At 61.6% G+C, this 56,184-nt stretch carries 53 protein-coding genes (2 of these 53 running past the window's edge); 34 read left to right on the top strand and 19 right to left on the bottom strand.

The window, feature by feature from the left end; translation table 11 throughout:
• The 3 genes from hisS to hisG form a co-directional block, all read left to right on the top strand.
• Positions 1–696, top strand: partial view of a histidine--tRNA ligase gene (gene hisS / locus ACS4RR_RS22425; RefSeq protein WP_260110189.1) — the 3' portion only. It extends 876 nt beyond the left edge of the window; only the last 696 of its 1,572 coding nucleotides appear in the window; its start codon lies beyond the left edge, outside the window; the stop codon is at positions 694–696.
• 180 nt (positions 697–876) lie between these two features.
• Positions 877–1,998, top strand: a complete 1,122-nt coding sequence (locus ACS4RR_RS22420; RefSeq protein ID WP_260110190.1) for an ATP phosphoribosyltransferase regulatory subunit — start codon at positions 877–879, stop codon at positions 1,996–1,998.
• Positions 1,995–2,690: an ATP phosphoribosyltransferase gene (gene hisG, locus ACS4RR_RS22415; protein WP_260110191.1), complete on the top strand. Its 696-nt coding sequence runs from the start codon at positions 1,995–1,997 to the stop codon at positions 2,688–2,690. The genes ACS4RR_RS22420 and hisG overlap by 4 nt, the downstream gene beginning before the upstream one ends.
• Before the next feature lie 79 nt (positions 2,691–2,769).
• Here the strand turns inward: hisG and ACS4RR_RS22410 are convergent, their stop codons facing one another.
• Complete coding sequence (locus tag ACS4RR_RS22410; RefSeq protein WP_033181702.1) at positions 2,770–3,186, bottom strand: DoxX family protein; 417 nt, start codon at positions 3,184–3,186, stop codon at positions 2,770–2,772.
• 315 nt (positions 3,187–3,501) lie between these two features.
• Between ACS4RR_RS22410 and ACS4RR_RS22405 the strand changes: the two genes are divergently transcribed.
• Positions 3,502–4,212 carry a glutathione binding-like protein gene (locus ACS4RR_RS22405; protein WP_170256209.1) on the top strand — a complete coding sequence of 237 codons (711 nt, stop codon included), beginning with the start codon at positions 3,502–3,504 and terminating at the stop codon, positions 4,210–4,212.
• A 211-nt stretch (positions 4,213–4,423) separates the two neighbouring features.
• Here the strand turns inward: ACS4RR_RS22405 and ACS4RR_RS22400 are convergent, their stop codons facing one another.
• The 4 genes from ACS4RR_RS22400 to ACS4RR_RS22385 form a co-directional block, all read right to left on the bottom strand.
• Positions 4,424–4,870 carry a hypothetical protein gene (locus ACS4RR_RS22400; protein ID WP_260110192.1) on the bottom strand — a complete coding sequence of 149 codons (447 nt, stop codon included), beginning with the start codon at positions 4,868–4,870 and terminating at the stop codon, positions 4,424–4,426.
• A 721-nt stretch (positions 4,871–5,591) separates the two neighbouring features.
• Positions 5,592–7,235, bottom strand: coding sequence for a chaperonin GroEL (groL, locus tag ACS4RR_RS22395; RefSeq protein WP_017967179.1), 1,644 nt, complete (start codon positions 7,233–7,235; stop codon positions 5,592–5,594).
• A 72-nt stretch (positions 7,236–7,307) separates the two neighbouring features.
• Positions 7,308–7,604, bottom strand: coding sequence for a co-chaperone GroES (groES, locus tag ACS4RR_RS22390; RefSeq protein WP_003545797.1), 297 nt, complete (start codon positions 7,602–7,604; stop codon positions 7,308–7,310).
• A gap of 130 nt (positions 7,605–7,734) precedes the next feature.
• Complete coding sequence (locus ACS4RR_RS22385; protein ID WP_456189416.1) at positions 7,735–8,004, bottom strand: hypothetical protein; 270 nt, start codon at positions 8,002–8,004, stop codon at positions 7,735–7,737.
• Between ACS4RR_RS22385 and ACS4RR_RS22380 the strand changes: the two genes are divergently transcribed.
• Both ACS4RR_RS22380 and ACS4RR_RS22375 read left to right on the top strand, forming a co-directional pair.
• A complete protein-coding gene (locus ACS4RR_RS22380) occupies positions 7,997–8,845 on the top strand; it encodes a TIGR01459 family HAD-type hydrolase (protein WP_456189415.1) in 849 nt (282 codons plus the stop codon). The two genes, ACS4RR_RS22385 and ACS4RR_RS22380, sit on opposite strands and share 8 nt — an antisense overlap.
• Before the next feature lie 14 nt (positions 8,846–8,859).
• The gene (locus ACS4RR_RS22375) at positions 8,860–9,852 is read left to right on the top strand and encodes a bifunctional riboflavin kinase/FAD synthetase (RefSeq protein WP_222385837.1); all 993 of its coding nucleotides are present in this window, start codon (positions 8,860–8,862) and stop codon (positions 9,850–9,852) included.
• Here the strand turns inward: ACS4RR_RS22375 and ACS4RR_RS22370 are convergent.
• Together ACS4RR_RS22370 and ACS4RR_RS22365 are read right to left on the bottom strand one after the other, a co-directional pair.
• Positions 9,841–10,275 carry an RES family NAD+ phosphorylase gene (locus ACS4RR_RS22370; RefSeq protein ID WP_260110194.1) on the bottom strand — a complete coding sequence of 145 codons (435 nt, stop codon included), beginning with the start codon at positions 10,273–10,275 and terminating at the stop codon, positions 9,841–9,843. The genes ACS4RR_RS22375 and ACS4RR_RS22370 overlap by 12 nt on opposite strands.
• 3 nt (positions 10,276–10,278) lie before the next feature.
• Positions 10,279–10,659 (bottom strand): Xre family toxin-antitoxin system antitoxin, encoded by a 381-nt coding sequence (locus tag ACS4RR_RS22365; protein ID WP_260297902.1) that lies wholly within the window; start codon positions 10,657–10,659, stop codon positions 10,279–10,281.
• A 324-nt stretch (positions 10,660–10,983) separates the two neighbouring features.
• Between ACS4RR_RS22365 and ileS the strand changes: the two genes are divergently transcribed.
• Positions 10,984–13,875, top strand: a complete 2,892-nt coding sequence (gene ileS, locus ACS4RR_RS22360) for an isoleucine--tRNA ligase (RefSeq protein ID WP_260110195.1) — start codon at positions 10,984–10,986, stop codon at positions 13,873–13,875.
• Between the two features lie 133 nt (positions 13,876–14,008).
• On the top strand, positions 14,009–14,638 hold the full coding sequence (locus ACS4RR_RS22355) for a hypothetical protein (RefSeq protein WP_017962987.1): 630 nt from the start codon (positions 14,009–14,011) through the stop codon (positions 14,636–14,638).
• Between the two features lie 258 nt (positions 14,639–14,896).
• Here the strand turns inward: ACS4RR_RS22355 and ACS4RR_RS22350 are convergent, their stop codons facing one another.
• Complete coding sequence (locus tag ACS4RR_RS22350) at positions 14,897–15,334, bottom strand: nucleoside deaminase (protein ID WP_260111099.1); 438 nt, start codon at positions 15,332–15,334, stop codon at positions 14,897–14,899.
• 90 nt (positions 15,335–15,424) lie between these two features.
• Between ACS4RR_RS22350 and ACS4RR_RS22345 the strand changes: the two genes are divergently transcribed.
• Genes ACS4RR_RS22345 through ACS4RR_RS22335 form a run of 3 tightly spaced genes read left to right on the top strand, consistent with a single transcriptional unit; the run spans position 15,425 to position 18,938 of the window.
• A complete protein-coding gene (locus ACS4RR_RS22345) occupies positions 15,425–17,503 on the top strand; it encodes a pseudouridine synthase (protein ID WP_260110197.1) in 2,079 nt (692 codons plus the stop codon).
• On the top strand, positions 17,484–18,044 hold the full coding sequence (rsmD, locus tag ACS4RR_RS22340; protein ID WP_017962990.1) for a 16S rRNA (guanine(966)-N(2))-methyltransferase RsmD: 561 nt from the start codon (positions 17,484–17,486) through the stop codon (positions 18,042–18,044). Before ACS4RR_RS22345 ends, rsmD begins: the two co-directional genes overlap by 20 nt.
• A 12-nt stretch (positions 18,045–18,056) precedes the next feature.
• On the top strand, positions 18,057–18,938 hold the full coding sequence (locus tag ACS4RR_RS22335; protein WP_260110199.1) for a patatin-like phospholipase family protein: 882 nt from the start codon (positions 18,057–18,059) through the stop codon (positions 18,936–18,938).
• A 16-nt stretch (positions 18,939–18,954) separates the two neighbouring features.
• Here ACS4RR_RS22335 and ACS4RR_RS22330 read toward each other — a convergent pair whose 3' ends face one another.
• The gene (locus tag ACS4RR_RS22330) at positions 18,955–20,769 is read right to left on the bottom strand and encodes a monovalent cation:proton antiporter-2 (CPA2) family protein (RefSeq protein WP_222385755.1); all 1,815 of its coding nucleotides are present in this window, start codon (positions 20,767–20,769) and stop codon (positions 18,955–18,957) included.
• A 119-nt stretch (positions 20,770–20,888) separates the two neighbouring features.
• On the opposite strand from ACS4RR_RS22330, the gene ACS4RR_RS22325 reads away from it, so the two are divergent.
• From ACS4RR_RS22325 to lpxK, 6 genes are all read left to right on the top strand, one after another.
• Positions 20,889–22,235: a TldD/PmbA family protein gene (locus ACS4RR_RS22325; protein WP_260110200.1), complete on the top strand. Its 1,347-nt coding sequence runs from the start codon at positions 20,889–20,891 to the stop codon at positions 22,233–22,235.
• Between the two features lie 182 nt (positions 22,236–22,417).
• The gene (locus tag ACS4RR_RS22320; RefSeq protein WP_260110201.1) at positions 22,418–23,227 is read left to right on the top strand and encodes a 3'(2'),5'-bisphosphate nucleotidase CysQ; all 810 of its coding nucleotides are present in this window, start codon (positions 22,418–22,420) and stop codon (positions 23,225–23,227) included.
• Between the two features lie 62 nt (positions 23,228–23,289).
• Entirely contained in the window at positions 23,290–23,538 is a 249-nt protein-coding gene (locus tag ACS4RR_RS22315; RefSeq protein ID WP_170276689.1) for a DUF4170 domain-containing protein, read from the top strand.
• A 171-nt stretch (positions 23,539–23,709) separates the two neighbouring features.
• Positions 23,710–25,029: a lipid IV(A) 3-deoxy-D-manno-octulosonic acid transferase gene (waaA, locus tag ACS4RR_RS22310; RefSeq protein ID WP_260110202.1), complete on the top strand. Its 1,320-nt coding sequence runs from the start codon at positions 23,710–23,712 to the stop codon at positions 25,027–25,029.
• A 9-nt stretch (positions 25,030–25,038) separates the two neighbouring features.
• On the top strand, positions 25,039–25,761 hold the full coding sequence (locus ACS4RR_RS22305) for an HAD family hydrolase (RefSeq protein ID WP_260110203.1): 723 nt from the start codon (positions 25,039–25,041) through the stop codon (positions 25,759–25,761).
• A 205-nt stretch (positions 25,762–25,966) separates the two neighbouring features.
• Positions 25,967–27,040 carry a tetraacyldisaccharide 4'-kinase gene (gene lpxK / locus ACS4RR_RS22300; protein ID WP_260110204.1) on the top strand — a complete coding sequence of 358 codons (1,074 nt, stop codon included), beginning with the start codon at positions 25,967–25,969 and terminating at the stop codon, positions 27,038–27,040.
• A gap of 51 nt (positions 27,041–27,091) precedes the next feature.
• Here lpxK and ACS4RR_RS22295 read toward each other — a convergent pair whose 3' ends face one another.
• Positions 27,092–27,976, bottom strand: a complete 885-nt coding sequence (locus ACS4RR_RS22295) for a GntR family transcriptional regulator (protein ID WP_260110205.1) — start codon at positions 27,974–27,976, stop codon at positions 27,092–27,094.
• 99 nt (positions 27,977–28,075) lie between these two features.
• Here ACS4RR_RS22295 and ACS4RR_RS22290 point away from each other — a divergent pair, with 99 nt between their 5' ends.
• The 4 genes from ACS4RR_RS22290 to ACS4RR_RS22275 all read left to right on the top strand — a co-directional run bounded on the left by ACS4RR_RS22290 (position 28,076) and on the right by ACS4RR_RS22275 (position 32,170).
• Positions 28,076–29,134, top strand: coding sequence for an ABC transporter permease (locus tag ACS4RR_RS22290; RefSeq protein WP_260110206.1), 1,059 nt, complete (start codon positions 28,076–28,078; stop codon positions 29,132–29,134).
• Positions 29,131–29,895: an ATP-binding cassette domain-containing protein gene (locus tag ACS4RR_RS22285; protein ID WP_170262434.1), complete on the top strand. Its 765-nt coding sequence runs from the start codon at positions 29,131–29,133 to the stop codon at positions 29,893–29,895. Before ACS4RR_RS22290 ends, ACS4RR_RS22285 begins: the two co-directional genes overlap by 4 nt.
• 78 nt (positions 29,896–29,973) lie before the next feature.
• Positions 29,974–30,891 (top strand): sugar ABC transporter substrate-binding protein, encoded by a 918-nt coding sequence (locus ACS4RR_RS22280; RefSeq protein ID WP_456189414.1) that lies wholly within the window; start codon positions 29,974–29,976, stop codon positions 30,889–30,891.
• A 333-nt stretch (positions 30,892–31,224) separates the two neighbouring features.
• Positions 31,225–32,170 (top strand): IS630 family transposase gene (locus tag ACS4RR_RS22275; RefSeq protein ID WP_222282285.1). Its coding sequence is split into 2 segments (ribosomal slippage): positions 31,225–31,563 and positions 31,565–32,170, totalling 945 coding nucleotides; the frame shifts between segments, so codons are not numbered across the junction.
• A 283-nt stretch (positions 32,171–32,453) separates the two neighbouring features.
• On the opposite strand, the gene ACS4RR_RS22270 is transcribed toward ACS4RR_RS22275, so the two are convergent.
• Both ACS4RR_RS22270 and mutL read right to left on the bottom strand, forming a co-directional pair.
• Positions 32,454–32,684, bottom strand: coding sequence for a DUF2093 domain-containing protein (locus ACS4RR_RS22270; RefSeq protein WP_003545832.1), 231 nt, complete (start codon positions 32,682–32,684; stop codon positions 32,454–32,456).
• Between the two features lie 67 nt (positions 32,685–32,751).
• Positions 32,752–34,554, bottom strand: coding sequence for a DNA mismatch repair endonuclease MutL (gene mutL / locus ACS4RR_RS22265; protein ID WP_456189413.1), 1,803 nt, complete (start codon positions 34,552–34,554; stop codon positions 32,752–32,754).
• 184 nt (positions 34,555–34,738) lie between these two features.
• On the opposite strand from mutL, the gene ACS4RR_RS22260 reads away from it, so the two are divergent.
• Together ACS4RR_RS22260 and ACS4RR_RS22255 are read left to right on the top strand one after the other, a co-directional pair.
• Positions 34,739–36,460 (top strand): response regulator, encoded by a 1,722-nt coding sequence (locus ACS4RR_RS22260; protein WP_456189412.1) that lies wholly within the window; start codon positions 34,739–34,741, stop codon positions 36,458–36,460.
• Between the two features lie 330 nt (positions 36,461–36,790).
• Entirely contained in the window at positions 36,791–38,155 is a 1,365-nt protein-coding gene (locus ACS4RR_RS22255) for a putative bifunctional diguanylate cyclase/phosphodiesterase (RefSeq protein WP_017963006.1), read from the top strand.
• Between the two features lie 118 nt (positions 38,156–38,273).
• Here ACS4RR_RS22255 and ACS4RR_RS22250 read toward each other — a convergent pair whose 3' ends face one another.
• From ACS4RR_RS22250 to ACS4RR_RS22230, 5 genes are all read right to left on the bottom strand, one after another.
• Positions 38,274–38,879, bottom strand: coding sequence for a PRC-barrel domain-containing protein (locus tag ACS4RR_RS22250; protein WP_456189411.1), 606 nt, complete (start codon positions 38,877–38,879; stop codon positions 38,274–38,276).
• Positions 38,880–39,100: 221 nt separating this feature from the next.
• Positions 39,101–39,988 (bottom strand): SMP-30/gluconolactonase/LRE family protein, encoded by an 888-nt coding sequence (locus ACS4RR_RS22245; RefSeq protein WP_017963008.1) that lies wholly within the window; start codon positions 39,986–39,988, stop codon positions 39,101–39,103.
• Positions 39,985–40,626: a 2-dehydro-3-deoxy-6-phosphogalactonate aldolase gene (locus ACS4RR_RS22240; protein WP_162118894.1), complete on the bottom strand. Its 642-nt coding sequence runs from the start codon at positions 40,624–40,626 to the stop codon at positions 39,985–39,987. The genes ACS4RR_RS22245 and ACS4RR_RS22240 overlap by 4 nt, the downstream gene beginning before the upstream one ends.
• Positions 40,627–40,639: 13 nt before the next feature.
• Positions 40,640–41,557 (bottom strand): 2-dehydro-3-deoxygalactonokinase, encoded by a 918-nt coding sequence (locus ACS4RR_RS22235; protein ID WP_162118895.1) that lies wholly within the window; start codon positions 41,555–41,557, stop codon positions 40,640–40,642.
• The gene (locus ACS4RR_RS22230; protein ID WP_456190168.1) at positions 41,557–42,315 is read right to left on the bottom strand and encodes an SDR family NAD(P)-dependent oxidoreductase; all 759 of its coding nucleotides are present in this window, start codon (positions 42,313–42,315) and stop codon (positions 41,557–41,559) included. Before ACS4RR_RS22230 ends, ACS4RR_RS22235 begins: the two co-directional genes overlap by 1 nt.
• A gap of 108 nt (positions 42,316–42,423) precedes the next feature.
• Between ACS4RR_RS22230 and ACS4RR_RS22225 the strand changes: the two genes are divergently transcribed.
• From ACS4RR_RS22225 to ACS4RR_RS22175, 11 genes are all read left to right on the top strand, one after another.
• The gene (locus tag ACS4RR_RS22225) at positions 42,424–43,221 is read left to right on the top strand and encodes an IclR family transcriptional regulator (protein ID WP_162118896.1); all 798 of its coding nucleotides are present in this window, start codon (positions 42,424–42,426) and stop codon (positions 43,219–43,221) included.
• A gap of 253 nt (positions 43,222–43,474) precedes the next feature.
• Positions 43,475–44,209, top strand: coding sequence for a LuxR family transcriptional regulator (locus ACS4RR_RS22220; RefSeq protein WP_162118897.1), 735 nt, complete (start codon positions 43,475–43,477; stop codon positions 44,207–44,209).
• Positions 44,210–44,842: 633 nt separating this feature from the next.
• The gene (locus ACS4RR_RS22215; protein ID WP_456189410.1) at positions 44,843–46,009 is read left to right on the top strand and encodes an Mrp/NBP35 family ATP-binding protein; all 1,167 of its coding nucleotides are present in this window, start codon (positions 44,843–44,845) and stop codon (positions 46,007–46,009) included.
• A 501-nt stretch (positions 46,010–46,510) separates the two neighbouring features.
• Complete coding sequence (locus ACS4RR_RS22210) at positions 46,511–47,488, top strand: magnesium transporter CorA family protein (protein ID WP_311202829.1); 978 nt, start codon at positions 46,511–46,513, stop codon at positions 47,486–47,488.
• An 18-nt stretch (positions 47,489–47,506) separates the two neighbouring features.
• Positions 47,507–49,405 carry a potassium transporter Kup gene (locus tag ACS4RR_RS22205; RefSeq protein ID WP_170256184.1) on the top strand — a complete coding sequence of 633 codons (1,899 nt, stop codon included), beginning with the start codon at positions 47,507–47,509 and terminating at the stop codon, positions 49,403–49,405.
• 430 nt (positions 49,406–49,835) lie between these two features.
• The gene (locus ACS4RR_RS22200) at positions 49,836–51,029 is read left to right on the top strand and encodes a cell wall hydrolase (RefSeq protein WP_456189409.1); all 1,194 of its coding nucleotides are present in this window, start codon (positions 49,836–49,838) and stop codon (positions 51,027–51,029) included.
• A 271-nt stretch (positions 51,030–51,300) separates the two neighbouring features.
• Positions 51,301–51,660 (top strand): AtpZ/AtpI family protein, encoded by a 360-nt coding sequence (locus tag ACS4RR_RS22195; RefSeq protein WP_456189408.1) that lies wholly within the window; start codon positions 51,301–51,303, stop codon positions 51,658–51,660.
• A 36-nt stretch (positions 51,661–51,696) separates the two neighbouring features.
• Positions 51,697–52,449 carry a F0F1 ATP synthase subunit A gene (locus ACS4RR_RS22190; RefSeq protein WP_260297914.1) on the top strand — a complete coding sequence of 251 codons (753 nt, stop codon included), beginning with the start codon at positions 51,697–51,699 and terminating at the stop codon, positions 52,447–52,449.
• A 67-nt stretch (positions 52,450–52,516) separates the two neighbouring features.
• Positions 52,517–52,744: a F0F1 ATP synthase subunit C gene (locus ACS4RR_RS22185; protein WP_003545854.1), complete on the top strand. Its 228-nt coding sequence runs from the start codon at positions 52,517–52,519 to the stop codon at positions 52,742–52,744.
• 77 nt (positions 52,745–52,821) lie between these two features.
• Positions 52,822–53,445, top strand: coding sequence for a F0F1 ATP synthase subunit B (locus tag ACS4RR_RS22180; protein ID WP_260110214.1), 624 nt, complete (start codon positions 52,822–52,824; stop codon positions 53,443–53,445).
• A 3-nt stretch (positions 53,446–53,448) separates the two neighbouring features.
• A complete protein-coding gene (locus tag ACS4RR_RS22175) occupies positions 53,449–53,937 on the top strand; it encodes a F0F1 ATP synthase subunit B (RefSeq protein WP_456189407.1) in 489 nt (162 codons plus the stop codon).
• Between the two features lie 490 nt (positions 53,938–54,427).
• Here ACS4RR_RS22175 and rnhB read toward each other — a convergent pair whose 3' ends face one another.
• Both rnhB and ACS4RR_RS22165 read right to left on the bottom strand, forming a co-directional pair.
• Positions 54,428–55,117 (bottom strand): ribonuclease HII, encoded by a 690-nt coding sequence (gene rnhB / locus ACS4RR_RS22170; RefSeq protein ID WP_162118375.1) that lies wholly within the window; start codon positions 55,115–55,117, stop codon positions 54,428–54,430.
• 332 nt (positions 55,118–55,449) lie between these two features.
• On the bottom strand, positions 55,450–56,184 hold the 3' portion of the coding sequence (locus ACS4RR_RS22165; protein WP_170276672.1) for a PA0069 family radical SAM protein. 423 nt of this gene lie beyond the right edge of the window; only the last 735 of its 1,158 coding nucleotides appear in the window; its start codon lies beyond the right edge, outside the window; it ends in the stop codon at positions 55,450–55,452.

Here is a 56,184-nt window from a genome sequence, read left to right as displayed (position 1 = left end):
CGCATCAAGATCGACCCCTCCGTCGTGCGCGGCCTCGAATATTATACCGGCCCGGTCTATGAGGCCGAACTGACCTTCGACGTCACCAATGAAAAGGGCGAGAAAGTCGTCTTCGGTTCGGTCGGCGGCGGCGGTCGTTATGACGGCCTCGTCTCCCGCTTCATGGGCCAGCCGGTTCCGGCGACGGGCTTTTCGATCGGCGTCTCCAGGCTGATGACGGCGCTGAAGAACCTCGGCAAGCTCGGCGCCAGCGAGGTCATCGAGCCGGTGCTGGTGACCGTCATGGACGGCGATGTCGAGGCGATGGGCCGCTACCAGAAGATGACGCAGGAACTGCGCGCCGCCGGCATCCGCGCCGAGATGTTCCAGGGCAACTGGAAGAAGTTCGGCAACCAGCTGAAATATGCCGATCGCCGCGGCTGTCCCGTCGCCATCATCCAGGGCGGCGATGAGCGCGCGACAAGCGTCGTGCAGATCAAGGATCTGATCGAAGGCAAGCGGCTCTCCGGCGAGATCGAGGACAATGCCAGCTGGCGCGAAGCGCGGGTGGCACAGGAGACGGCGCCGGAAGCCGACCTCGTCGCGAAGGTCAGGGAGATCCTTGCTGCGCAGGCCGAGGATCGGAAAAGGGCAGGCTCCGGCTTCGAAACTCCATATGATCCCGCTCAAGCCGGTGACACAGATGACGACGTTTGAGAGAAATCTCCCCTTCTCCCCTCGGGGAGAAGGTGGCCCGAAGGGTCGGATGAGGGCGCACCGCGGCAGAAGCTGTCCTTCGCTTGCCGCTCAGGACATTCGTCGTTTACACTCCTCATCCCCCTCATCTGCCCTGTCGGGCATCTTCTCCCCGCTGGGGAGAAGAGGGAAGTTCAGCCAATGCCCCTGATCAATCTCCCCGAATTCGCCAATGACCTCATCGCCGAATTCGATGCGCGCAACGCCGAGCGCATCGATACGCCTGTTATTCAGCCGGCCGAGCCTTTCCTTGATATTGCCGGCGAAGATCTGCGTCGCCGCATCTTCATGACGGAGAGCGAAACCGGCGCCAGCCTCTGCCTGCGTCCCGAATTCACCATTCCAGTCTGTCTGCGTCACATCGAGACGGCGACCGGCACGCCGAAGCGTTATGCCTATCTCGGCGAGGTTTTCCGCCAGCGTCGCGACGGCGCCAATGAATTCTATCAGGCCGGCATCGAGGATCTTGGCGATATCGACCTGTCAAACGCCGACGCTCGCGCCATTGGCGATGCCACCGGCATTCTCGCCCGCCTGCTGCCGGGCCGGCGCTTAGCCGTGACATTGGGCGACCAGGCAGTCTTTGAGGCTGTGGTCCAGGCGCTCGGCCTGCCGCTCGGCTGGCAGAAGCGCCTGATCCACGCCTTCGGCAGTATGACGCAACTGGAAGCACTGCTTGCCGGCCTCGTCAGCCCGCAATTCGTCACCGGGCTGGACGACGATATCGCCAGGCTCGTTGCGTCAGGCGACGAGCAGGCGCTGGTCGCCCATCTCGAGCGGGAGATGCAGAAGACCGGCTATTCGACGAATGCCGGCCGCTCGGCCCTGGAGATCGCCCGACGGCTCAAGGAAAAGCTCATCCTGTCCGAAACGCGCCTCGACGATGCGGCCTTCCACGTGCTGGAAGAATTTCTGTCCCTCGACGTGCCGCTGGTCAATGCTTCCGCAGCCCTTTCCGGTTTCGCCGATGCTGCCGGCCTGAAACTCGGCAACGCGCTTTCCCGCTTTAATGGCCGCGTTGCAGCACTTTTCAATGCCGGTGTCGATCTTTCCTGCCTCGACTACCGCGCCGCTTTCGGACGGCCGCTCGATTATTACACCGGCCTCGTCTTCGAGGTGACGGTGGAAGGTTCAAGCGCGGTTCTGGCCGGTGGCGGCCGTTTCGACCGGCTCCTGACCTTCCTCGGTGCGACGGACCGTATTCCGGCCGTCGGCTTCTCCTTCTGGCTCGACCGCATCGAAACCGAAAGGGCAGCCGCATGACCATCACCATCGCGCTTCCCTCCAAGGGCCGGATGAAGGAAGACGCTTCGGCGATCTTCGAACGCGCCGGCATGACGATTTCTGCGGTCGGCAACGATCGCTCCTATCGCGGCCGCGTCGAAGGCTGGGACGATGTGGAGATCGCCTTCCTCTCGGCCTCCGAAATCTCCCGTGAAATCGGCAATGGCACCGTCGATTTCGGCGTCACCGGCGAGGATCTGATGCGGGAGGGTTTTGCCGAGGTCGACAAACGCGTCGAATTCTGTGCCCGTCTCGGCTTCGGCCATGCCGATGTCGTCGTCGCCGTGCCGGAGATCTGGTTCGATGTCGACACCATGGCCGATCTCGTCGATGTCGCCGCCGATTTCCGCGCCCGCCACTCCAGGCGCCTTGCCATCGCCACCAAATACTGGCGGCTGACCCAGCAGTTCTTTTCGAGCCAACACGGCATCCAGCTTTATCGCATCGTCGAAAGCCTGGGCGCTACCGAGGGCGCTCCCGCCGCAGGCTCGGCCGATATCATCGTCGATATCACCTCCACCGGCTCGACGCTGCGCGCCAATCACCTGAAGGTGCTCCAGGACGGTGTCATCCTGCATTCGCAGGCCTGCCTCGTGCGTGCCCGCAAGGAAAACCACGCCGGTGAACCCGCCGTGCAAGCAATCATTGAGGCAGTGCGCGCGGCCCTCTGATCCCGGCCGCCAAGGCATAAGAAAACCCGCCGTCGGATGACGGCGGGTTTTTCTGCTTCTGGGAGGATGTCTGCTGGTGTCAGGCAGCTGCGTAAGCGCCGCGGCGGGCATCGAGCGAGTAGGCGCCGGCACCGACGGTGGCGAGCAGTATGTACGCGCCGGCCAGCGTGATATTCTTCATGACCATGATCTGGTTGAGAATGTTCACGAGTTCCGTGCCACTTGCGTAGGGCAGGTGGAAGGCAATGCCCGTGAAGACACAGAAGGCGGCGAGCAGCCAACCGGCAATGCGGACCTGGAAGCCTGTGAGAACCGCAAGGCCGGCCAGCAGTTCGAAAAGGCCTGCGACATAGGCCAGCAGGGATGCTGCCGGCAGGCCGGCACCGGCGATCATGCCCGCAGTACCGGCAGGATCGGTGAGCTTCATGAAGCCGGAAAGGATGAACATGAAGGAAAGCAGGATACGGGCAATCAGGATGATGACGTTGTTCGACATGGACGTTGTCTCCGTTTCAAGGACTCTGGAGATCTTGGTGCCCCGGCACCGCTTCGACCTCGGATGCCTCTATGTCGCTCTTTTCTCGCGTTGTGGAAAGATAAACGAAAGGGGACACTTCGTTCACTAATATGGAACGATCTCCAAAGCGCGTCGCGTTCGACTGCATTCATGCGACGCGCTTAGATCTTTTGTTGTCATGCATGTCGTTGGCCCAAAACCGCTGCGCACTTTTGGGCGACATGCATTGGCTGCCCCCCGCTTGCCTTTGCCAAGCCGGGTCTTTTATGGTCGGCTGATAACATGGAGAATCCGATGGCAGATCTTTCCGCATTTCCGATCACGACGCGCTGGCCGGCGAAAAATCCCGATATCATCCAGCTCTATTCCCTGCAGACGCCGAACGGGGTGAAGGTTTCCGTCGCCCTCGAAGAGCTCGGCCTCGCCTATGAGCCGCATTATGTTTCCTTCGCCGCCAACGAGCAGAAGTCGGCGGAATTCGAATCTCTCAATCCCAACGGCCGCATTCCGGCGATCATCGATCCGAACGGGCCGGACGGAAAACCGATCGGCCTTTTCGAATCCGGCGCCATTCTGCTTTATCTCGCGGAAAAAACCGGCAAGCTCATCCCTGCCGATGCCGCCGGCCGCTATGAAACCATCCAGTGGGTGTTTTTCCAGATGGCGGGCATCGGCCCGATGTTCGGCCAGTTTGGACATTTTTATAAATTCGCCGCCGACAAGGTCGCCAACAATTCCTACCCGGTGGAGCGTTATCGTGATGAATCCAAACGCCTGCTCGGCGTGCTCGAAGACCGGCTGAAAGGTCGCCAGTGGATCATGGGCGATCTCTATACGATCGCCGACATCACCACCTTCACCTGGGTTCGTGGCGCCGACATCTTCTATGGCGGCCGCGAGGTGCTCGAATATGCGAAATTCCCCGCCGTCTCGGATTGGCTGGAGCGCTGCATCGCTCGTCCGGCAAGTGCCAGGGGCCTCAATATACCGGCCAAGCCGGAGTAACGAACGACCCAAGAGATCGCCGATCCCGGCCCCTCATCCGGCTGCTGCCACCGGGGTCGAGCCACGGGTCTCGACCCGTCCTTCGACCCCCGGTAAACGGGGCGAAGGGACCATGCCGCAAGCTGTCCGTATCCCGCCTACCTATCGCAGGGCACGTCCCCTCGCCCCGCGAGTGCGGAGAGGGTTAGGGTGAGGGGCAGCCATTCCACCCTTATCGCCAGCTTAAGATCTGCTTTGCGCCTTCCAGCTTGAAGCGCGGAAAGACGAAGACGCCGACCATGCTGCCGCTGTATTTCTGCTCTAGCCCGTGGGACTCGCCCATGCAGAAGAGCGGCTGGCGAAAGCCGTTCGGCATGTTGATTGTCGTCGAAAAACAGAAGGAGGAGCAGAGCGTTGCCGCCTGCTCGAACAGCTCCAATATGTGGCTGCGGTCCTTGGCATCGTAGCAGCGGATCAGGCTTAGGAGTCCGCATTCCTGCGCGGCAAGGCCGTGCATCATTGCGCTCCATTCGCCGAGACGAAGCATGCCGCTCGAAAAATCGCCCGTCCAGGCTTCGGAAACGGAAAACTGTGCCAGCATCTCGTGATTTTGATTGGCGTCATCAAACGAGCCGGGCGTTAGCGGTTCGGCTGCATTGGCTCTGGCGATGTTAAACAAGGCGTTCCCCCGTTCGGATGCGGCTCCTCGGCCGCACGCTCGGCAAACACAAAGAAACAGGATCACGCAGCAGCGGGCATGATGCCCGCGCTTACCTTCGGCGGTTATTGCCACGGCCATCTGGCCTCCGTAACCGGAGCCCTCGAAGCCGAACGTTAACGTATCGCTTTCCGCGCTCCGGCCTCGTCTATCGCCGAGCGCGTTTGAAGTGCAGCGCGGATTTATAGGGGCTTTTGGACAAACGGCAACGGCTTTTTAAGGGGTCTTCGGATCGCCTCATTTCTTAGGATGCCTGCATCTTCGGCCTGTTTCGCGAGAATTGGCACAGGAAGATCATCTTTGAGAGTGTTGCAAACGTTTTCACTCTGCGTCAGGTCGGAAATCGTACCGCAACGCAGTGATCTCTCGCATGTCGCTAGACTGAGAAAGGCGCGGGCAACGCAAGCCTAGCGCAAGTTTCGCCCCCTGGGGTTGCAACAGAGGGGCGGATAAACGTTTCGTCGGCCATGCCAGTCAGTGTGCCGCACGTCGAATCGCTTTGGGCAAAAGAAAAGGGCGACCCGAGAGCCGCCCTTCCTATTCCGGATGCCGGAATGGTAGTCAGTGATGGCTTTCGCCTATCACATCATGTCCATTCCGCCAGTTCAGCGCGCTTGACGCGCTGAACCATCTTAAATGATGGGCGGATTCATGAACGATGCTGTGAAAGGCCGTTGGCCTATCACATCATGTCCATTCCGCCCATGCCGCCCATGCCGCCCGGCATGCCGCCGCCAGCCGATTCTTTCTTCGGCAGTTCGGCGATCATGGCTTCGGTGGTGATCAGCAGCGATGCAACAGAAGCAGCGTTCTGCAGCGCCGTGCGAACGACCTTGAGCGGGTCGACGATACCCATGGCGATCATGTCGCCATATTCGGATGTCTGGGCGTTGTAGCCGAAGTTGTCTTCGTTCTTGTCGAGGACCTTGCCGACAACGATCGAGGCTTCGTCGCCTGCGTTTTCAGCGATCTGACGAACGAGCGACTGCAGGGCGCGGCGAACGATATTGATGCCGGCTTCCTGGTCGTCGTTTACACCCTTGACGGTGATCTTCGTGGAGGAGCGGAGCAGAGCGATACCGCCGCCGGGGACGATACCTTCCTGAACAGCAGCGCGGGTCGCGTTGAGCGCGTCGTCGATGCGGTCCTTCTTTTCCTTCACTTCGACTTCGGTCGAGCCGCCGACGCGGATGACGGCAACGCCGCCGGCGAGCTTGGCAAGGCGCTCCTGCAGCTTCTCGCGGTCGTAGTCGGAGGTGGTTTCCTCGATCTGGGCCTTGATCTGGGCAACACGGCCTTCGATGTCGGACTTGGCGCCCGAACCGTCGACGATCGTGGTGTTTTCCTTGGAGATCGAAACCTTCTTGGCACGGCCAAGCATGTCGAGCGTGACGGATTCGAGCTTGATGCCGAGATCTTCGGAGATGACCGTACCGCCCGTCAGGATGGCGATGTCTTCGAGCATGGCCTTGCGGCGGTCGCCGAAGCCAGGCGCCTTGACGGCAGCGATCTTGAGGCCGCCGCGCAGCTTGTTGACGACGAGCGTTGCGAGGGCTTCGCCTTCGACGTCTTCAGCGACGATGAGGAGCGGCTTGCCGGTCTGGACGACGGCTTCGAGAACCGGCAGCATCGACTGCAGGTTCGACAGCTTCTTCTCGTGGAGGAGAATGAAGACGTCTTCGAGGTCGGCGATCATCTTTTCCGGATTGGTGACGAAGTAGGGGCTGAGGTAGCCGCGGTCGAACTGCATGCCTTCGACGACTTCGAGTTCGGTTTCGGCGGTCTTGGCTTCTTCGACGGTGATGACGCCTTCGTTGCCGACCTTCTGCATGGCTTCAGCAATGTCGAGACCGACCTGCTTGTCGCCATTTGCCGAAATCGTGCCGACCTGTGCAACTTCTTCCGAGGTCGAGATCTTCTTGGCCTTGGCCTGGAGATCCTTCACGACGTCGGCAACAGCAAGATCGATGCCGCGCTTCAGGTCCATCGGGTTCATGCCGGCTGCAACGGCCTTGTTGCCTTCGCGAACGATCGCCTGGGCAAGAACGGTTGCCGTCGTGGTGCCGTCGCCGGCGATGTCGTTGGTCTTCGAAGCAACTTCGCGGACCATCTGGGCGCCCATGTTTTCGAACTTGTCTTCGAGTTCGATTTCCTTGGCGACCGAAACGCCGTCCTTGGTGATGCGCGGAGCGCCGAAGGACTTGTCGATGATGACGTTACGACCCTTGGGGCCGAGCGTGACCTTCACTGCATCGGCGAGAATGTCGACGCCGCGCAGCATCTTTTCGCGCGCGGTGCGGCCAAACTTGATTTCTTTAGATGCCATATTAGTAACTCCTGAATTCGAGTTGTTCGGGCAAAACGCCCGTCAGCCATTTCGGGAAAGCAGGTCGGCCGATCAGCCGATGATGCCCATGATGTCGGCTTCCTTCATGATCAGAAGGTCTTCGCCGTCGATCTTGACTTCGGTGCCGGACCACTTGCCGAACAGGATGCGGTCGCCAGCCTTGACGTCGAGTGCGACGACCTTGCCGGACTCATCGCGTGCGCCGGAGCCGACGGCGACGATTTCGCCTTCCTGCGGCTTTTCCTTGGCGGTATCGGGAATGATGATGCCGCCCTTGGTCTTGGCTTCGGACTCAACGCGGCGAACAACGACGCGGTCGTGAAGGGGGCGGAAGTTGGTGCTTGCCATTGTCTAATCCCTCGATCGAATGACATTCGCGGACCGGAGTGGCCCACATGGACAGATGTTAGCACTCCCTTGCGGTGAGTGCTAGCGACGAGCATTTAGGGATGGCTCCGAAAGGAGTCAATGAGAGCAGTCACGAATTTTTGTGCCGGAATTGTGAAGAGGCCTGAGAATAGTCTGAGATTGCGGCCGAAACGCCGGCGCGGCCGAACTTTGCCGAAGTCGTCCGCCGTCGGCGAGCTGCCGCTTCGGGATAATCGTCAAACCCCTTGCCGATCCGCACACTCGGATCGCCTTCGAGTTCTTCGCAGGAGCCGGGCAGCGAAGAAATTTCCTTGCCATCGCCTTGCGCCTTTGCAATGTCACCGGTGACTGAAGCAAATCGGGAAATCGGAATGGCCAAGCGGATAGAAAACTTCTCGGAGATATCAGGTCACTATGATGTGGTGCTCTGCGATGTCTGGGGCGTCGTTCACAACGGCGTCGATCCGTTTCCGAAGGCGGCCGCAGCCCTTGAAGCGGCGCGCGAGAACGGCGTCGCCGTCGTCCTCATCACCAATTCGCCGCGCCTTTCCTGGCAGGTGGTCGAGCAACTGCGCCAGATCGGCGTTCCCGACAGCGCCTATGACAGGATCGTCACCTCTGGCGACGTCACGCGCGGTTTGATCGCCGAAGGGCCGAAGACCGTCTTTCTGCTCGGCCCCGAGCGCGACAAAGCGCTACTCGAAGGCATTGGCGTCGAACGCCGGCCGGCGGGCGAAGCGCAATCGCTGGTCTGCACCGGCTTTTTCGACGACGAGACGGAGAAGCCGGAAGATTACACCGATATTCTTCTCGATTTCAAAGCCCGCGACGTGCCGATGATCTGCGCCAATCCCGACCTCATTGTCGAGCGCGGCCATCGCATCATCCCCTGCGCCGGCGCTATGGCCGCCTACTACCAGCAGCTCGGCGGCAGTACCCGCATCGCCGGCAAACCGCACCGGCCGATCTACAAGGCAACGCTTTCGGCGGCCCGCGAGCTTCGCGGCGATTTCCCGGTCGAGCGCGTCCTGGCGATCGGCGACGGCATGCCGACCGATGTGCGCGGCGCCTTGAATTACGGCCTCGACCTCCTCTACATCAGCGGTGGTATCCACGCCAAGGAATATACTCTCAACGGCGAGACCGACGAGGCGATCCTCAATGCCTATCTCGAACGGGAAAACGCCGCGCCGAAGTGGTGGATGCACCGCCTTGCATGAAGAGAAGCCAGCCGATGACCGTCTTCCACCGCAATGAAACCCGCGAACCCCTACCCGCCCATCTGAAGGGCGGCGTCATTGCTATCGGCAATTTCGACGGCGTGCACCGCGGCCATCAGTCGGTGCTGAACCGAGCGCTCGAAATCTCCAAGGCGCGCGGCATCCCCGCTTTGGTGCTGACCTTCGAGCCGCATCCGCGCACGGTCTTCCGGCCGCAGACGCCGGTCTTTCGGCTGACGCCGGCGCCCCTGAAGGCCCGCATCCTGGAAACGCTGGGTTTCAGCGCCGTCATCGAATATCCCTTCGATTACGAATTCTCGCAGCGCTCGGCCGATGATTTCATCCATTCGATCCTGAAGGATTGGCTCGGCGCCTCCGAAGTCGTCACCGGCTTCGATTTCCATTTTGGCCGCGGCCGCGAGGGCGGTCCCGCCTTCCTGATGAATGCCGGCAATACCTACGGCTTCGGCGTCACCCTGATCGATGCCTTCCGCGACGAAAACGCCGATGTCGTCTCTTCGAGCCATATCCGCGCGCTCCTCAACGAGGGCAATGTCAGCGAAGCCGCCGGCATGCTCGGTTACCGCTATACGGTGGAAGCCGAGGTGATCGACGGCGAAAAGCTCGGCCGCCAACTCGGTTTCCCGACGGCCAACATGCGCCTGCCGCCGGAGGTCGATCTTGCCGCCGGCATCTACGCCGTCCGCTTCCGCCGTCAGGACGGCACGCTCCACGACGCCGTCGCAAGCTACGGCCGCCGTCCGACGGTGACGGAAAACGGCGCGCCGCTGCTCGAAACCTATCTTTTCGATTTCAACGGCGATCTCTACGGCCAGCTCTGCTCCGTCTCCTTCTTCGGCTATATTAGACCTGAGCTGAAATTCGACGGCCTCGATCCGCTGGTCGCCCAGATCAAGCGCGACGAGGAAGAGGCGAGGGCACTGCTTGCGGGTGTTAAGCCGCTCGGCGCGCTTGATCGGAAACTCTGTTTTTCCTCAGCGCAATAGTCGGCTGTCGAAAGGATAGCGGATCGTTTTTTCGATTGTCAGGCGCGACGCGTCCGGATGACGTGGATTGACAAGGATATTCGCGGCCTCCGGCATGATTGCCGATGGGACGCGCAGGAGACAGAAATCATTGTCTTCCAGTAATTTGCTGCCACGGTCGCGCGTCAGGCTGGTCTGGTTGATCGCAGCAGGATCGATCCCGATATCGAAGACTTCGATGTCGTCCGGGCAATGGATTTTCAGGAGCTGAAAATCTCTCGGAATTTGATGCAGGTCGACCTGTACCAGAATTTCGAGGAGCGCAGTCGACGGGTGATCACAGCAATAGACGACGGGAATTCCCTGATGATGCCATCGTCCTGGTGCAAGCAGCCCGCCGCGTCCGGAAAGATCGGCATAATTCGAGATACGCCATAAGATCATCGCCTAGACGTAAATCCCGTGGTCGATCTGGTGCAGGGCCTGCTCGACGAGGCGGGCGCCGGTTTCCGATTCCAGTAGATCGATCGGGGTAATGCCGTCCATTCCGCGATTGGGCTTGCGCAGCCAATCGAACGCAACGGCTCTGTCGCCGAAAATGCGCTTAGCCATGTCCGCGATCCGCACGATTCGCAATGCGCCATCGTTTTCCTCGACTGTCAGCGGCTCGCCGTTCGCATTGCGTCTCGCCAGAGTTCGGCGCGGTGCGACGAAACGATATATTTCCTCCACGGAAAAGCCGAGCTCTGTCAATTTCAATGCCATCGCTCCGTCATAAACCTGCACGGAGCCGTGCGAAGCGATCTCGAGGCGCTCGCGTATGGTCATCGATTCTGATGTCTGAGGAAAACCGAGCATTGCCAATGACCTCTGTGCCACTTGCCCCTATATATATGAGCATTTGGCGCCAACTTCAATTGCTTCCGTTGTGGCAAGCCGGCCTCTTCCTTTTCCCGGCAAAAACGCCTATGAACCGGCGCGATGAAGAAATATCGGCTGGCAATGATGATGCGAATTATCGGCCCGGCCTTCCGCGCGCGCTAAGCGGCCGGAAGGTCCGGGTTTTTGGCGCTTGGATACGAGCGCTTCCGTCACCAGCTATTTCACGCCCGTTGCGCCCCTTCCTGGGCCGCCAGAAAACGATTGTCAGACATGACCGACACAGCCGAAAAGATCGACTATTCGAAGACCCTCTATTTGCCCGAGACCGATTTTCCCATGCGCGCCGGCCTGCCGCAGAAGGAACCGGAACTCGTCAAGCGCTGGCAGGAGATGGGTCTTTACAAGAAACTGCGTGCTTCCGCCGCCGGCCGCGAGAAATTCGTCCTTCACGATGGCCCGCCCTATGCCAACGGCAACATCCATATCGGCCACGCGCTGAACAAGATCCTCAAGGACGTCATCAACCGTTCGTTCCAGATGCGCGGCTACGACGCCAATTACGTGCCCGGCTGGGATTGCCACGGCCTGCCGATCGAATGGAAGATCGAGGAGAAGTACCGCGAGAAGGGCAAGAACAAGGACGAGGTCCCGGTCAATGAATTCCGCCGGGAATGCCGTGAATTCGCCGCCGGCTGGATCAAGGTCCAGGCGGAAGAGTTCAAGCGCCTCGGCATCGAGGGCGACTTCGACAATCCCTATACGACGATGAACTTCCATGCGGAATCGCGCATCGCCGGCGAACTTTTGAAGATCGCCGCAAGCGGTCAGCTTTATCGCGGCTCCAAGCCGATCATGTGGTCGGTCGTCGAGCGTACGGCGCTGGCCGAGGCCGAGGTCGAATACCAGGATTATGAGAGCGACACGATCTGGGTGAAATTCCCCGTCGTCGAAGGTCCGGCCGCGCTCAAGGATGCGTTCGTCGTCATCTGGACGACCACGCCCTGGACAATCCCCGGCAACCGCGCGGTCTCCTTTTCACCGCGCATCTCCTACGGCCTCTATGAAGTAACGGTCGCCGAGAACGATTTTGGCCCGCGTCCTGGCGAGAAGCTGATCTTTGCCGATAAATTGGCCGAAGAATCTTTTGCCAAGGCCAAGCTGCAATACAAGCGCTTGCGTGATGTCTCTGCGGCCGACTTCGCAGAAATGACCTGTGCCCATCCCTTCAAGGGTCTCGGCGACGGCTATGAATTCCTCGTGCCGCTGCTCGATGGCGACCACGTCACCGATGACGCCGGCACCGGCTTCGTCCACACCGCACCCAGCCACGGCCGCGAAGACTTCGATGCCTGGATGTCGGCTGTCCGCACGCTTGAGGCGCGCGGCATCGACACCAAGATCCCGTTCCCGGTCGACGACGGCGGCTTCTACACATCGGACGCTCCCGGCTTCGAGGGCGCCCGCGTCATCGACGACAACGGCAAGAAGGGCGATGCCAACGACCGTGTCATCAGGGAATTGATCGCCCGCGGCGCGCTCTTTGCCCGCGGCCGGCTGAAGCACCAGTATCCGCATTCCTGGCGCTCGAAGAAGCCGGTCATCTTCCGCAACACGCCGCAATGGTTCGTCTATATGGACAAGACCCTTGCCGACGGCACGACGCTGCGCTCGCGCGCGCTCGGTGCGATCGATGAGACGCGCTTCGTGCCGGCCGCCGGCCAGAACCGCCTGCGCGCCATGATCGAGGGCCGCCCGGACTGGGTGCTCTCGCGCCAGCGCGCCTGGGGCGTGCCGATCGCCGTCTTTGCCGACGATGAGGGCGAGGTTCTGGTCGATGAAGCCGTCAACGCCCGTATCCTCGAAGCCTTCGAACATGAGGGCGCCGACGCCTGGTTTGCCGAAGGCGCCAAGGAGCGTTTCCTCGGCAATGATCACGACCATTCCCGCTGGACCCAGGTCATGGATATCCTCGACGTCTGGTTCGACTCTGGCTCGACGCACACCTTCACGCTCGAAGACCGCCCGGATCTGAAGTGGCCGGCCGATCTTTATCTCGAAGGTTCCGACCAGCATCGCGGTTGGTTCCATTCGTCGCTGCTGGAATCGGCGGCCACCCGCGGCCGTGCGCCTTACAACGCCGTCCTCACCCATGGCTTCACCATGGACGAGAAGGGCGAGAAGATGTCGAAGTCGAAGGGCAACGTCACAGCCCCTCAGGAGGTGATGAAGGATGCCGGCGCCGATATCCTGCGCCTCTGGGTGATGACCTCGGATTATGCCGACGACCTGCGCGTCGGCAAGACGATCATCCAGACCAATGTCGATGCCTATCGCAAACTGCGCAACACCATCCGCTGGATGCTCGGCACGCTCGCACACGACAAGGGCGAGGAGATCGCGCTTGCCGACCTGCCGGAGTTGGAGCAGCTGATGCTGCACCGGCTGGCCGAACTCGACGAGCTGGTGCGTGAGAACTACGATGCCTTCGACTTCAAGAAGATCGCCCGCGCGCTGATCGATTTCGCCAATGTCGAGCTGTCGGCCTTCTATTTCGATGTCCGCAAGGATGCGCTCTATTGCGACGCGCCTTCGAGCCTGCGTCGGCGCGCCAGCTTGCACGTCATCCGCCAGATCTTCGATTGCATGGTGACATGGCTTGCCCCGATGCTGCCCTTCACCACGGAGGAGGCCTGGCTGTCGCGCAACCCGTCCGCCGTTTCAGTGCATCTGGAGCAGTTTGCCCCGGTTGCGAAGGAATGGCGCAACGATGCCCTGGCCGAGAAGTGGAAGAAGATCCGCGCCGTGCGTTCGGTCGTGACCGGCGCCCTGGAAATCGAGCGCAAGGACAAGCGCATCGGCTCCTCGCTGGAAGCGGCTCCCGTCGTCCATATCGCCGATCCGGAATTGCTGAAGGCGCTGGAAGGCCAGGACTTCACCGAAGTCTGCATCACCTCGGCAATCGAGATCAAGGCCGGCGAAGGCCCAGCGGATGCTTTCCGCCTAGCTGAGGTGCCTCAGGTCAGCGTCGTGCCGAAGCTTGCAGAGGGTGAAAAATGCGCCCGCTCCTGGCGCATCACCAGGGATGTCGGTTCTGATCCGGAATATCCCGATGTTTCGGCCCGCGACGCTGCTGCCCTTCGCGAACTCGCCGCGCTCACGTGAAGAATATTGCCGGGTGAATTGCGCTTTCGCGGTTCATCCGGTAAAAGCTGCCTGAAAATGGCCGGATTTTTGCGTCAGGGGGACGGTTGTCCGATTGGGCGACGATTGCACCGGCTGGGCTGGAAGGGTTTTCATGTTAGCAACGCATTGGTTCCGTATGGGCGCCTGCCTGTCTGTTGTCGTGGCGGGATGTTCCCTGGTGTCCGGTTGCGCCAGCAGCCCCACCTACGGCACCGACAAGACCGCCATGGAACAGTTGACCGACGATCTCGGCCAGTCCGTCTCGTTGACCGGTCCGGACCCGAAGAACAAGGGCGTCAAGTACACGCCGCGTCCGACGCTGGTGCTGCCGGCGCAGGCGCAGAAGGAGACCCTCGTTGCGCCGCAGCAGACGGTCGCCAACAAGGACAATCCGCAATGGCTGGAATCGCCGGAGGAGACCCGCGCCCGTCTCGTTTCGGAAGCCGACGCGAATTCGGACAATCCGAATTACCGCTCGCCGCTCGCAAGCTCTGCGATCGAAGGCGGCCGGCGCACGACGGAAGAACAGACCAAGGCCTATCGCGAAGCCCGCGCCTTGCAGAAGGGCTCCTATATCGATCAGCGCCGCTATATATCGGATCCGCCGCCCGGCTACCGCACTGTCGACGATCCAGCAAAGCTCGATGATGTCGGCGAGCCCGAACTCAAGAAGCAGAAAAAGCGCAAGAAGGATGCAGCTGTCGCCAACACCGGCAAGCAGTGGTGGAATCTCCTGCAATAAGGGCTCTCGGCGCGTAGGCACTGCTGTTCGGTTGGTTTAAATGTCGAGCAGCCCCTCATCCGGCTGCCGCCACCTTCTCCCCGCTTGCGGGGCGAAGGGACATGCCGCACCGGTTTCCTCAATCTCAACGCCGCGTTTGGCACGTCCCCTCGCCCCGTTATTACGGGGAGAGGGTTAGGGTGAGGGGCAGCCATTGGCGCGACCCAGACGGTCGTGGCGCGAGGCCGAAGATGACGCCGCCGCGCCCAGGTGCCCGGACTACGGCGCCTCTCTCTTTTGCGAAAAGAACCTTCGCAGCATATCGGCCGATTGGACCTCGTTGAAACCGGAATAGACCTCCGGAGCGTGGTGACAGGTCGGTTGCGCATAGAATCGCACGCCATTGTCGACGCCGCCGCCCTTCGGGTCCTCGGCGCCGTAATAGAGCCTGCGGATACGCGCAAACGAGATGGCTGCTGCGCACATGGTGCAAGGCTCCAGCGTCACGTAGAGATCGGCGCCGACAAGACGTTCCTGCCCGAGCGCTTCGCAGGCGAGCCGGATCGCGGCGATTTCGGCATGCGCGGTCACGTCTTTCAGCTCGCGCGTGCGGTTTCCGGAGCGTGAAACGGCAATATCGTCGACAACGACGACGGCGCCGATCGGTACCTCGCCGCGTTCTCCGGCGGCACGCGCCTCTTCGAGGGCCATCTCCATGAAACGATTTGTCTTCACGATCGCAAGAATTTCCACTTAACCGCAGATGCGTGACCTGATAGACAGGCCGAAAAGGCAGGCAAACAACAAATGACACCCAAAGACAAGCCAAAACGCCCGGGCGCAAAGCCCTTTTCACGGGGCACCGGGCCGAAGCCGGGCGATGCGAAGCCAGCAAAGGCTGCAGCCGCACGTCCAATCGCGGCCGAGACCGACGGCGAGGCCAAGGCCGAACGCATTTCCAAGGTGATGGCGCGCGCCGGCGTCGCCTCCCGCCGCGACATTGAACGCATGATCATGGAAGGCCGTGTGACGCTGAACGGCGGGGTTCTCGAAACTCCCGTCGTCAACGTCACGCTCGCCGACCGCATCGAAGTCGACGGCGTGCCGATCCGCGGCATCGAGCGGACCAGGCTGTGGCTCTATCATAAGCCCACCGGGCTGGTGACCACCAATGCCGATCCGGAAGGCCGGCCGACTGTCTTCGACAACCTACCGGAAGAACTGCCGCGCGTCATGTCGATCGGCCGGCTCGACATCAATACCGAAGGCCTGCTGCTTTTGACCAATGACGGCGGTCTCGCCCGGGCGCTCGAGCTGCCGGCGACCGGCTGGCTGCGACGTTACCGGGTCCGCGCCCATGGCGAGATCGATCAGGACGCGCTCGACAAGCTGAAGGACGGCATCGCCGTCGACGGCGTGCTCTACGGCTCGATCGAGGCGACGCTCGACCGCACACAAGGCTCGAACGTCTGGATTACCATGGGTCTTCGCGAAGGCAAGAACCGCGAAATCAAGAACGTGCTCGGGGCGCTCGGTCTCGACGTCAATCGCCTGATCCGTATTTCCTATGGCCCGTTCCAGCTCGGCGACCTGCCGGAAGGCCATGTCGTCGAAGTGCGCGGCCGCACGCTGCGCGACCAGCTCGGCCCGCGCCTCATCGAGGAAGCCAAGGCGAATTTCGACGCGCCCATCTACAATGCGACGGCGGTTGCCGCCGAGGAAGAGGCGGAGCCGGCAGCACCGGAAAAGCGCGAACGGCCGCGCCGCGACGAGGACAAGCGCGAACGGGCGCTGAGCCGCCTCGACACCAAACGCGACGACCGCCACGGCGGCGCGCGCAGAGACGACGATCGCCGTGACGGCGGCCGCCGGGACGACGAGAAGCCGAAGCGTCCCCAGCCGCTCGGCCAGCGCCGCAGCGCCAATGTCTGGATGGCGCCGGGCGCCCGGCCGCTCGGCGAAAAGGCCGCGGCGAAAGCTGCCAAGAATGCGCAGACCGCACGCAAGCGCGGCGAGCAGCCGCCGGCAAAAGGCACTGGTTTCGATCGCATCGAAGATCGCCCGCGCACCCAGGTGAACCGTGTGCGCGAAGAGGATGGCGAATGGATCCGCTCGAGCGAAGAGCCCCGCCGCAAGGATGAGGGCGAGGGCTTCGGCCGCAAGCGCGGCTTTGGCGATCGCTCCGCCCGCGAAGACCGCGGTTCTGGCGACCGCCCGGCGCGCGGCGACCGGCCGTTCGGTGATCGTCCCTCGCGTGGAGATCGTCCCTTCCGCGACAAGCCGCGGGGTGATCGCAAGCCGCGTGCGGATGGTGACGAGCGGCCTCGGGCGGCGAGAAGCTCCGCCGGTGAGGGCCGTTCGGAGCGTCCGCGCGGCGACCGGCCGTTCGGCGATCGTCCCTCGCGTGGAGATCGTCCCTTTGGCGACAAGCCTCGCGGTGATCGCAAGCCGCGTGCGGATGGTGACGAGCGGCCTCGGGCGGCGAGAAGCTCCGCCGGTGAGGGCCGTTCGGAGCGTCCGCGCGGCGACCGGCCGTTCGGCGATCGGCCGTCGCGTGGAGACCGGCCCTTCGGCGACAAGCCACGTGGTGATCGCAGGCCGCGCGAGGAAGGCGACGAACGTCCGCGGGCAGCCAGAAGTTTTGCCAGTGAGGGCCGCTCCGAGCGTCCGCGCGGCGAGAGATCGTTCGGCGACAAGCCTTCTGGTGACAAGCCCCGCGGCAAGAGCTTCGCGGACAAGCCCGGCGGGCCTAAGAATTTTTCCGGCAAGCCGAAAGGCGCCAAGCCGGGCGGTGACAGGCCGGGCGGCGACAGGCCTGCGGGCGGGCCGTCCAGAGGTGGTGCTAAAGGAAAAGGAATGACGCGCGGTGCGGATCGTCGGCGGTGAGTTTCGCGGACGGCCTCTCGCCGTGCCAAAATCCAACGAGATTCGGCCGACTGCCGACCGGACGCGCGAGAGCCTGTTCAATATATTGAGTCATGCCTATCCGGAATGCGTCGATGGCACCCGGATCCTCGATCTTTTTGCCGGAACCGGCGCCGTCGGCCTCGAAGCGGTTTCACGCGGCTGTCGCCATGCGCTCTTCGTCGAAAACAGCGTCGAGGGCAGGGCGCTGCTCTGGGAGAACATCGATGCGCTCGGCCTGCACGGCCGCACCCGCATCCTGCGCCGGGATGCGACCGATCTCGGCAGCGTCGGCAATCTCGAATCCTTCGACGTGCTCTTTGCCGACCCGCCCTATGGCAAGGGTCTCGGCGAAAAGGCGATGGCGGCGGCGGCCGAAGGCGGCTGGCTGCGGCCAGGCGCCATTGCGGTGCTCGAAGAACGCGCCGATGTTGTCGTTTCCGTCCATCCTTCCTATGTTTTCCTCGAGAGCCGCATCTTTGGCGATACGAGGGTGCATTTCTTCCGATATCAGCCGCAATAAGCGGGGGCGGGCGTGCAGCAGGCAGAGATCATCAGCCCGAAATTGCCTGCGATCAGCGATGTGCCGACGGTCGCAGTCGCTTTTGGCGGCGGCGGTGCGCGTGGGCTTTCCCATATCCATGTCATCGAGACGCTCGATGAACTCGGCATCCGCCCGGTGGCGGTATCAGGCTCGTCGATCGGCGCGATCATGGCGGCCGGCATGGCGGCTGGCATGTCCGGCGCCGAAATCCGCGAACATGCGCTGACGACCGTCGGCAACAAGACGGCGGTCGTCGCTCGCATCTGGGGCCTGAGGCCGGCGACGGTGCGCGATGCGGTGGCCAAGGGTATCCGCATCGGCCAGTTCAACCTGGAGCGGATCCTGAAAGCCTTCCTGCCGTCCGAGCTGCCGGCCCGCTTCGAGGATCTGCTGGTCCCGATGAAGGTCATCACCACGGATTATTACGGCCAGTGCGAAGTCATCATCGAACAGGGCGAGCTGTTTCCGGCACTCGCCGCCTCTTCCGCCATCCCCGCCGTCTTCATGCCGGTGCGCCTGCGCGACCGCGTGATGATCGACGGCGGCATCAGCAATCCGGTGCCCTATGAATGCCTGATGGATCTTGCCGACATCGTCATCGGCATCGATGTCGTCGGCGCGCCGGAAGGTGACGGCACCCATATTCCGAACCGCATGGAGAGCATCTTCGGTTCCGGCCAGCTGATGATGCAGACGGCGATCTCGCTGAAGCTGAAGCTTCGCCCGCCGCATATCTTCCTGCGCCCGACGGTCGGCCGCACCGGCGTCATGGATTTCCTCAAGGCCCGCGAAGTCCTCGCCATGTCCGTCGGCGTCAAGGACGACCTGAAATTCGCCCTTGACCGGGAAATCGAGGCTCGGCTGAAGAAATAATGCTCCATTCCTTCGTCTAAGCGTCCGCCGCTGCATCCACGGTTCCAGCTAGCGGGTCGTCCTCGAAGGGATCGGCAGCGCGCTTCGGCTTGACCAGCGGTTCGGGGCGGACGGGGTGGGAAAACAGCATGTCGCGCCCGGCCTGCAACCCTTCGGACACCTGCAGCACCAGGCGCGCCTCATCGCGCTTGCGGATATCCTCACCGATCTCATAGGCATCAACCTCGGAAACGCCGAGCGCCTCCAGTGTTCGCCGTCCGAAGAGCAGCCCCGATTCCAGCGTTTCACGCAGCTCGTAGTCGACGCCCTTGTTGCGCAGTTCGATTGAGTGGATGCGGTCGTAGGAGCGCACGTAGAGCCGCGTGTGCGGATAGTCGGCCTGCACCAGCTCTACTATCTTGTCGGTGAGTTCCTTCTTCTGCGTGCAGACAAGCACGATCTTTGCCCGGTCGATGCCGGCCGAGCGCAACACGTCCTTGCGGGCGCCGTCGCCGAAATAGATGCGAAAGCCGAAGGAGGAGGCCTGGCGGATGCGGTCGGCCGAAAAATCGATGACGGTGACGCTGCGCCCGCCGGCAAGCAGGATCTGGGCGGCGATCTGGCCGAAACGGGAGAAGCCGACCATCAGCACGTCGGCGCCCGCGCCTTCGAAATCCTCGTCCAGTTCCTCCTGTTCGTCGCCGTTGAGCAGCCGCTTCGAAAGGGCCGCCCCGATCGGCGTCAGCGCCATCGACAGCGTGACGATTGCGATCAGCAGCGAGGCGGTGCTCGTCGACATCAGCCCGGTCGTACCTGCTGCGGTGAACAGCACGAAGCCGAATTCGCCGCCCTGCGGCAGCAGGAAGGCGATGCGGATCGCATCGTTGTGCGGGGACCCCGAGATCCGGCAGAGCCCATAGATGACGATCGCCTTCACGCCCATGATGATCGGCACGGCGATGATGACGAAGAGCGCGTTGTCAGCGAGGACGTCGAGTTCCAGCGACAGGCCGACGGCGATGAAGAAGATGGCGAGCAACACGCCGCGGAACGGCTCGATATCCGCCTCCAACTCGTGCCGATAGGAGGATTCGGCAAGCATCACGCCGGATAGGAAGGCGCCCATCGCCATCGAAAGCCCTGCAAGCTGCATCAGGCTCGCCGATCCCATGACGACGAAGAGGGCTGCGGCGATCATCGCCTCGCGCGCGCCGGTGCGGGCGATGATCTGGAAAAGCGGCGTCAGCAGGTAGCGCCCCATGACGATCATCGCCGCAACCGCGCCGACGGCGACGGCGAAATCGAAGAGCGGCGCGTTGTTGCCCTTGTCGCCGCCGTCGAGGATGGTGATCAGCGCCAGCAGCGGCACGATCGCCAGGTCCTGGAACAGTAGCATCGAAAAGGAGCGCTGCCCGTATCTCGTATTGACGTCGCCGTCGCCCTCGAGGATCTGCATGGCAAAGGCCGTCGAAGACAGCGCCAGGCCGAAGCCGGCAATGATGCCGCCGCGCCAGTCGAGAACCTGGGAAAACCAGGCAAGTGCAGTCAGCGCCAGCCCCGTCACCACCACCTGCGCCGTGCCGAGGCCGAAGATGTCGCGCCGCATCTGCCAGAGGCGGGTGGGTTTCAACTCCAGCCCGATGATGAAGAGCAGGAAAACGACGCCGAGTTCGGCGACGGCGAGGATCTGTTCGCCATCGGTAATGCCGTGGAAGACCGGGCCGATGACGATGCCCGCGGCGAGGTAGCCGAGCACCGTGCCGAGCCCGAGTTTCTTGAAGATCGGCGCGGCGACCACCGCGCCGCCAAGCAGCAGGATCGTTTCGGAAAAAAGGGCATTGGGCGCTGACATGCTGGCAATTTCTTTCAACGGCGGGGAGCAAGCAAGCAGCCCCGACAAAGAATCGGCGGCGGCGGCCTTGATGCTTTGGAGAGTGCACAATAAATGGAAGCCGAAGGAAAGGCCAAATCATGTCCTCTGAAATTGATTCCTCGACACTTCTTTCCCGCGCAAGTCAATTGATCGATCTGGCAAGGAAGGCAGGGGCCGATGCCGCCGACGCTGTCGTCGTCCGGTCGCGCTCGCAATCGGTCAGCGTCCGCCTCGGCAAGGTCGAGGGCACGGAATCCTCCGAAAGCGACGATTTTTCCCTGCGCGTCTTCATCGGCAAGCGTGTCTCCAGCGTTTCGGCCAATCCGGGCTTCGATCTCCAGGCGCTGGCCGAACGCGCCGTCGCCATGGCCAAGGTTTCCCCGGAAGACCCCTTCGCCTGCCTTGCGGATGAGGCGAGCCTTGCGAAATCCTATCCCGACCTGCAATTGCTCGACACCACCGAGGTCTCCTCCGAGAAGCTGCGCGAGGCGAGCCTTGCCGCAGAAGCAGCCGCCCTTGCGGTCAAGGGCGTCACCAATTCCTCCGGCGCCGGTGCGTCGGCCGGCATGGGTGGCCTCGTTCTTGTCACCTCGCACGGTTTCGAGGGCAGTTACATGGCCTCGCGTTTCGGCCATTCCGTCAGCGTCATCGCTGGCGAAGGCACCGGTATGGAACGCGACTATGATTTCGACAGCCGCCTCTATTATGCCGAGCTCGACGACCCCGCTGAAATCGGCCGTCGCGCCGGCGAACGGGTGATCAAGCGCATCAATCCGCGCCAGGTGCCGACCGGCAAGGACGTCACTGTGATCTTCGACCCACGTGTCGCCCGCGGCTTCATCGGCCATATCGCCGGAGCGATCAATGGTGCTGCCGTCGCCCGCAAGTCCAGCTTCCTGCGCGACAAGATGGGCCAGCAGGTGCTGAAATCCGGCCTGTCGATCACCGACGATCCGCTGATCGTGCGGGGACCCTCCTCGCGGCCCTTCGATGGCGAGGGCGTGTCCGGCGAGCGGCTGGTGATGATCGAGGACGGCGTCTTGAAGCACTGGTTCCTCTCGACCTCGACCGCGCGCGAGTTGGGTCTGGAGACCAACGGCCGCGGCGTGCGCGGCGGCACTGCCGTCTCGCCCTCCTCCACCAACCTTGCCCTGGAGCCGGGCGACATCTCGCCGGAGGAACTGATCCGCAGCATCGGCAACGGTTTTTACGTCACCGAATTGATCGGCCACGGCGTCAACATGATCACCGGCGAATACAGCCGCGGTGCCACCGGCTTCTGGATCGAGAACGGCGAACTCACCTTCCCGGTCTCCGAGGTGACGATCGCCTCGAACCTCAAGGAGATGTTCATGCGCCTGACGCCGGCAAACGACATCGACCGCAAATTCGGCGTCGCGGCCCCCACCTTCGCCATCGAAGGCATGACGCTCGCAGGGCGCTAGAGCATGTCTCGCAAAAGTGTGCAGCGGCTTTGCGATAAAGACATGCGGAAAAGCAAAGACCTAAAGCACGGCAAGCATATGTGAAAGACTGCGACGCGCTTGAGAGCATGATGCCGAAAAGTGTGAGCGGTTTTCGGGCGACGTCATGCTCTCACTATTGAATTGAGAAACGGATTGACGGGATGAGCGACGTGGAAAAGGCCCGCTGGCAGAGCGATCTCGCGCTGATCTCCGATGCTGCGAAAGAGGCGGGCGCCGTCGCTTTCAGCTTCTTCAACCAGTCGCCTGAAGTCTGGTGGAAGAATAAGGATCGCTCTCCCGTCAGCGCCGCCGATTTCGCCGCCAACAAGACTCTCGAGACCATCCTGCGCAAAGCCCGGCCGGATTATGGCTGGCTGTCGGAAGAAACCGAGGACGATGCCGACCGTCTCTCACGCGAGACGCTGTTCATCATCGATCCGATCGACGGCACGCGCGCCTTCCTTGGCGGCCAGAAGGTCTGGTGCGTCAGCGTCGCGGTGGTTCATCGCGGCCGGCCGGTCGCCGGTGTGCTCTATGCCCCGGCGCTCGAGGAGTTTTATGAGGCGGTCGAGGGCGGCGTGGCGCTGAAGAACGGCGTCCCGTTCACCGTCTCGGCCGCCGGACCGGAAGAGATGAGCCGCCTTGCGATCGGCGAAGACCTGCTGAAGGCCTTCCCATCGGAGTTTCGCGACCGGGTCACGCGCGAGAAATACATTCCTTCGCTCGCCTATCGCATCGCCATGGTGGCGGACGGTCGTCTGGAAGGCACCTTCGTCAAGGGCAATTCACATGATTGGGACCTTGCCGCCGCCGATCTGATCCTCGTTTGCGCCGGCGGCGGTCTCGTCGACCTCGAAGGCAGGCCGATCGTCTACAACCGCGCCGATGTCACCCATAAAGTCCTCTGCGCGGCCCCGACGCCCCGCCTTGGCGAATTCCTCTCGGCCTTTGCGGGACGACGAGACAGTTGACGTTTTCGTCAAAATCCCGCAGATGGGGTGGCGGAGGAGAATAGGCAGAAAGAGAACAAAAAATGACTGAATCCGGTGACAAGAAGCAGCTTTTGCATCTCGTTTTTGGCGGCGAACTGGAAAGCCTCGATGACGTCCAGTTCCGTGATCTGCAGGGTCTCGATATCGTCGGCATTTTCCCGGATTATGCCTCGGCGCTGACAGCCTGGAAGGCGAAGGCGCAGCAGACGGTCGACAATGCGCATATGCGCTACTTCATCGTCCACATGCATCGTCTCCTTGATCCGCAGGAAAAGGCCAAGGGCAACTGACCTCGACAAGTGCTGCCGGCCGACCGCTCGGCGAGCGGGGTTTTCGTGCATCGGACGCCCGTCGATCCGGATTGTTTGACGCATTCTGAACAAATTGATCGGTCATTGCGGCCGCAACGATAATGAGGGAATGGGTTTGATGTCGATCGCTTTGGATCGGAGGCTGGCGCAATGAGCTCCCGAATGGCGCGGTTCGGTCTGAGCGCATATCGTCTGGCGGGAACCGTTGCCTCTCCTGTTGTCGGCCTTTATCTCCACTACCGCACGGCCAAAGGCAAGGAAGACCGCGCGCGCCGCCTGGAGCGCTTCGGCTATCCGAGTGCCAACCGGCCGCAGGGTCCGCTCCTCTGGTTCCACGCCGCAAGCGTCGGTGAAACCAATGCCGTCATCCCGCTGATCCGCGAAATCCGCCGCCGCGACATCCATGTCGTCCTGACGACCGGCACCATCACATCCGCCAAGCTCGCTGCCGAGCGCCTCGGCCAGGAAGCGATCCATCAATATGTACCGCTCGACCTGAAGCCCTCCGTCAGCCGTTTCCTCGACTATTGGCAGCCCGATTGCGCCATCATCGCCGAGTCCGAGATCTGGCCGGCAACGGTGCTGGAGCTTGGCCGCCGTCGCATTCCGCAGATTCTGATCAATGCCCGCATGTCGGACCGCTCCTTCGCCCGCTGGCGCCGCCGTCCGGCGATCGCCGAAGCTTTGTTCGAGAATCTCGCCCTGGTCATCGCCCAGTCGGATGTCGATGCTGAGCGTTTCCGCGATCTCGGTGCTGTGCCCGTCATCACCTCGGGCAATCTGAAGGTCGATACCGACGCGCCTCCTTATGACAGCGCTGTCTTCGCCCGCTATAAGAAGCAGATCGGCGAGAGAAAGACCTGGGCGGCGATCTCGACCTTCGACGGCGAGGAGAACGCTGCCGCCATCGTTCACCGGGCGTTGAGGGAGCGCGACGGTCAGTTGACGATCATCGTGCCGCGCCATCCCGAGCGTAGCGACGAGATCGAGGCGGCCCTGGTCAAGCAGGGGCTGAAGGTCGCCCGCCGTACCCGCGACGATGTCTTGTCCGCCGATGTCGATATCTTCCTCGGCGATACGATCGGCGAAATGGGCCTCTATTTGAGACTGACGGAAATTGCCTTCGTCGGCCGCTCGCTCTTTGCCGAAGGTGGCCAGAACCCGCTGGAGCCCGCCATGCTCGGGTGCGCCATTCTCTCCGGCGGCCATGTGCAGAATTTCCGCGATGCCTATCAGAAGCTTGCCCGCAGCGGCAGCGCCCGCATGGTGCGCGACACCGAAATGCTGGCCAAGGGCGTGCATTACCTGCTGACCAATGACGGAGCCCGCCGCACTATGATCGAAGCCGGCATCACCGCCGTGCACGAGATGCGCGGCGCGCTGACTGCGACAGTCAAGGGGCTGGAACCCTATATCAATCCGCTGACGGTGAAGGCGCGGTTGCTGCCCAAGGCCGCGGCCCAGGTCTGAGGAGCGAACATGTCGGCTGTGGCGCCTATCAAAGGCATCCTCTTCGATAAGGACGGCACACTGCTCGACTATGATGAGAGCTGGCTGCCGGTCAACCGCGAGCTTGCCCGCATCGCCGCCCAAGGGGACGAGCTTCTCGCCAACCGGCTGCTTTCGGCCTGCGGTATGGATCCGGTGACCGGCCACATCATTCCCGACAGCCTGCTTGCCGCCGGCAATACCCGCCAGATCGCTTCGGGCCTCGTTGCGGCGGGCTCGATGGTCGATGTCGACGAGTTGACGGTCCGCCTCGACGAGCTCTTTTCCAGCGCCGCCGAATTTTCCGTGCCGGTGACCGACCTCGCCGGTTTTTTCGCCCGGCTGCATCGGCGCGGCTTCAAGCTCGGTGTCGCCTCCAGCGACAATGAACGGTCGATCCGCCAGACGGCCGAACGCTTCGGTTTCGCCCGCTATGTCGATTATATCGCCGGCTATGACAGCGGTTTCGGCGTCAAGCCGGAGCCGGGCATGGTGCTCGGCTTCTGTGCCGCGACCGGTCTTTTGCCTGAAGAGGTCGCCATTGTCGGCGACAACAATCACGATCTGGACATGGGTCTGAATGCCGGCACTGGCCTGCGGATTGCGGTGCTGACCGGCACCGGTTCGCGGGAGACGCTGACCGCTGCGGCCGATCATGTGCTCGACGATATCACCGCCATCGAGACCCTGCTGGCGGACCTGCAGCCGGCCTGACGGGTAAGGGCTTGCATTTTTTCAGGTTTTGGCTTCTCAATTCCTCCGTCGAGAAGCAGGGGACTGGCTGTGACTAGAGCAATTCCATCAAAAGTGTACTGCGGTTTTGCGTCCGGGATTGCGCAAGAACAAAAGTGATAGAGCATTGCCGTGATTCGAAGAAAAACGGAAATACTCTAGCCGGGCAGGGGAGCGGGACGGCAAGATGATATCCGAAGCGCCGCCGTTCTGGTGGAGGAAAGCCGATTGGCGGGCCTGGCTGCTGCTGCCGCTTTCTTTTCTCTATGGCCGTATCGCCGGCCACCGCATGGCCCATGCGCGCCGCGCCTCCGTTCCCATTCCGGTCATCTGCGTCGGCAATTTCACCGTCGGAGGCGCCGGCAAGACGCCGACGGCGCTGACGATCGCTCGCGCCGCCAAGGCGAAGGGGCTGAAGCCCGGCTTTCTCAGCAGGGGATACGGCGGCTCGCTCGATGTGACCACCGTGGTCGATCCCGATCATCACTGGGCGATTGCCGTCGGCGACGAGCCCTTGCTGCTTGCCCAGGAAGCGCTGACGGTGATTTCCCGCCGGCGCGTCGAAGGGGCTCAGCGCCTGGTGGCGGAGGGCGCCGATCTCATCATCATGGATGACGGGTTCCAGAGCGCCCGGCTGGCGATCGATTATGCCCTGCTCGTCATCGACGCGACGCGCGGCCTTGGCAACGGCCATATCGTGCCCGGCGGCCCAGTCCGTGCTCCGGTCCGCCAGCAGCTCCGCTCTGCGACGGCGCTGCTGAAGGTTGGCGGCGGCAATGCCGCCGACAGGATCGTCCGTATGGCGGCGCGCGCGGCAAAGCCCTATTTCACCGCATCGCTGAAAGTGCGCGGCGACAATACGCTGGCCGGCAGCAAGGTGCTTGCCTTCGCCGGCATCGCCGATCCCACCAAATTCTTCCGCACGGTCGAATCGCGCGGCGCCGAAATTGTCGTCGCCAAGTCCTTCGGAGATCACGAGCACCTGACCGAAGAGGAGATCGACGACATTCTGACGACCGCGGAGAGTCAAGGTCTCCTGATCGTCACCACCTCCAAGGATTTCGTCCGCCTTTCCGGCCATCACGGCAAGGCGGCGCGGCTCGCCGAAAAGAGCCGGGTGATTGAGGTCGACATGGTCTTCGAGGATCACCTCGCCGCCAGCCTCATCATCGACCGGGCGATCGCCGCCTGCCGCGAGCGACGGCTGCGGGAGATCAAGGCCGGGATTAAATCGATTCCGGGAAAGACTGAGCCGCTCTAACAAGCTGCTGCAAAACGTCTCGTCCTGCGCACATCCGTATATGCAATGCGATCACGCGATCGAGTGAAGCAAAGTTTCGCGGGCGGAAGTCAGATGCAACCGGTATGCGCGATCGATCAACGCGATATTGCGGCTTTCGAGGGCTTCGATCAGCGCGAGATGTTCACTAATGGCGACCTCATTCCGCGCGCGTTCATCACGCTTGTTCCACTGATAGTGATAGTGGAAGACCATGGCTATCACGTCTTGGAAGCTTTCGATAAAGCGGTTTGGCGCCACTGCCGTAATCAGCCGGTGGAAGCGGCTGTCCAGCTCCGAGAAATCCTGAAACCGAGCGTCGATATCCGCGAGCAGTTCCAAATGTGCCGCCCGCATGGATTGGATCTGTTTCCAGAGGGGCGACCCGTCGGGCAGGGCAGCGAAAAGCCGTGCGGAGCGCATTTCGAACATCTCTCTGATCTCGAACAGTTCGAGTGCGAAACTGGCTGTGAACCCTTTAAAAACCCAGCCTGCATTCTGACGCTTCTCGATCAGGCCATATTTCTGAAATCGATTGAGGAACTCACGGACGATCGTTGTCGCGACGCCGAATTTCCGAGCTAATTCCGTCTCATTGATTTCTGTACCCGGACAGGCATCGCCGCGCAGCATCCATTCCATGAAGCTCGTCTCGACCTGTTCCGAAATGGCCAAGGTCTCTTCCTTCGGATAGCGCTCTATCTGCTGCGGTTGTTCACCTATAATCCGCCTGTGCGCTTCAGATATGATGATCCCACGTGCGGACATCCCGGCCAGCACCTTCCGCACCGTTGTTCTGCTCACGCCAAGCTGGGCGCGCAGTGCATTTTCAGACGGCAATTCCTCCCCAAGATCGAGCGTCCGAATGATATCGATCATGTCATTGAATGCCCGCTTGAAGGTCGTATCCGTTCGCATGGCACAACTCCTGGCATGGTTACTTATCCATAAAAAACAAGTTGACGCACGTGTATCATATGTTTCTTATGTATAAAAAACGGGGGAGGCTAGGGGAATTTGGAAGACTCCGGGATTCTGCCTCAGAATTCGTCGCGGCCTGGTGGTTCGCAGGATGCAGCCTTCCATCCGAGACAATCCGGCATCACGTTGGGGCTGAGGCTATTGAGCCTAGGCCCTCTGTTGATCCTGATTATGCTCATCGCCGTCGTCAGTTTGATCACGCCGGCGTTTCTAAAGCCCGTTAATCTCGGAAACATCTTGGCGCAGACAGCAGTGATTGCTGTTGTGGCAATGGGGCAGCAGCTCGTTATCTTGACTCGCGGGATTGACCTGTCTGTCGGCTCGAATCTTGCGCTAGCAACAGTCATCGGCGGACTTGTCTACCAGCAGGTCGATTCCTCGGTCGTCGTCATTATGGCGATGCTGCTTGCCGGTGCTGCTATCGGTGCGGTCAACGGCCTGGTCTTTGTCTATGGCCGGCTGCCACACCCCTTTATCATTACACTTGCGACCTTGAGTATCTGCCGCGGCCTGGCACTTACATTGGCGCCCGGCCACACCACCATGCGCGGGATGCCCGATGCAGTGACTGCAATCGGCGGCGGTACGACGCTTGGTGTGCCCAATTCCTTCTTTGCCGTTGCGATGTTCGGGCTTCTTTTTCTGATCCTGACGAAGTCGATGGTCTTTGGCCGATGGGTCTATGCGGTCGGCGGCGCGCCGAATGCCGCCAGAAGCATGGGTATACCGGTAAAGGGCGTTCTGCTCGCGACCTACATTATTTGCGGCCTTTGTGCAGGTGTCGGCGCGGTGCTGCTTGCAGGACGAACCGCCGCCGCCTCGCCAATCTACGGCAATCTTTTGGAGCTCGACACGATTGCTGCGGTGATTATCGGCGGCGCCAGCTTCCTTGGCGGACGAGGCCATCTCGGCCACGCCCTGATCGGCGCCGTGCTGATCGGCGTCATCCGCAACGCCCTTAACCTTCTCGGGGTCGACGTGTTCTTCCAAATGATCGCGATTGGGCTGGTCATCGTCATCGCCGTAGAGGCCGACGTGCTTCGTAACCATCTCGAGGCGCGCGCGCGTGTGCTTCAATCGGCGAGAGTGCAATGAACCCTGCATCGACCACACCGGCACTTTCGGTTCGAAACGCCCAGAAGCGCTTTGGCGCCATCCATGCCCTGAAAAATGTAAGCTTTGATGCCTATGCGGGTGAGGTAACCGCTCTCTTGGGTGACAACGGCGCCGGCAAGTCGACACTCGTCAAATGCATCAGCGGGCTTCATAGTCTCGACGAAGGAGAGATCCTCGTGGATGGTGCGCCCGTATCGCTCCATTCAACGGCCGCCGCCCGCCGCGCCGGTATTGAAACCGTCTATCAGGATCTGGCGCTTTTCGACAACCTGACCCCGGTACAGAATTTCTATTGCGGACGAGAAATCTCTTTCCCCTCCTGGCTGCCGCGTCCGCTCCGCTTCCTCAACACGGGCGCGATGAAGCGGGAGGCAGCAGGTGTCATCGATCGCCTGAAGGTTAAACTGCCGAGATTCGACGCGCCGGTCGCGCTGATGTCTGGGGGGCAGCGGCAGGCGATCGCGGTCGCGCGTGCCATTGTTTTTGCGCGCAAGCTGGTGGTCCTTGACGAACCAACGGCCGCCCTCGGGCTTCGCGAGTCTCGCCAGGTTCTTGACCTTATCCATCAGCTCAAGGCCGACGGCAATGCCGTGATCATCATCACGCACAACATGGAACATGTCGTCGAAATCGCCGATCGGGCGGTTGTGCTGCGGCAGGGTCGCAAGGTGGGTGAACTGAAGCCGACGGAAGCGAACAAGCAGGACCTTGTCGCGATGATTGTCGGCGCCGAGGCTTAAGGGAGATCGCTGCTTCGTTGGGGCAGCGGACAACGAGATCGCTCTAGAGGAGGGCGGTCGAAACATGGGAGGTCTATCATGAAACCGCAATCCCTGCTGGGAGCTCTTGCGCTTCTGGCCGTCGCTGCAGTGCCGGCCTTGGCGCAGGAGCCGGTCAAGCTCGGCTTTATAACCAAATTCCCTGTACCATTCTTCGCAACAATGGAGAACGCCGCCAAAGATTATGCGAAGAGAAATCCCGGCGTTGAGATCATCTACGGGCAGGGCACATCAGCAACCGACATCGAGGGCCAGATTGCACAGATCAGATCCATGGTGACACGAGGCGTGCAGGGCATTGCCCTCACGCCCGTCGATCCTACCGTGTCGACTGCGCTGGACAAGGCGGTGGCGGCCGGCGTCAAGGTCGTGCTGATGGATAACAACATTCCGGATTGGAAAGGCAGGACGGCGCTTGCCACGACCAATAATTTCGCTGCGGGCAAAATCGCCGGCGAATATCTCAAAACGGTTCTTAAAGCCGGCGATACGCTCGGGATTCTCGAGGGCGTGCCCGGTGTGCCGGCGCTTGATGACCGCGTAAACGGTATGCTTGAAGGGCTGAACGGCTTTGATGTCAAGATCGTCGGGAAAGGCGCAACAAACTGCACCGAGGAGCTTGGGATCAGTGTCGCCGAGGATCTGCTGACGAAAAACCCGGATCTCAAGGCCATTTATGCCGCTTGCGGCCCACCCGCTGCTGGCGCGGCGCGCGCAATCAAGAACGCTGGCACTGCCAATGACAAGATTGTGCTGGTCGGTTTCGATTTCTGCTGCGGCGAAGAGGAAGCGCTGAAGAGTGGAGTCGAGGATGCGTCGGTGGCGCAGTTCCCCACCAAGATGGCCGAACTCGGTGTGGATGCGCTGGTAAAATCGATTCGCGGAGAGAAGGTTGAGTCTTTGATCGATTCCGGCGCTGCGCTCGTGACGCCTGAGAATATGGCGAAGTTCAAGTGAACCGTTGCCCCATGTCGATCGCGTACGCGGGGAGTCAAACCTCCCCGCTGTCGGGAATGATATCGTCGAGCCTTGCGGCCCGGAGCCACGTTGGCCAGCCGATACGGGCGTTGTCGTGGATGAGCCTATGGTTTTTCAAGTCGCCGGGTAACCGGAGCGGATATTCTCCCTGGAGCAGCTCCGGGCTGCAGACCGGAGAACCATCACAGCCAGAACCTCCGACGCAGATGGCAGCAGCTAGAGCGGGATTGTTTTAGTCGGAATCGGAACAGGGATTCCCTTTCTGGTGCAAATCAGATTCACCATTCTGGCCGGTGCAGGAGGCCGGTCTGGATGGCGAAACCTTTTTCGGATGATCTTCGGGAACGCGTTGTTGGCGCAGTAACGCGCGAGGGCCTGTCGTGTCGAGCGGCGGCAAAGCGCTTCGGCATTGGCATCAGCACCGCGATCGACTGGGTCCGGCGCTTGCGTGAGACGGGCAGCGCGGCTCCCGGCCAGATGGGCGGGCACAAGCCACGGGCGATCTCAGGTAAACATCGGGTCTGGTTGATCGATCGCTGCCACATGCAGGCGTTCACCTTGCGCGGGTTGGTGGCGGAACTCGGAGAGCGCGGCCTGAAAGTGGATTACAGCGCCGTCCGGACCTTCGTGCATGAGGAAGGGCTGAGTTATAAAAAAGACGTTGGTCGCCAGCGAGCGCGAGCGGCCCGATGTTGCCGCCCGGCGGGCGCGCTGGCTGAAGCATCGCCATCGCATCGATCCATCTCGCCTTGTCTTTATCGACGAAACCTGGACGAAGACGAATATGACGCCGCTCAGGGGCTGGGCGCCGCGCGGCGAACGGCTGTTGGGCCATGCGCCCTTCGGCCACTGGAATACCATGACTTTTGTCGCAGCCCTCAGGGCCGACCGCGTCAGCGCACCGTGGATCATCGACGGCCCGATCAATGGCGAACGCTTTCGCATCTATGTCGAGAGGGTGCTGGTACCGGAGCTCAAACCCGGCGACATCGTCGTCATGGATAATCTCGGCTCGCACAAGGCCGGCGCTATCCGTGCCGCCATCCGCAAGGCCGGCGCCAGATTGTTCTTCCTGCCGCAGTATTCCCCCGATCTCAATCCGATCGAAAAACTCTTCGCCAAGATCAAGCACGAGCTGCGCAAGGCGCAGGCTCGAACCCGACAGGCCATCGACGACGCGCTGGCAGCCACCCTTCAAACCGTCTCGCCGAAAGAGTGCCAAAACTACTTCAAGGAAGCCGGATATGAACGGACATAAAACAATCCCGCTCTAGAGCCTTTCCGGGCTAGATTGAAGTATTCTGTTGGCTCAAACGGAGTCGGATGGTCGACCGGCCGGCGCGCGTCGTAGCCAAGCTCTACGGCCAAGCCGGCCGGTCGATCAGCCGGCCCGTTTCAGCCAACCCGAAGGGCCGGGCATCTTTCCGCCAGGATCAGAGGCGATCGGCTCGGACGTACCAAAAGGTATGCCCTTCGCCAATCGCCTCTGCCCTGACGAAAACCTGCTCCGGCAGAATGCTTCAATCTAACCCGGAAAGGCTCTAGCGCCGCTGGTTCGGCAGCACACCGGCGCGTTTGTCGGCATCGATTGCCGAGATCACGTCGGCATAGGGCTCCTGCCGGGCGACGCTCCAATAGCGTAATTCGTCGAGCGGAATCTGTTTTCCCGTCATCGCGCAGACGACATAGGAGCCGGGCGAGAGAATCTGGAAATCGCCATCGAGATACCGGATCTTCGCCTCGCGGTTTCCGTGTCCTTCGAACAAATTCATGCGCTCCGTTCCCTGCAGTCTGTCATCCGTCTGCCATACTCCCGCAAGGGCTGCTTTTCCAGCTTTTTTAGCTTCTGCCGAAAAGCCGTTCGATATCGCTGAGCTTCAATTCGATATAGGTCGGCCGGCCGTGATTGCACTGGCCGGAGCCGGGCGTCACTTCCATCTCCCGCAGTAGCGCGTTCATTTCCTCGGGCCGCAATCGCCGTCCGGAGCGCACCGACCCGTGGCAGGCCATGGTCGCTGCCACATATTCGAGCTTGGCCGACAGACCGGACGCCGTGTCCCATTCGGCAATCTCGTCGGCGAGCTGGCGGATCAGGCCATGCGCATCGACCTCGCCGAGCATGGCAGGCGTCTCGCGCACGGCGATCGCGCCTGGGCCGAAACGCTCGATCGCCAGGCCGAGTTCGGAAAGCTCGGCCGCATGCTGCATCAGCCGGTCGCAATCCTCTTCCGGAATGTCGATGATCTCGGGGATGAGCAGCACCTGCGAGGCCAGCCGCTTCGAATGCAGCGCCTTGCGCATCGCTTCGAAGACCAGCCGCTCATGCGCGGCATGTTGATCGACGATGACGAGCCCGTCCTCGGTCTGGGCGACGATGTAGTTTGCGTGGATCTGCGCCCGTGCCGCGCCGAGCGGATACCGTGCATTTGGTTCGGTCGCTGCCGGCTGCGGCGAAAATTGCGGCTCGGCTCGCGCCGTCGGCATCGAAAGTCCGTCGAAGGACGCCTGGGGCCGCTCGCCGAAACCCGTTGTCGGCTGATAGGGCCGGGAGGGCGACGTTTCGGCCGACCATGGCGTTTGCGGCCGCTGGCTATTCGGCTGGAAGCCGGGGCGGAAGGAACGCAGCATGTCGCTCGCCCCGGTCGTCGCCGCCCGGCTGCCGTCGCGCGCCAAGGCCTCGCGGATGGCGCCGACGATCAGGCCGCGCACCAGGCCAGGGTCGCGAAACCGCACGTCGGATTTCGCCGGATGCACGTTGACGTCGACCAGAGCGGGATCAAGCGTGATCGATAGCACCGCCACCGGATGGCGTCCGGATGGGATCGTCTCGGCATAGGCGCCGCGGATCGCCGAGAGGATCAGCTTGTCCTGCACCGGCCGGCCGTTGATGAAGGCGTATTGATGGGCGGAGTTGCCGCGATTGAAGGTCGGCACGCCGGCAAAGCCGGTGAGCGAGATCTCTTCGCGCACGGCGTCGAGCGCAATGGCGTTGTCGCGGAATTCCTTGCCGAGTACCTGCGCCATGCGCGCCAGATGATCATCGCCGGTCGCCGGGAATTCCAGCGTCGTGCGGTCCGAGCCCGACAGCACGAAGCGCACGGCCGGAAAGGCGATCGCCATGCGCTTGACGATCTCGGTGATGGCGCCAGCCTCGGCTTTCTCCGTCTTCAGGAATTTGAGGCGGGCGGGTGTGGCAAAAAACAGGTCGCGCACTTCGACGATCGTCCCGGGATTGGCGGCAGCCGGCCTGATATGCGCGATCTTGCCGCCGGCAACGGCGATCTCGTGGCCGCCAGTGCTGTCGCGCCTGCGGCTTGCGATGCTGAGCCTTGCAACCGAGCCGATCGAGGGCAGCGCCTCGCCGCGGAAGCCGAGCGTGCGGATATCCTCGAGCGTCTCGGAGATCTTCGAAGTGCAGTGGCGCCTGACCGCCAGTTCCAGATCGGCCGCGTCCATGCCCGAGCCATTGTCGCTGACGCGCAGCAGCGCCTTGCCGCCGCCTGATGTGGCGATCTCGATGCGCGTCGCCCCCGCGTCGAGCGCGTTTTCGATCAGTTCCTTGGCAGCGCTCGCCGGCCGTTCGATGACTTCGCCGGCGGCGATCTGGTTGATGAGCGTTTCGGAGAGCTGTCTGATGGCCATGGGCTATTTTCGGAGATTCGCGGGCCGGAGGGAAGGGCTTTCCAAGCGCTTTCCCGAACCGTGATCCGGGGGCTTCCCCAAATGTGGGGGTAGGTAATGTTAAGCCGGTTTTAACATAAAAATGGCATTTCTATTTATATGCCTCCGGAAGCTGCGAAATCGAACAGATGTGGGACGGAATAGAATGAGTGCCGGCTTCGAAAAGGCGGACACATCATCAGGAATCGATGGGGCTCCCGCCGAGGCCGATCTGCAGACGGCGCTTTTCGATGTCGTGTGCGACAGCCTTTCCGCAGCTTTCATCATCTACGACAAGAACGATCATCTCATCTTCGCAAGCCGCCAGACCCTCGAATTCTTTCCGCTGCCCGCCGAAATGCTGAAGCCGGGCACGCGGCTTCGCGATTTCCTCGGCGCAATGTACGACACCGGCATTCGCCAGCAGTATGATGTCAGGCGAGGTGGCTCGCTCAGCCGCGAAGACTGGCTGTCGGAGAAAATCGCCTCGCATTGGCGCGAGCGTTTCGACGCCGTCGAGCGCCATGGCACCGACAGCTGGGTCCGCTTCGTCAAGCGCAGGCTGCCGGGCGGCTACGGCGTCACCATCATCTCCGACATTTCCGAGAACAAGAAGCGCGAAGAGCAATGGCGCTCCGATCTGGAGCGCGTGCAGCTCACCGAGGACATTCTCGACAATCTGCCGTTTCCGCTTTTCGTCAAGGATCGCAACCTCACCTATGTCGCGGTGAATCTCGCCTTCTGCGAGAAATATCAGACGAGCGCCGACGAGGTGCTCGGCCGTAAGAGCGGTGATCTGTTTTCAGAGGAGATCGCCGAGCGCTTCGAGGAGAGCGATCGCCACGTGCTGGAGACCGGCGAGATGTCCGTCTCCCGCCAGCGTCAGATCTCCCGCGACGGTATCGAGCGCGACATCGTCAGCCGCAAACACCGCATCGGCAAGCCCGGCCGCTATTTCCTGGTGTCGACCACGCAGGACCTGCCGCGCGACGGCGCCGATCTCGACGAGTTCGGCCAAGCGTCCGCGATCACCGCCTCCAGCAATCAAAGCTATCGCCGGGCCTATGTGCCGGTACCAACGAGTGTCGGGCGGCGCGAACCAGCGGCGATGGAAGCGATTGTTCCGGAGAATTTCTCCGGCCGCAAGGTCCTCGTCGTCACCGCCGACCTCGCAGCCGAAACCGCCGCGCTGCGGACACTGACGAAATACGGCTTCGAATCCTGCTCGGTCCGCGGCGAGGACGAAGAGGAGCGGTTCCTGGAAATCGCCACCTCCTCCGGCATCTCGCTCGATCTTTTGATCATCGACAACCAGATGGGCATGCGCTGCCTCGAGCTTGCCGAGCAATACGGCATCCCGGCGCTCGTCATGCACGGCTTCCAGATCGCCAACGAGCTCACATTCCAGATCGCCCGCCATTTCAACCGCAACAGCCGCAGCGCCGCCGGTTCGGATGCGGATTGGGAAATCAGCACGTCCGACGATGTGGTCGGCCTGCAGATTCTTGTCGCCGAAGACAACGATATCAACCAGATCGTCTTCTCGCAGATCCTCGAAGGCCTCGGCTACCGCCATATGCTTGCGGCGACCGGTGACGAGGCCGTGCGCCTCTGGGCCGAGCACCGGCCGCAGATCGTACTGATGGATATTTCCCTGCCGGGTTTCAACGGTTTCGAGGCCGCCCGCCTCATTCGGCAGATGGAGGAAACCGGCGGCGGAACCCGCACCCCGATCATCGGCGTGCTCACCCAGGCCTTCGAGCGCGACCGCGCCGAATGCGTCAAATCAGGCATGGACGACGTCATCATGAAACCCGTCAGCCCGGACATGCTCGAACTGGTATTTCAGAAGTACCTGATGGCCGAGGCTTTGCGGGCGCGAAACTAAAGCATGTCGCGCAAAAGTGTGCAGCGGTTTTGCGCTAACGACATGCGTAAAAACAAAGACCTAAAGCGCGAGGAGCGAATCTGAAAGATCGCGACGCGCTTTAGAGCAATTTCAGGAAAAGTGTGAAGCGGTTTTCCGTCCGGAATTGCGTAAAACAAATGTTAGAGCGGTTCGGCGCTTCCATGAGAAGCTGAACCGCTCTAACAGAAATACCCGTCAACTCCCTAGATTTTGGGTGTTCCAGGCGGCAGAGGTCGCTGATTTCCTATCGAATTGTTAAGACATGCCGGTCATTCTTTTGCATAGCTGCGGGGGAAAGCTCGGGTTTGCATGATAAAATCGGCGGAAATAGCTTTCTTGACCGTGGGTCAGAATGAGCTTCAGGCGATGGCCTACACCGATCCGCTGACCGGATTGGGAAACCGCAATCGCATGCGGGACAAGGTCTTGCAGATCTCTTCCGAGCGCGCCAGCGATCCGGCCCCCTTCACCATCGGCATCGTCAACCTCGACAGCTTCAAGCCGATCAACGACCTGTTCGGCTCGACAGCCGGCGATGAAATCCTCTGCCAGGTCGCTCATCGTCTCAGGGCCTGTATTCCGGACGGCGCGCTTGTCACCCGCCACGATGGTGACGAATTCGCCTTCGTGCTGCCATTGATCTTCGAGCGGGCGAGTGCCGAGAAGTTCGGCCAGATGATCCGCGAGGTGCTATCAGCCCCCTATGACCTCGGTGACCGCAACGTCCGTCTCTCCGCTTCCCTCGGCTTCTCTATCTATCCGTTCGCCGGAGAGGATTGCGAGGAACTGCTGAAGAGTGCCGAAACCGCCCTCTACCGCTCCAAGCGCCGCGGTCGCGGCCAGATCACCGTCTATTCGCGCGAGATCGCGCAGGAAATGAAACGCGCGACGCAACTGGAGCAGGCGCTCAGAAACGCCATCATCTCGGATGCGATCGACGTGCATTTCCAGCCGATCGTCTCGTTGTCCAACAATCAGGTCGTCGGCTTTGAGGCGCTCGCCCGCTGGAACGACCCCGATCTCGGCTTCGTGCCGCCCGGCGTCTTCGTGCCGCTCGCCGAAGAGCGCGGCTTCATCGATGCGCTGTCGGAGGCGTTGCTGCGTAAAGCCGCCGAAGCAGCACTGTCCTGGCCGCGCGAACTCTTTCTGTCGTTCAATCTATCCTCGGCCCAGCTGATGGATCCGGGAACGAGCAGCAGCGTCCTGTCGATCCTCGGCCGCGTCGGCTTCGATCCGCATCGGCTGGAGCTGGAGATCACTGAGACCGCCGTGATGAGTTCGGCCGATACCGCTCATCGGATCATCGCCGATCTGCGCGCCGCCGGTGTGCGCATCTCGCTCGACGATTTCGGCACCGGCCAGTCGAGCCTCGGACGCCTGCGCGACTTTATCTTCGACAAGATCAAGATCGACCGTGCCTTCGTCTCGCGCATCAATTCCGATCGCGCCTCCGAACACATCATCAAGGCGATCCTCACCATGTGCGAGGGTTTGGAGCTGGAGGTCGTGGCGGAAGGCATCGAGGATTATGCGGAGGCAGTGAAGTTGCGTATGCTCGGCTGTGGCATGGGCCAGGGCTATCACTTCGGCCGTCCGGCCGATGGTATCGCCACGCTGCGCTTCCTACACGAGAACTACTACGATCCGACTATGATGGAGCGTGTCAGCGCATAAAACGATGGCGCCCCATAAAACGATGGCGCCCCTAGAGCATGATGCTTTTAGGCCGATCTGGCCTAAAAGCATCCAGTTCTAGGAGCGCCATCGCCTACGCTATACTACCGCGCACGGATTATTTAGGCGTGGTCGAGCCGGTCGCCGTGGTATCGGTACCGTTCGCAGCCGGAGCCGTTTCGGCCGACTGCATTGCCAGCGTCTTGAACTCCGGTGCGGCCTTCAGCGATTCAGCCGTTTCGCTGGTCGTCAGCTTGACGCTGCCGTCCTGAGTGTTCTGCGCGACGGTGATCTTTTCCATCGGAACGGCGACATCCTTTTCGCCGATACCGAGGAAGCCGCCGACGCCAACGATCGCAGCAACAATGCCGCCGTCCTTCTTCATGATCAGGTCGTTGACGCTGCCGATGCTTTCATTCTTGGCGTTATAGACCGACTGGCCGATATAGGTGTTGGCACTGATCTGATCCGGAGCCTGCTCCGTCAGATAGCCGACCTGAGCTGTGTCTGCGGTCGGTGCTGCGGCCGGAGCCTGTGCGGCATCGCCTGCGGGCTTGGTGACATCGGGCGTCATCGGCTTAGGTGCTGCCGGGTTGGCCGGAGCTGCCTGTGTTGGAGCGGCGGGATTCGCTGGCTGCGGCGCCGCCTGCGAAAATGCCGCCGGTGCGAAAGCCGTGGCAAACAGTGCGCCAGCGGCAACGGTCGTCAAGAGTTTGCGTGTCATTTCGAACCTACTTTCATTTCCCTGGAGTAATCACTGACCCGGCAACGCCTGTTTGATTGCAGCGCCGGTTCGAAAGGAAAATGAGTGGTGGGCCGATTGGTTCCGGTTGAAAACACGGAAAATTTCTCGATTCTCACGGAACATTTATCGAGGAGCTGCCGCCAAACCCAGAAAAGGCGCCCCGGTCGGGGAGCGCCTCAGATGGCCTCGGCCCCCCGTGTTCAGAGCACATAGACGGGATCAAACACGCCCTTGACCTCGATGCCGAGCTCCAGAAGCGCGCCGGCACTGGGCTGGGCCGAACGGGCATCCTCGTCGAGCCCTTCCCAGGCGGTCGTTACCGCAAGCCGGTCGGCATTGACGCCGATAAAGGCAGGGCAGGAAGGCTGGACGGCGGGGACCTTGTAGCGCGAAATACGCAGGCCATCGGGATTGTAGCGGTCGACGACACCCGCACCCCAGCGCGCATTCCAGATATAACCGTCGGCATCGACCACCGAGCCGTCGATGTCGCCGGGCTCGTTCATGCTGTCGACCAGCACGATAGGCTCGCCCGAGGGCAGGCCGGTCAGCGGATCGACCATGACTCGCATCAGCCGGTTGATGCGGGAATCCGTGTAATAGCCGATCGTGCCGTCAGGCGAGAAGCAGATCGAATTCGGGATGCTGATGCCGTTGAAAATCTTCGTCACCTTGCCGCTGGCGACATGATAGATGGCGCCGGCCTGGTTTTCCGCCCGCTTGCTCATCGTGCCGATCCAGAGCGCGCCGGAAGGATGCGTGCGGCCGTCGTTCGAACGGTTTTCCGGCCTGTCGTTTTCGAGCGCGGCGTAGAAGGTGAGGTTGCCGCTTGCCACGTCGCGCACGAAAAGCCCTTCTTCCGTCGCGATCAGCTGCCGCGCTGCGTCGATGCGTGCAAGCACGCTCGCCATCACAGGCAGCGGATGCACCTTTTTCGCGCCCGTCGAAAGATTGAGCTCGTGCAGTTCCTTGCCGAGGATGTTGAACCACCAGACGGTATTGCTGTCCGGATCATAGGTCGGGCCTTCACCGAGAACGGAATTGGTATTGCAAAGTGTTTTGCCCTCGAACTCATAAATATCGGTCATACGTTCACGCTCCCAATGGCTGCATCATAGGCGTAAATGGTCGCCTTGGCGCGCTCGGCAACCTCTGATGCGGTCATTCCTGGCTTGTAGATGCTGGTGCCGAGGCCGAAGGAGAAGATGCCGGCCTTGGTATAATCGCCGAAATTCTTGTCCGACACACCGCCGACGGCGGCAATCATCAGCTCAGCCGGCAGGATTGCCCGGATCGCCGTGATGCCGGAAGGGCCGAGCACGCTTGCCGGAAAGAATTTGAGACCGGTGGCCCCGGCGCGCGCTGCCGCCAGCGCCTCGGTCGGCGTAAAGACACCCGGCATCGTCACCATGCCATATTCGCGCGCCCGGATGATCACCTCAGGCTCGACATTCGGGGTGACGAGCAGCTTGCCGCCGGCCGCATGCAGGCTGTCGACCGCCTCGACGGTCAACACCGTGCCGGCGCCGATCAGCACCTCGGCCGGCGCCATCTTTGCGGCGATCTCGATGGACTTGAACGGTTCCGGCGAGTTGAGCGGAATCTCGATCGCCGTCAGGCCATTTTCGATCAGAGCACCGACGACGCTTTCGGTCTCGTCAGGCCGGATGCCGCGAAGGATGGCGATCAGCGGGCGCTTCATATCGGGGAAGGGGATGCGGTTCATCGTGTCAGCTTTCTCAATTCGGCCAGATGGATTCGGCGGCAGCCGAAAGCCCGCGGCGCACGGCGGCGTCGGCGTCGATGGCGGTGAAGGCAAGGGAGAGGGTTCTGAAGGCCTGTTCGTAAAGTGCCTGCAGCCGCCCGGAGGCGACGAGGGTGATGTCGGTGCCGTTTGCCGCATCCTGCAGCGCCCCGGCGATCTCGAGGCCGATCAGCGTGCCGGAAAGCCGGGCTTGCGCGGCAGCGGCTGATATGCCGTGAAGGAGCTGGCCCGAGCGGGCGGTGAACAGCAGGTTGGAGGCAAGGGCCGGGCGCGTAAAAGCGGCCGAGACCGCCGCCTCGAAGGCTGCCGCATCCGCCTGCCGCTCTCCCGCGCCGGCAACGGCGTGCGAAAGGATCGTGTGTTTGCTGACGACGTCGAAAAGCTCGCCGGTCATGAAGGTCGAAAAGCCGGTGACCTTGGCGTCCGTCACATGCACCCATTTCGAATGCGTGCCGGGCATACAGACCGCCTGCGCCCCCGAGCTTGCGCGGCCGAGCGCGCCGAGAAGCTGGGTTTCCTCACCGCGCATGACGTCGGGCCTCGCCATGTCCCGCTGGGCAAGGCCCGGCAGGATGCGGATGTCGCGGCTTTCGCCTGGCACGGAGACCGCCCCGGTCAGGATCGAGACGAGCGGCGCCGGCACGTCGATATAACCGGCCTCAACCCAGCCCTGCCTGGCGCCGGCCATGCCGCAGACGATCACCGGCAGGTTTTCCGGCGCCTCGATGGCGGTGAGATGGCTGGCAAGCACCGCGGAAAAGCCGGTCTTTGCCGCGCTCGTCATGCCTTCGCCGCTGCGACGTTCGGCAAGGACGGTGCCGTCTCTGTCGATCAGCCAGAGCCGAAAGCTGCTGGTGCCCCAGTCCACCGCGACATAAGCGGGATTTGCCATTACAGAACGCCTCCATCGACAATCAGGGACTGGGCGGTCATTCCAGCCGCACAGTCGGATGCAAGAAACAGGCAGGGACCGACGATCGCATCGGGTTTGAGCGCGACTTTCAGGCACTGATCCTCAATCGAGCGCGCAATGCTCTCCTCGGTGAGCCAGTGCTGCATCTGCCGCTCGGTGACCACCATGCCGGGCAGGATGCAATTGACCCGGATATTCTCCGGCCCGAGCCTGCCCGCCAGGCTCTTCGTCAGTCCGACGACCGCTGCCTTGGCGGCCGCATAGGCGGGAAAACCACCCATGTTCAGCTTGAAGGCGATTGACGACATATTGATGATCGCCCCGCCGCCGGCCGTCCGCATCGACGGCACGACTGCCTGCGAGGTGAAGAACACATGCTTGAGGTTGACCGCCTGGTTATTGTCCCAATAGGCCTCGGTGACCGCGTCAAATTCATGGCGGTCGTCCCAGGCGGCATTGTTGACCAGCACGCGGATCGGCCCTGACCTGGTAATGACGGTATCGACCGTGCGCCGGATCGCCTCGATGTCGCGCAGGTCGGCATGGTGAAAGGAGACCGGATGCGTGGTCTCCCGCGACAGCCTTTCGGCGAGCTCGCGGCCGGCGGCCTCGGCGATATCGATCTTGGCGCCTTGGCGCGCGAAACCTTCGACGATCGCAGCACCGATGCCTGATCCGCCGCCGGTCACCAGCACGGTTCGGTTTTTGAACTCGGGAAATTGTGCTGCTGGCATCATGGTCACCGTCGCCTCCCGACCTTATCGTTGTTCCATTATTTGGAACTTAATTTGACTATATGGAATTATCGAATTACAGTGCCCTTTCTGTCAAGGGTGAGTGACGCGATGAATTCGAACGGCGACGGCGCAGCACAGGCACGCGAGACCGGCACGCTCGGCAAACTGATGGTTCTGCTCGATCTCGTCACCCATGCCGACGCCCCGTTGCGTTTCACCGATATCCTGGCTCTCGCCGGCCAGCCGCGCGGCACGCTGCATCGCCAGCTGAGCCACCTGGTGGAGGAAGGGCTGATCGAGCTCGATGGTGACGGCCGCTATGCGCCAGGCCTGCGCCTGCTCGATTTCGCCGCGCGCAGCTGGGCGCGCAACGAATTCCGCTTGATCGCCGAGCCGCACCTCGCCGATCTGCAGCGGGCGACCGGCGAGACGGTGCATCTCGGCGTTCTCCGCGGACAGTCGATCATCTATCTCGATAAGGTCGAAGGCCGTCAGCCTGTGCGCATGTATTCGCAGATCGGCAATGCCTCGCCCTGTTATTGCACCGGCGTCGGCAAGGCCGCCTTGTCGCTGCTGCCGGCCGAAGGCCTTGCCAATCTCGTCGCCGGCTTGAGCTTCACCAGCTTTACCGCCTCGACCCATGTCTCAGCCGAAACGCTGCTTGCGGAAATCCGCGAGATTGCCGATCAGGGCTATGCCTTCGACCGTGAGGAGCATGAGGCCGGCATCCGCTGCGTTGCCGCACCCGTCTGGTCGGAGGATCGGACCTTTATGGGTGGCATTTCGATTACCGGCCCGGCCTATCGGTTGTCGATGGAACTTCTGCACCAGTGGGCCGTTCCGGTTCGACTGGCGGCTGGGAGGATCATGGAAGGCATGCGCGTTCGTCTCGGTCCGCGCCGCTGAGGGAAAAATCACAATCGGCCCGCTGCCGGACGCGATCGCAGAGCATGCTTATGATGAGCGCGATATTGAGATTTGCCGACGAATCACCACAACTAGAACGGTCCGCGAAATCTACAACCAGTCATCGGCTGAACGCTCAACGCTGAAGCCGATTCCACAAGCGATCGTCGTTCCCCGATGCAATTGAAACACCCCTAGCGGGCAGGTTTCGCAAACGGTTTGCCGGCCGCTGTGCCGAAGATGAAGAAATGTGATGGCACCCTTGTCGCAAACATCCACGGAAGAAGACGATTATGTTCAGGAAATTGCGGGCCTGAAGACCCAGTTCGATATTTTTCGTTTCATGAAACGGGTGACGGAAGCCTATCGCAGCCGTGCCTTCATGGTCCTCAACCTGCCGCCGATCACCTCCCTCGATCTTCAGGGCAGCACCGTCATTACCAGCTGGCCGGCCGAGCTTCTGGCTCTCTACGACCAGGAAGGCCTGATGGTGAACAGTCCGGTTCTGAGGCGCCTCAGAACATCCGCGCGACCCTTTTTCTACGACATGTCGCGTCAGAACTGGTCGCGGGACGACGGCAAGTCCATTCTCGTTGCCTCGCTGTTCGAACGTTTCAAGATGATGCGCTGCGCCTATTTCCCGACGCATGATCCTTCCGGCCTGCGCGGCGCCGTCTCTTTCGCCGGCGACCGCGAGCCCTTCAATCCGGCCGAGATGCGCGAGCTGTGCTACATCGCCATCCACGTCTTCGACAGGCTTGGGGAGATCCGCAACCTCGATACGCGCATGACGGACACGCTGACCGACCGCGAGATCGATTGCCTCAACTGGACGGCAGCCGGCAAGACCAGTGCTGAAATCGCCGAAATCCTCACCCTCTCCGAGCACACGGTCAATCACTACCTCAACCGCGCCACCAAGAAGCTCGACACGGTCAACCGCACCCAGGCCGTCGCCAAGGCGCTGCGCATCGGCCTGATCAAATAAGTTGCAAAAAACAACCGACTGCTTTCCGAGCCGCCCAGCGCGTAGGCATACCTTTCCCGCTGAGGGGCTGCCGCAAGCGCTTTTGCGCTCTTTTCCCTGATTTTTCATCTGGCACGCTTTCTGCATCTCTTCGGCGAGAGGTCCAGAGGGGACTTTGAGACCAGCGCCAGGAAATGGCGCGGCCGACACACCGCTGCCCGACGCCGATGCCGCTTTTCTCCCGGCCCTTCGGCGTCGGCGGCGGTTGTTGCGTTTTGGCACCGCTTCTTTCGCAGCTGTTGGCGATTTCATCTTCCTTGTTCACTTTTCGCTGGTCTTTTTTTCGGCTTGCGCTAGTTCGCCCCGGATTGCGCCGGTTCTAGGGGAGACCGTTGCGGCCATCAGGGCGAAAGCCCGGCGGACTTGATGGCCGCAACGGACTGCCAATTCTCCCCGGCGTTCTTTTGGCCCGCCGGATTTTCCTCCCGATGATTTTGTTTGGCGAAGGCTTCGGTCTCCACTATTTCTACTGCATGACTTAGCCCAATCGGAATTGATTGGGCTGAGTCATGCAGCAATTCAAGTGCTACAGCGTCCTTTGCGCGTCTTGAGAGACGCGCGACGCTGTAGTCTGCAAGAAGCATTGAGGGTGAAATGGCCGACGTCACCAAGGAACAGGTTCTCGAAACGCTGAAGACCGTGCGTGGACCGGATCTCGAGCACGATATCGTCGAGCTCGGCATGGTCTCCGACGTCTTCATCTCCGACGGCAAGGTTTATTTCTCCATCACCGTCCCGGCCGATCGCGCCAAGGAGCTGGAGCCGATGCGGCTCGCCGCCGAGCGCGTCATCAAGGAAATGCCAGGCGTCAAGGGTGCTCTCGTCACACTGACGGCGGACAAGAAGGCCGCCGCCGCCGCTCCGGCTGCCCGCCCTGCGGCGAACCCGCCTCACGGTCATGCCGGGCACGATCATGGGAGCCATGCTCACGCTCCTCAACAACCGCCGCGCGCCGGCAAGATCGGTGTGCCCGGCATCGGCGCCATCATCGCGGTCGCCTCGGGCAAGGGTGGGGTCGGTAAGTCGACCACCGCCGTCAATCTCGCACTCGGCCTGCTCGCCAACGGTCTTCGCGTCGGCATTCTCGATGCAGACATCTACGGTCCCTCGATGCCGCGCCTGCTGAAGATATCGGGCCGCCCGACGCAGATCGACGGCCGCATCATCAATCCGATGGAGAATTATGGCCTCAAGGTCATGTCGATGGGCTTCCTTGTCGACGAGGAGACGGCGATGATCTGGCGCGGGCCGATGGTGCAGTCGGCGTTGTTGCAGATGCTGCGCGAAGTCGCCTGGGGCGAGCTCGACGTCCTCGTCGTCGACATGCCGCCCGGCACCGGCGACGCGCAGCTGACCATGGCCCAGCAGGTGCCGCTTGCCGGTGCGGTCATCGTCTCCACACCGCAGGATCTCGCTCTGATCGATGCCCGCAAGGGCCTCAACATGTTCCGCAAGGTCGAGGTGCCTGTGCTCGGCATCGTCGAGAATATGAGCTACTTCATCGCCCCTGATACCGGCACCCGCTACGACATCTTCGGCCATGGCGGCGCCCGCAGGGAGGCCGAGCGCATCGGCGTTCCCTTCCTCGGCGAAGTGCCGCTGACGATGAACATCCGCGAAACCTCCGACGCCGGCACGCCGCTCGTCGCCTCCGAGCCGAACGGCATCGTCGCCGGCATCTATCGCGGTATCGCCGCCAAGGTCTGGGAGCAGCTCGCCGGCCAGTCCCAGCGCCCGGCGCCGGCGATCGTCTTCGAATAATGCATGCCGCCCGGAAGTGTGCAGCGGTTCCGGGATGACGGCATGCATAAGACAAAATGCATGCCGCCCGGAAGTGTGCAGCGGTTCCGGGATAACGGCATGCATAAGACAAAATGCATGCCGCCCGGAAGTGAAGCGGTTCCGGGACAACGGCATGCATAAGACAAAGAGCTGGCGCGCGTCGCATGAATCGGGTTCGACGCGAGGTGCTTTAGCGAGCCGAATCACCGCAGCGGATACCCCAAATTGTGGGGGAAACGTGGTGAAAAGCCGCGCTTCACGGAAGATGTCTTGATTATTTCACGGCTTTGCTTCATATGCCGCGGCGCCATGATGGCGTTTTGCTGCAGATGCTCAATGACGGCCGTCCCCGTTTCGAAGGGTTCGGCCCGCCTGCAAGTTCGGAGTTGTCTTGTCGATCGAAGGATTGGGAACTGCGATGCAGTTGAGCACAATGCGCATGCCGGCCTTTGAGGTTGGATGCAGCCGGAGAGACTACCGGTGATTACCGCTTACTGTTCCAATTGCAAGTCGGTCGAGATCCGCGATCTGTCGCATGCCGCCTCCTTTCCCGAGGATGTCGTATGGATCGACATGATCGAGCCGACCCGCGACGAGGAACTCTATGTCGAGAAGGTTCTCGGCATCGAGGTCCCGACTCGCGACGATCTCAAGGATATCGAGCCTTCCGCCCGTCTTTATGTCGAAAACGACGCCGTCTTCATGACCGCTTCGCTGCTCTGGAAGGCTGACACCGACGTGCCGACGCTGACCGATGTCGCCTTCATCCTGGCTGGAAATCGCCTGGTCACCATTCGCTACGCCCATCCCAAATCCTTTGCGCTGTTCATCGCTGCCCTCCACCGGCTGCCGGAAAACTGGCGCAGCGGCGCTGCCCTTCTCGCCAAGCTCTTGGAGACGATCGTCGACCGCACCGCCGAAATCCTCGAAATCTCCATCTCCCGTATCGACATCCTCTCGACGCATGTCTTCGGCGATCGGGCAAGGAAGGTGCGCAAGCCCTCGAACTACCTCGAGGAGAAGTTGCGCGATATTGCCGGCCATCACCGGATGATCAGCAAGGTGCGCGACAGTCTCGGGTCGCTTACTCGCCTGCTGACGTTCTTTCACACGATCCCGGCGATCCAGCAGGACCGCGAGGCGAAGGAGCTCTGCCGCACCGTCTCGCGCGATGTCCAGTCGCTGTCGGAGCATGCTTCCTTCGTCGCAGGCAACATCACCTTCCTGCTCGATGCTTCGCTCGGGCTGATCAACATCGAGCAGAACTCGATCATCAAGATTTTCTCGATTGCCTCGGTGGTGTTCTTGCCGCCGACATTGGTCGCCTCCATCTATGGTATGAACTTTCAGGTCATGCCGGAGTTGACCTGGGCCGCGGGTTATCCCTATTCGCTGGCCTTGATGGTGATTTCAGCCGTCATCCCCTTTTTCTTTTTCCGCTGGAAAGGCTGGCTCTGAGGAGCCTGATGCAACTTCATGTCCGAAGAGAGCCATCCGAACGAAAGCCATATGACGCCGAAAAAGCTGTTCTATCTCGCGTTGGGTTCCGTCGGTGTCGTCTACGGCGATATCGGCACCAGCCCGCTCTATGCCTTTCGCGAGGCGCTGAAGCCGGTGGCCCATGATGGCGTCACCCGTTTTGAAGTCATCAGCCTGATCTCGCTGATGATCTGGGCGCTGACGATCATCGTCACCATCAAATATGTGCTCTTCCTGCTGCGCGCCGACAACGACGGCGAGGGCGGCACGTTGTCGCTGCTTGCCCTGCTGATGAAGACCGCCAACGGCCATACCGCGATCCTGATGCTGCTCGGCCTGATGGGTGCTGCCCTCTTTCTCGGCGATGCGATGATCACGCCGGCTCTATCGGTGCTGTCTGCCGTCGAAGGCCTGAAGCTCGTCACACCCAGCCTCGCGGAATATATCGTGCCGATCTCGGTGGTGATCCTGGCGCTGCTTTTCATCGTGCAATCGCGCGGCACCGGTGCCGTTGCAAGGTTCTTCGGCCCGATCACCGCCGTCTGGTTCCTAGTCATGGCCGCCGCCGGCATTTCTCATATCTCGGACGATTACGGCATCCTTGCCGCCTTCAATCCCTATTATGCCGTCAGCTTCCTGCTGCATGAGGGCTTCTACGGCGTCGTCGTACTTGGCGCCGTCTTCCTGACGGTGACGGGCGCCGAGGCGCTCTACGCCGATCTCGGCCATTTCGGCCGTCGTCCGATCCAGTGGGCCTGGTTCCTGCTGGTATTCCCGTCGCTGACGCTGAACTATCTCGGGCAGGGGGCGCTGGTTCTCGGCAATCCGGCGACGATGTCCGATCCCTTCTATCTGATGTATCCGAAATGGGCGCTGCTGCCGGTCGTCATCCTGGCGACCGCCGCGACGATCATCGCCAGCCAGGCTGTCATCACCGGCGCCTTCTCGATGGTGCGCCAAGGCATCAACCTCGGCTTCCTGCCGCGCATGGAAATCCTCTTCACCTCGGAAACCAATACCGGGCAGATCTTCGTGCCTTCGGTCAACGCCGTGCTGTTCATCGGCGTCATCTTCCTGGTACTGAGTTTCAAAACATCGGACGCGCTGGCGACCGCCTACGGTATCTCCGTCACCGGCGCCATGGTCGTCACCTCGATCATGGCCTTCGAATTCGTCCGCGCCCGCTGGAACTGGTCGCTTCCGGTTGCGGTGATCGCGCTCGCGCCGCTGGTGGTGCTCGAAATGATCTTCCTCGGCGCCAACCTTTTGAAGATCCACGACGGCGGCTATATCCCGATCATGATCGCCACGGCCTTTACCGTCGTCATGTGGACCTGGCGTCGCGGCACGGCGATCCTGATGGAAAAGACCCGCCACACCGATATTCCGCTCGCCTCCTTCGTCAGCTCGATCGAGCGCAAGAGCGAACATTCGCCGGCCCAGGTCCCGGGCACGGCGATCTTCCTGACCAGCGATCCGGAATCGGCCCCCGCCGCCTTGCTGCACAATCTCAAGCACAACCATGTGCTTCACGACCGCAACGTCATCCTGACGATCCGCACGGTCAACAAACCGCGCGTCCCGAGCCAGGACCGCTACCGGGTTGAGCAGATTTCCGAGCGCTTCTCCCGCGTCGAACTGCTCTTCGGCTTCATGGAATCGCAGAATGTCTCGCAGGCCCTGGCGACGCTGCGCAAGACAGGCCTGAAGTTCGACATCATGTCGACCTCCTTCTATCTCGGCCGACGCAAGCTGGTGCCGGACGCCAAGTCGGGCATGCCCTACTGGCAGGACCGGCTTTACATCGCGCTCGCCAACGCCGCCGCCAACCCTTCGGACTACTTCCGCCTGCCGGCGAACCGCGTGGTGGAACTCGGCTCGCACGTTATTATTTGAGCTCCCTCTTCTCCCCAGCGGGGAGAAGGTGGCCCGCAGGGTCGGAAGGGGGCCACACGGTACACCATTCATTGCCCTTCGCTTGCGTTCAGCGCATTCGCGGCTTTGCCGCTCACCCCCTCATCGCCTCGCTATCGCTCCGGCACTTCTCCCCGCTGGGGAGAAGAGGACGGTCGTGGCGCCTTGGTCCCCTTTCTCCGTAGCCGGAGCAAGAGAGATTGGACCAAGTTGCTGTTGCTTCATCATTGACATCCCTTGGGATCGAGGCCGGAGGTGCCGCACCGCTGTTCCCAAACCCACGAAATTATCCCCCACATTAGAGCATCCAAAAGTTTTCACGGTCATATTTCGGCACAGCCCGTTAACCGGACATCAAGGTTAATGCGAGATTTTCAATGGAATGTTCCCGCGTTCCATGCCGGAGTCCGTGTTGCGTCGAAAGAGCCCTTCCCGTAGCAAGCTGCGTCTTATTCCCGAGAATTGGGTGTCGCCCGCAATCTTCGGTCTCGCCGGCTGGCTGATTTTCCCGAGCGTCGCATCCCATGCCGATCTCGCCGCCATGCTTTCCGGCCTCGATCATGAGGGTGAGAACTGGCGCATGGTGCTGACCAATTCGCCGGCCGGCTCCATCCACCAGGCCGAACTCGCCTTCGCCGAGCCGATGGTGACGGGTTCGATCTCTGCCGGTGCCGGCATGGTGCTGCCCGATGGCCGCAAGGTCGCTTTCACCGCCAAGGACAAGGGCACTGCCAAGGATAGGGGCCGCGAGGATACGCCGGACGAGGATCGCGTCAACCGCAGCGTTAAGAAAGGCCGGGTCGTCGCCGTCGAGCAGATGCAGCCGCCGAAGGATTTTTCCGCCGGCTCGATCCTTGAGCGCACCAGAATGCTCTTCACCCCGAGCTTCGATCTCAAGGACCGCTCGGCTTTCATCAAGCCGAAGATCCAGGGCAAGGAAATCGAGATCGCCACATCTTTCTATAAGACGCAGCCTGTTGTGACCGATATCGGCGTGCCCGCCATGCTCGCAAGCCTCGTCACCAGCAACAAGGCCGATGTACTGGCCACCGCCTATGGGCCGGCGGCACCCGACTATTCCCGCCAGTCGCCCTTCGATTCGATCCTGACCGATCAGGACAGCGGCCGCTTCGTTCCGGAGATCGGTCCGCGCGACCATGCCTGGGCCGCCAGCATATTGTCGCCGAGCGTCTTTTCCGCCCGCGAACAGCAATGCCTTGCCTCCGGTATCTATTTCGAGGCGCGCGGAGAATCGGTGAAGGGTCAGGCGGCCGTCGCCCAGGTCATCCTCAACCGCGTCCGCAACCCGTCCTATCCGAAAACCATTTGCGGCGTCGTCTATCAGAACGAGGATTGGCGCAACCGCTGCCAGTTTTCCTTCGCCTGCGACAGCATCAAGGACAGGGTGAACTCGGAATATCACTGGCGAGTCGCCCGCGACGTTGCGATGGCGGTGACATCAGGCAAGATCTGGCTGCCGCAGGTGGGCTCGGCGACGCACTATCATGCCGTCTATGTCAGACCGAAATGGGCAAAGACCATGGAAAAGGTCGGCCGCATCGGACTTCATGTCTTCTATCGCACCTATGGCGGCGGCTGGAGCTGAGATAAATCGCTTGGGCAAGCCGATTTCCGGCCCGGAAAAGCGGATTCTTTCCGTCGAATTTGCGCGGTCGACCCAGAGTCGATTTATCTCTTTGATTTGATGGAATTATTTTCTCGCTGGACAGAAGCTGTCTACGCCTTGACTATGCTAATCCCTAAAACTATGTTGCGCGCGACTTCAGAACGGGCCGGAAGGGTCTCAACCTTCGCGTCCGGGGTCCGAATGACCGGGGTAGCGGGAGTGCGGGCGACGGGCATGCGAGGATAGATCCATGGCGGATGACCGCGAGGAAAGTCTTGAGAAGCGCCGTGCGCAATTGGAAGCGAAACTCGCGACCAAACGCGTCGAGACGGGAGAGGACGAGGCCAGGGAAGCCCGTGCCGAGGTAAGCCGCAAAGGTTATGCCCAGGCGATGAAGCTTTCCAGCGAGTTCATTTCCGCAATCGTCGTCGGTGCCGTCCTTGGCTATGTCCTCGACCGTTTTGTTGGCACGGCGCCTTGGGGTTTGATTGTTCTTCTGCTTCTCGGATTTTGTGCCGGCGTTCTGAACGTGCTGCGTTCTGCGGGGGTGGTGGCCCATCCCCTGGACGACCGACAAGAAATAAGGACCGGGTCCGGTCCAGTGCAATGACCCCGCGTTCTGCGGGCCAAAGAGAGAGAACAAGCGGTGTCTAGCGATCCGACTCATCAGTTCCTGATCCAGAAGATTGTGCCGATCGAAATCGGCGGAATTGATTTTTCGTTTACCAATGCATCGCTCTTCATGGCCGCTTCGGCTGCCATCGCCGCAGGTTTCCTTTATTTCGCGACCTCGAACCGCGCCATTGTGCCGGGCCGTTCACAGTCGATCGCGGAAATTTTCTATGAATTCATCGCCAAAATGCTGACGGAAGGCGCGGGCAAGCAGGGACTGCAGTTTTTCCCCCTGGTCTTTTCGCTCTTCATGTTCGTGCTGACGGCCAACCTGCTCGGCATGTTCCCGTATTTCTTCACGGTGACGAGCCAGATCATCGTTACCGCCGCGCTGGCGCTCCTCGTCATCGGCACGGTTCTCGTCTACGGTTTCTACAAGCACGGCTTCAAGTTTCTGAATGTCTTTGTGCCCTCGGGCGTACCGGGCATTCTGCTGCCGCTGGTCGTCACGATCGAAATCATCTCCTTCCTGTCGCGACCGATTTCGCTCTCGGTTCGTCTTTTCGCCAACATGCTCGCCGGTCACATCACGCTGAAGGTGTTCGCAGGCTTCGTCGCCTCGCTTGGAGCCCTCGGTGCTGTCGGTGTCGGTGGCGCCGTTCTTCCTCTCATCATGACCGTCGCCCTGACCGGTCTCGAGTTCCTCGTCGCCTTCCTCCAGGCTTACGTCTTTGCGGTGCTGACTTGCATGTACCTCAATGACGCGATCCATCCGGGCGGGCACTAAGGATAACGACATCGACGTCAAAGGGCGTCAGTCATTCGCCGCAACAACCATTTCAAAGGAGTTCAACATGGAAGCGGAAGCAGCAAAGTACATCGGTGCAGGCCTGGCTTGCTTTGGTATGGCCGGTACGGCTCTCGGCCTCGGCAATATTTTCGGCAGCTACCTCTCCGGCGCTCTGCGCAATCCGTCTGCCGCTGACAGCCAGTTCGGCCGTCTGGTATTCGGCTTCGCCGTTACGGAAGCTCTGGGCATCTTCTCGCTGCTCGTCGCTCTCCTCCTCCTCTTCGCCGTCTGATATCGGCGAATAGATGGATCACGGCCTGCGATCGCAAGCCGTGATCCTTTGCATTTGCAGTCCACCTGGAGGTGAGCATGTTTTTTGTGACCCCGGCTTACGCTGAGGAAGCACCGGCGGCAGCGACGGGTACGGATGCGCATGCCGCTCCGGCCGCAGGCGAGGTCCATACCGAGACTGGTGTTGCCGAAGGCGGACACGCCCGCGGCCCCTTCCCGCCTTTCGATTCGACGACCTACGCGTCCCAGCTGCTCTGGCTGGTGATCACGTTCGGCGTCTTCTATTTGCTCATGCAAAAGGTCATCGCGCCGCGCATCGGGGCGATTCTCGATCAGCGTCACACGCGCCTCTCCCAGGATGTGGAAGAAGCAGGCCGCCTGAAGGCGGAGGCCGACGCTGCCGTTCGGACCTATGAAGGTGAACTGGCCGCTGCCCGTGCCAAGTCCAATGCGATCGGCACTGCCGCACGCGACGCTGCCAAGGCCAAGGCCGAAGAGGATCGCCGCGCCGTCGAGGCAAGCCTGTCGGAAAAGATCAAGGCTGCCGAGCTCCGTATCGGCGAGATCAAGGCCAAGGCCTTCGCCGATGTCGGCACCATTGCCGAGGAAACGGCCGCTGCCGTTATCGATCAGCTGATCGGCGGCACCGTCGCCAAGGCCGATGTCGCCGCCGCCGTTGCGGCCGCCAAGAAGGAGGCTTGATCGATGGAATTTCTTGATGCGACTTTCTTCGCCTTTGTCGGCCTCGTCCTCTTTCTGGCGCTGGTCGTCTACCTGAAGGTTCCGGGCATGATGGCGAAGTCGCTCGACGACCGCGCCGACCAGATCCGCAACGATCTGGCCGAAGCCAAGCGTCTGCGCGAGGAAGCCCAGCACCTGCTCGCCGAATACCAGCGCAAGCGCAAGGAAGCGGAAGCCGAAGCGGCCCACATCGTTGCCGCCGCCGAACGCGAAGCCGAAATGCTGACTGCCGAAGCGAAGAAGAAGACGGAAGAATTCGTCGCCAACCGCACGGCGCTGTCCGAGCAGAAGATCAAGCAGGCCGAGGTCGAGGCGATGAAGGCGGTGCGCTCCGCCGCCGTCGATCTCGCAATCGCGGCCGCCGAAACCGTGCTTTCCAAAAGGGCCGACGTCAAGGTTCAGTCCGAGCTCTTCGGCGACGCCGTCGGCCAGGTCAAGACGCGGCTGAACTAAGCAACTTTGAAAAAGATTGAGAGGAAGGCCGGGCATGTCCCGGCCTCTTCTTTTGCTGGCAAGGCTTGGTCTTTACTCGGCTTGGGGCCGAGGACAATGCGGTACCGTTGAACCGGCATCGCCACCTTCGCCTGGGTCGAATCACGTTTCTCGAGCCGTCTTCGAACCGTTGTAAACAGGGCGAAGGGACATGCCACAACGTCTCGATTCCCTCTTCTCCCCAGCGGGGAGAAGGTGCCCGTAGGGCGGATGAGGGGGCCGCGAATCCGATCTTTCCTACAATGCCGATGCGCGCGCTGGGACACATGGCGTTGCCGTCGCGGCGGATAGGTAAGTGGGAGCGTGATTGTGCCGTGCGGCCCCCTCATCCGCCTGCCGGCACCTTCTCCCCGCTGGGGAGAAGAGGACATGTCGCGACCTCTCCGTTCCTCGCGCCCCTTTCACAGAGCATACCGCGGACTTTTCATTTGCCAGGTCTTCTGTGGGCGATCTATTCGGAAAGCAGTTCATCCGTCTCAGGACCATCTTCGACCTTGCGCAACGGCCTGAAGCTCATCCGGTGCAGCGAGCAGGGGCCGTGTCTCTCGATGCCGGCGCGGTGCTGAGCCGTGCCATAGCCCACATGCGCGGCAAAGCCGTAATCCGGAAATACCTTATGCGCTCGCGCCATCATCCGGTCACGCGTCACCTTGGCGACAATCGAAGCGGCGGCGATCGAGACCGAGCGGGCATCACCCTTGACCACGGCCTGTCCGGGGCAATCGAGGCCGGGCGGCACGTCGAGGCCGTCGGTCAGCACGTAGCTTGCCGGAATGGCGAGGCTGCAGATGGCGCGGCGCATGGCGTCGAGGCTTGCCTTGCGGATATCCGTCTCGTCGATACGCGTCGAACTGGAGGAGGCGATGGAAACGGTCGCAGTTGCCAGAATCTGCACGAACAGTTCCTCGCGCCGTTGCGCCGAAAGCTGCTTGGAATCGTTCAGGCCCTCAGGGATGCGCCGGGGATCAAGGATGACGGCGGCAGCCACGACGGGTCCCGCCAGCGGCCCGCGGCCTGCCTCGTCGGCACCCGCGACCGGCCAGTGGCCGGCCTTGCGGGCTTTGAGCTCCAGTCGGAAATCCGGCACGAGCGGAACCGTGTCGAAAAGCAGGGGAGAATCGGGTGGCGTGCGAGGTTTCATGCGGCTGAACCTCGCACGCCAACCCGATTGCCCGCAAGTCCCCGGATCAGGGCGGCGGCCGGGGACGCTCCGGCGGATGGTGGCGGTCAGGGCCATCCGCGGGATTTGCGCTCGGGCTCGAAAACAGGGCGGTTTTGTCGAGCGCCGATGCGCAAGCTAGAAGCAATTCCAGGAAAAGTGTGCAGCGGTTTTCCGTCCGGAATTGCGTAAAGGTTAGAGGAAAATCCAGGAAAAGTGTGCAGCGGTTTTCCGTCCGGAATTGCGTAAAACGTTAGAGGAAATTCCAGACAAAGCGCGGAGCGGTTTTGCCGGAATTGCGTGGAAACAAAAGGTTAGAGCAGCGATAGTTGCACGCCGCTGCCGTCTGGCGGCACGAACAGATCGTCGCGTAGCGGCACGCTGCGGCGCGTCAACTCGAAACGTCGGGCTGCCATTTCAAAGCGCCGGGCGATCTGCCAAGCATAGGGACCGGCGCCTTTCATGCGCTTGCCGAATTCGGCGTCATAATCCTTGCCGCCGCGCATCGAGCGCACCAGCGACATCACATGCCGATAACGATCGGGATAATGCTGCAGCAGCCAATCGCGAAACAGCGGACTGACCTCGAGCGGCAGTCTGAGGATGACATAGCTCGCCTCGGCAGCACCGGCAGCCTTGGCCGATTCGAGGATGCGCTCCAGCTCGTGGTCGTTCAGCGCCGGGATGAGCGGGGCGGCCATCACAGCCGTCTGGATGCCTGCTTCGGCCAGCGTGTGGATCGTCTCCAGGCGCCGCGGCGGCGTGGCGGCACGCGGCTCCATCGTCCGGGCAAGCTTGCGATCCAGCGTGGTCACCGAGATGCCTACACGCACTAGATTCTTGCTTGCCATCTCCTGCAGAATGTCGAGATCGCGCAGGATCATCGCCGACTTGGTGACAATCGATACTGGATGGTTCGCCTTGTTCAACACCTCGAGGATGCCGCGCATGATGCGCCATTCCTTCTCGATCGGCTGATAGGGATCGGTATTGGTGCCGATCGCGATCACCCGCACCTTGTAGCCGGGCTTGGCGAGTTCCCGCTCCAA

This window comes from Rhizobium zaerense (assembly GCF_051810725.1).
Lineage (GTDB): Bacteria > Pseudomonadota > Alphaproteobacteria > Rhizobiales > Rhizobiaceae > Rhizobium > Rhizobium leguminosarum_I.
This window is presented reverse-complemented; position numbering and strand designations above follow the sequence as displayed.

Coding starts and splice junctions, on each gene's coding strand:
- ACS4RR_RS22420 (WP_260110190.1), top strand. CDS start 877: ATGCCCCTGATCAATCTCCCCGAATTCGCCAATGACCTCATCGCCGAA.
- hisG (WP_260110191.1), top strand. CDS start 1,995: ATGACCATCACCATCGCGCTTCCCTCCAAGGGCCGGATGAAGGAAGAC.
- ACS4RR_RS22410 (WP_033181702.1), bottom strand. CDS start 3,186: ATGTCGAACAACGTCATCATCCTGATTGCCCGTATCCTGCTTTCCTTC.
- ACS4RR_RS22405 (WP_170256209.1), top strand. CDS start 3,502: ATGGCAGATCTTTCCGCATTTCCGATCACGACGCGCTGGCCGGCGAAA.
- groL (WP_017967179.1), bottom strand. CDS start 7,235: ATGGCATCTAAAGAAATCAAGTTTGGCCGCACCGCGCGCGAAAAGATG.
- groES (WP_003545797.1), bottom strand. CDS start 7,604: ATGGCAAGCACCAACTTCCGCCCCCTTCACGACCGCGTCGTTGTTCGC.
- ACS4RR_RS22380 (WP_456189415.1), top strand. CDS start 7,997: ATGGCCAAGCGGATAGAAAACTTCTCGGAGATATCAGGTCACTATGAT.
- ACS4RR_RS22375 (WP_222385837.1), top strand. CDS start 8,860: ATGACCGTCTTCCACCGCAATGAAACCCGCGAACCCCTACCCGCCCAT.
- ACS4RR_RS22370 (WP_260110194.1), bottom strand. CDS start 10,275: ATGATCTTATGGCGTATCTCGAATTATGCCGATCTTTCCGGACGCGGC.
- ACS4RR_RS22365 (WP_260297902.1), bottom strand. CDS start 10,659: ATGACCATACGCGAGCGCCTCGAGATCGCTTCGCACGGCTCCGTGCAG.
- ileS (WP_260110195.1), top strand. CDS start 10,984: ATGACCGACACAGCCGAAAAGATCGACTATTCGAAGACCCTCTATTTG.
- ACS4RR_RS22355 (WP_017962987.1), top strand. CDS start 14,009: ATGTTAGCAACGCATTGGTTCCGTATGGGCGCCTGCCTGTCTGTTGTC.
- ACS4RR_RS22350 (WP_260111099.1), bottom strand. CDS start 15,334: ATGGAGATGGCCCTCGAAGAGGCGCGTGCCGCCGGAGAACGCGGCGAG.
- ACS4RR_RS22345 (WP_260110197.1), top strand. CDS start 15,425: ATGACACCCAAAGACAAGCCAAAACGCCCGGGCGCAAAGCCCTTTTCA.
- ACS4RR_RS22330 (WP_222385755.1), bottom strand. CDS start 20,769: ATGTCAGCGCCCAATGCCCTTTTTTCCGAAACGATCCTGCTGCTTGGC.
- ACS4RR_RS22325 (WP_260110200.1), top strand. CDS start 20,889: ATGTCCTCTGAAATTGATTCCTCGACACTTCTTTCCCGCGCAAGTCAA.
- ACS4RR_RS22320 (WP_260110201.1), top strand. CDS start 22,418: ATGAGCGACGTGGAAAAGGCCCGCTGGCAGAGCGATCTCGCGCTGATC.
- ACS4RR_RS22315 (WP_170276689.1), top strand. CDS start 23,290: ATGACTGAATCCGGTGACAAGAAGCAGCTTTTGCATCTCGTTTTTGGC.
- waaA (WP_260110202.1), top strand. CDS start 23,710: ATGAGCTCCCGAATGGCGCGGTTCGGTCTGAGCGCATATCGTCTGGCG.
- ACS4RR_RS22305 (WP_260110203.1), top strand. CDS start 25,039: ATGTCGGCTGTGGCGCCTATCAAAGGCATCCTCTTCGATAAGGACGGC.
- lpxK (WP_260110204.1), top strand. CDS start 25,967: ATGATATCCGAAGCGCCGCCGTTCTGGTGGAGGAAAGCCGATTGGCGG.
- ACS4RR_RS22295 (WP_260110205.1), bottom strand. CDS start 27,976: ATGCGAACGGATACGACCTTCAAGCGGGCATTCAATGACATGATCGAT.
- ACS4RR_RS22285 (WP_170262434.1), top strand. CDS start 29,131: ATGAACCCTGCATCGACCACACCGGCACTTTCGGTTCGAAACGCCCAG.
- ACS4RR_RS22280 (WP_456189414.1), top strand. CDS start 29,974: ATGAAACCGCAATCCCTGCTGGGAGCTCTTGCGCTTCTGGCCGTCGCT.
- ACS4RR_RS22270 (WP_003545832.1), bottom strand. CDS start 32,684: ATGAATTTGTTCGAAGGACACGGAAACCGCGAGGCGAAGATCCGGTAT.
- mutL (WP_456189413.1), bottom strand. CDS start 34,554: ATGGCCATCAGACAGCTCTCCGAAACGCTCATCAACCAGATCGCCGCC.
- ACS4RR_RS22260 (WP_456189412.1), top strand. CDS start 34,739: ATGAGTGCCGGCTTCGAAAAGGCGGACACATCATCAGGAATCGATGGG.
- ACS4RR_RS22255 (WP_017963006.1), top strand. CDS start 36,791: ATGATAAAATCGGCGGAAATAGCTTTCTTGACCGTGGGTCAGAATGAG.
- ACS4RR_RS22250 (WP_456189411.1), bottom strand. CDS start 38,879: ATGACACGCAAACTCTTGACGACCGTTGCCGCTGGCGCACTGTTTGCC.
- ACS4RR_RS22245 (WP_017963008.1), bottom strand. CDS start 39,988: ATGACCGATATTTATGAGTTCGAGGGCAAAACACTTTGCAATACCAAT.
- ACS4RR_RS22240 (WP_162118894.1), bottom strand. CDS start 40,626: ATGAACCGCATCCCCTTCCCCGATATGAAGCGCCCGCTGATCGCCATC.
- ACS4RR_RS22235 (WP_162118895.1), bottom strand. CDS start 41,557: ATGGCAAATCCCGCTTATGTCGCGGTGGACTGGGGCACCAGCAGCTTT.
- ACS4RR_RS22230 (WP_456190168.1), bottom strand. CDS start 42,315: ATGATGCCAGCAGCACAATTTCCCGAGTTCAAAAACCGAACCGTGCTG.
- ACS4RR_RS22225 (WP_162118896.1), top strand. CDS start 42,424: ATGAATTCGAACGGCGACGGCGCAGCACAGGCACGCGAGACCGGCACG.
- ACS4RR_RS22220 (WP_162118897.1), top strand. CDS start 43,475: ATGGCACCCTTGTCGCAAACATCCACGGAAGAAGACGATTATGTTCAG.
- ACS4RR_RS22215 (WP_456189410.1), top strand. CDS start 44,843: ATGGCCGACGTCACCAAGGAACAGGTTCTCGAAACGCTGAAGACCGTG.
- ACS4RR_RS22205 (WP_170256184.1), top strand. CDS start 47,507: ATGTCCGAAGAGAGCCATCCGAACGAAAGCCATATGACGCCGAAAAAG.
- ACS4RR_RS22195 (WP_456189408.1), top strand. CDS start 51,301: ATGGCGGATGACCGCGAGGAAAGTCTTGAGAAGCGCCGTGCGCAATTG.
- ACS4RR_RS22185 (WP_003545854.1), top strand. CDS start 52,517: ATGGAAGCGGAAGCAGCAAAGTACATCGGTGCAGGCCTGGCTTGCTTT.
- ACS4RR_RS22180 (WP_260110214.1), top strand. CDS start 52,822: ATGTTTTTTGTGACCCCGGCTTACGCTGAGGAAGCACCGGCGGCAGCG.
- ACS4RR_RS22175 (WP_456189407.1), top strand. CDS start 53,449: ATGGAATTTCTTGATGCGACTTTCTTCGCCTTTGTCGGCCTCGTCCTC.
- rnhB (WP_162118375.1), bottom strand. CDS start 55,117: ATGAAACCTCGCACGCCACCCGATTCTCCCCTGCTTTTCGACACGGTT.